The sequence below is a fragment of the Saccharopolyspora sp. NPDC045941 genome (assembly GCF_056431445.1).
Genome location: NZ_JBWKKU010000022.1, coordinates 1 through 51,812, shown reverse-complemented (window position 1 = coordinate 51,812; position 51,812 = coordinate 1). Strand labels below are relative to the sequence as shown.

43 protein-coding genes are annotated in these 51,812 nt (G+C 71.4%); 28 read left to right on the top strand and 15 right to left on the bottom strand.

Annotation, left to right across the window (positions count from 1 at the left end):
* Positions 1 to 131: 131 nt before the first annotated feature.
* Positions 132 to 1,313 carry an LCP family protein gene (locus tag AC07FN_RS19470; RefSeq protein WP_478396875.1) on the bottom strand — a complete coding sequence of 394 codons (1,182 nt, stop codon included), beginning with the start codon at positions 1,311 to 1,313 and terminating at the stop codon, positions 132 to 134.
* Between the two features lie 119 nt (positions 1,314 to 1,432).
* A complete protein-coding gene (locus AC07FN_RS19465) occupies positions 1,433 to 3,151 on the bottom strand; it encodes an LCP family protein (RefSeq protein ID WP_478396874.1) in 1,719 nt (572 codons plus the stop codon).
* 254 nt (positions 3,152 to 3,405) lie between these two features.
* Here AC07FN_RS19465 and rfbB point away from each other — a divergent pair, with 254 nt between their 5' ends.
* Both rfbB and rfbD read left to right on the top strand, forming a co-directional pair.
* Positions 3,406 to 4,395, top strand: a complete 990-nt coding sequence (rfbB, locus tag AC07FN_RS19460; RefSeq protein ID WP_478396873.1) for a dTDP-glucose 4,6-dehydratase — start codon at positions 3,406 to 3,408, stop codon at positions 4,393 to 4,395.
* A complete protein-coding gene (gene rfbD, locus AC07FN_RS19455; protein ID WP_478396872.1) occupies positions 4,392 to 5,309 on the top strand; it encodes a dTDP-4-dehydrorhamnose reductase in 918 nt (305 codons plus the stop codon). Before rfbB ends, rfbD begins: the two co-directional genes overlap by 4 nt.
* A gap of 108 nt (positions 5,310 to 5,417) precedes the next feature.
* Here the strand turns inward: rfbD and AC07FN_RS19450 are convergent, their stop codons facing one another.
* From AC07FN_RS19450 to AC07FN_RS19440, 3 genes are all read right to left on the bottom strand, one after another.
* Complete coding sequence (locus tag AC07FN_RS19450) at positions 5,418 to 6,467, bottom strand: glycosyltransferase family 4 protein (protein WP_478396871.1); 1,050 nt, start codon at positions 6,465 to 6,467, stop codon at positions 5,418 to 5,420.
* A complete protein-coding gene (locus tag AC07FN_RS19445) occupies positions 6,457 to 8,964 on the bottom strand; it encodes a glycosyltransferase (RefSeq protein WP_478396870.1) in 2,508 nt (835 codons plus the stop codon). Before AC07FN_RS19445 ends, AC07FN_RS19450 begins: the two co-directional genes overlap by 11 nt.
* Positions 8,965 to 9,253: 289 nt before the next feature.
* Positions 9,254 to 10,201 (bottom strand): glycosyltransferase family 2 protein, encoded by a 948-nt coding sequence (locus tag AC07FN_RS19440; RefSeq protein ID WP_478396869.1) that lies wholly within the window; start codon positions 10,199 to 10,201, stop codon positions 9,254 to 9,256.
* Positions 10,202 to 10,419: 218 nt separating this feature from the next.
* Between AC07FN_RS19440 and AC07FN_RS19435 the strand changes: the two genes are divergently transcribed.
* The 3 genes from AC07FN_RS19435 to AC07FN_RS19425 all read left to right on the top strand — a co-directional run bounded on the left by AC07FN_RS19435 (position 10,420) and on the right by AC07FN_RS19425 (position 13,793).
* Complete coding sequence (locus AC07FN_RS19435) at positions 10,420 to 11,541, top strand: glycosyltransferase family 4 protein (protein WP_478396868.1); 1,122 nt, start codon at positions 10,420 to 10,422, stop codon at positions 11,539 to 11,541.
* A 103-nt stretch (positions 11,542 to 11,644) separates the two neighbouring features.
* A complete protein-coding gene (locus AC07FN_RS19430) occupies positions 11,645 to 12,775 on the top strand; it encodes a glycosyltransferase family 4 protein (RefSeq protein ID WP_478396937.1) in 1,131 nt (376 codons plus the stop codon).
* Positions 12,776 to 12,932: 157 nt separating this feature from the next.
* Entirely contained in the window at positions 12,933 to 13,793 is an 861-nt protein-coding gene (locus tag AC07FN_RS19425; protein WP_478396867.1) for a glycosyltransferase family 2 protein, read from the top strand.
* Positions 13,794 to 13,843: 50 nt separating this feature from the next.
* On the opposite strand, the gene AC07FN_RS19420 is transcribed toward AC07FN_RS19425, so the two are convergent.
* Positions 13,844 to 14,191: a hypothetical protein gene (locus tag AC07FN_RS19420; protein WP_478396866.1), complete on the bottom strand. Its 348-nt coding sequence runs from the start codon at positions 14,189 to 14,191 to the stop codon at positions 13,844 to 13,846.
* Between the two features lie 171 nt (positions 14,192 to 14,362).
* On the opposite strand from AC07FN_RS19420, the gene manB reads away from it, so the two are divergent.
* The 4 genes from manB to AC07FN_RS19400 all read left to right on the top strand — a co-directional run bounded on the left by manB (position 14,363) and on the right by AC07FN_RS19400 (position 17,224).
* Positions 14,363 to 15,460: a mannose-1-phosphate guanylyltransferase gene (gene manB, locus AC07FN_RS19415; protein ID WP_478396865.1), complete on the top strand. Its 1,098-nt coding sequence runs from the start codon at positions 14,363 to 14,365 to the stop codon at positions 15,458 to 15,460.
* Between the two features lie 22 nt (positions 15,461 to 15,482).
* Positions 15,483 to 16,394, top strand: a complete 912-nt coding sequence (locus tag AC07FN_RS19410; protein ID WP_478396864.1) for a DNA-3-methyladenine glycosylase family protein — start codon at positions 15,483 to 15,485, stop codon at positions 16,392 to 16,394.
* Between the two features lie 16 nt (positions 16,395 to 16,410).
* Positions 16,411 to 16,596 (top strand): hypothetical protein, encoded by a 186-nt coding sequence (locus AC07FN_RS19405; RefSeq protein WP_478396863.1) that lies wholly within the window; start codon positions 16,411 to 16,413, stop codon positions 16,594 to 16,596.
* A gap of 334 nt (positions 16,597 to 16,930) precedes the next feature.
* Positions 16,931 to 17,224 carry a hypothetical protein gene (locus AC07FN_RS19400; protein WP_478396862.1) on the top strand — a complete coding sequence of 98 codons (294 nt, stop codon included), beginning with the start codon at positions 16,931 to 16,933 and terminating at the stop codon, positions 17,222 to 17,224.
* On the opposite strand, the gene AC07FN_RS19395 is transcribed toward AC07FN_RS19400, so the two are convergent.
* The 4 genes from AC07FN_RS19395 to AC07FN_RS19380 all read right to left on the bottom strand — a co-directional run bounded on the left by AC07FN_RS19395 (position 17,225) and on the right by AC07FN_RS19380 (position 20,919).
* Complete coding sequence (locus AC07FN_RS19395) at positions 17,225 to 17,761, bottom strand: NUDIX hydrolase (protein ID WP_478396861.1); 537 nt, start codon at positions 17,759 to 17,761, stop codon at positions 17,225 to 17,227.
* The gene (locus AC07FN_RS19390) at positions 17,758 to 19,101 is read right to left on the bottom strand and encodes a coenzyme F420-0:L-glutamate ligase (RefSeq protein WP_478396860.1); all 1,344 of its coding nucleotides are present in this window, start codon (positions 19,099 to 19,101) and stop codon (positions 17,758 to 17,760) included. The genes AC07FN_RS19395 and AC07FN_RS19390 overlap by 4 nt, the downstream gene beginning before the upstream one ends.
* Entirely contained in the window at positions 19,098 to 20,090 is a 993-nt protein-coding gene (gene cofD / locus AC07FN_RS19385) for a 2-phospho-L-lactate transferase (protein WP_478396859.1), read from the bottom strand. The genes AC07FN_RS19390 and cofD overlap by 4 nt, the downstream gene beginning before the upstream one ends.
* A 70-nt stretch (positions 20,091 to 20,160) precedes the next feature.
* Positions 20,161 to 20,919: a site-2 protease family protein gene (locus tag AC07FN_RS19380; RefSeq protein ID WP_358580918.1), complete on the bottom strand. Its 759-nt coding sequence runs from the start codon at positions 20,917 to 20,919 to the stop codon at positions 20,161 to 20,163.
* A gap of 567 nt (positions 20,920 to 21,486) precedes the next feature.
* Here AC07FN_RS19380 and AC07FN_RS19375 point away from each other — a divergent pair.
* Together AC07FN_RS19375 and AC07FN_RS19370 are read left to right on the top strand one after the other, a co-directional pair.
* Positions 21,487 to 21,717 carry a WhiB family transcriptional regulator gene (locus tag AC07FN_RS19375; RefSeq protein ID WP_165968123.1) on the top strand — a complete coding sequence of 77 codons (231 nt, stop codon included), beginning with the start codon at positions 21,487 to 21,489 and terminating at the stop codon, positions 21,715 to 21,717.
* Positions 21,718 to 21,817: 100 nt separating this feature from the next.
* On the top strand, positions 21,818 to 24,898 hold the full coding sequence (locus AC07FN_RS19370; protein WP_478396858.1) for a glycosyltransferase family 2 protein: 3,081 nt from the start codon (positions 21,818 to 21,820) through the stop codon (positions 24,896 to 24,898).
* Between the two features lie 69 nt (positions 24,899 to 24,967).
* Here AC07FN_RS19370 and AC07FN_RS19365 read toward each other — a convergent pair whose 3' ends face one another.
* The gene (locus AC07FN_RS19365; RefSeq protein WP_478396857.1) at positions 24,968 to 25,438 is read right to left on the bottom strand and encodes a carboxymuconolactone decarboxylase family protein; all 471 of its coding nucleotides are present in this window, start codon (positions 25,436 to 25,438) and stop codon (positions 24,968 to 24,970) included.
* Between the two features lie 47 nt (positions 25,439 to 25,485).
* Here AC07FN_RS19365 and pdxR point away from each other — a divergent pair, with 47 nt between their 5' ends.
* Positions 25,486 to 26,910: a MocR-like pyridoxine biosynthesis transcription factor PdxR gene (gene pdxR / locus AC07FN_RS19360; protein ID WP_478396856.1), complete on the top strand. Its 1,425-nt coding sequence runs from the start codon at positions 25,486 to 25,488 to the stop codon at positions 26,908 to 26,910.
* Here pdxR and AC07FN_RS19355 read toward each other — a convergent pair.
* Positions 26,894 to 27,367 (bottom strand): metallopeptidase family protein, encoded by a 474-nt coding sequence (locus tag AC07FN_RS19355; protein ID WP_168585257.1) that lies wholly within the window; start codon positions 27,365 to 27,367, stop codon positions 26,894 to 26,896. The two genes, pdxR and AC07FN_RS19355, sit on opposite strands and share 17 nt — an antisense overlap.
* Positions 27,368 to 27,606: 239 nt before the next feature.
* On the opposite strand from AC07FN_RS19355, the gene AC07FN_RS19350 reads away from it, so the two are divergent.
* The 7 genes from AC07FN_RS19350 to AC07FN_RS19320 all read left to right on the top strand — a co-directional run bounded on the left by AC07FN_RS19350 (position 27,607) and on the right by AC07FN_RS19320 (position 34,979).
* Positions 27,607 to 27,966, top strand: a complete 360-nt coding sequence (locus tag AC07FN_RS19350) for a DUF3499 domain-containing protein (protein ID WP_093267119.1) — start codon at positions 27,607 to 27,609, stop codon at positions 27,964 to 27,966.
* A 107-nt stretch (positions 27,967 to 28,073) separates the two neighbouring features.
* Positions 28,074 to 29,423 carry a phosphomannomutase/phosphoglucomutase gene (locus tag AC07FN_RS19345; protein ID WP_478396855.1) on the top strand — a complete coding sequence of 450 codons (1,350 nt, stop codon included), beginning with the start codon at positions 28,074 to 28,076 and terminating at the stop codon, positions 29,421 to 29,423.
* Positions 29,424 to 29,494: 71 nt separating this feature from the next.
* Entirely contained in the window at positions 29,495 to 29,710 is a 216-nt protein-coding gene (locus AC07FN_RS19340; RefSeq protein ID WP_478396854.1) for a Trm112 family protein, read from the top strand.
* A gap of 5 nt (positions 29,711 to 29,715) precedes the next feature.
* Positions 29,716 to 30,795: an SIS domain-containing protein gene (locus tag AC07FN_RS19335; RefSeq protein ID WP_478396853.1), complete on the top strand. Its 1,080-nt coding sequence runs from the start codon at positions 29,716 to 29,718 to the stop codon at positions 30,793 to 30,795.
* Between the two features lie 106 nt (positions 30,796 to 30,901).
* Complete coding sequence (gene manA / locus AC07FN_RS19330) at positions 30,902 to 32,146, top strand: mannose-6-phosphate isomerase, class I (RefSeq protein ID WP_478396852.1); 1,245 nt, start codon at positions 30,902 to 30,904, stop codon at positions 32,144 to 32,146.
* A 110-nt stretch (positions 32,147 to 32,256) separates the two neighbouring features.
* Positions 32,257 to 33,180, top strand: a complete 924-nt coding sequence (locus tag AC07FN_RS19325) for a cation diffusion facilitator family transporter (RefSeq protein ID WP_478396851.1) — start codon at positions 32,257 to 32,259, stop codon at positions 33,178 to 33,180.
* A 260-nt stretch (positions 33,181 to 33,440) separates the two neighbouring features.
* Positions 33,441 to 34,979 (top strand): amino acid permease, encoded by a 1,539-nt coding sequence (locus tag AC07FN_RS19320; RefSeq protein ID WP_478396850.1) that lies wholly within the window; start codon positions 33,441 to 33,443, stop codon positions 34,977 to 34,979.
* A 388-nt stretch (positions 34,980 to 35,367) separates the two neighbouring features.
* On the opposite strand, the gene AC07FN_RS19315 is transcribed toward AC07FN_RS19320, so the two are convergent.
* Positions 35,368 to 38,040, bottom strand: coding sequence for an alpha/beta hydrolase family protein (locus tag AC07FN_RS19315; protein WP_478396849.1), 2,673 nt, complete (start codon positions 38,038 to 38,040; stop codon positions 35,368 to 35,370).
* 407 nt (positions 38,041 to 38,447) lie between these two features.
* On the opposite strand from AC07FN_RS19315, the gene ahcY reads away from it, so the two are divergent.
* Positions 38,448 to 39,911 carry an adenosylhomocysteinase gene (ahcY, locus tag AC07FN_RS19310; protein ID WP_478396848.1) on the top strand — a complete coding sequence of 488 codons (1,464 nt, stop codon included), beginning with the start codon at positions 38,448 to 38,450 and terminating at the stop codon, positions 39,909 to 39,911.
* Between the two features lie 106 nt (positions 39,912 to 40,017).
* On the opposite strand, the gene AC07FN_RS19305 is transcribed toward ahcY, so the two are convergent.
* On the bottom strand, positions 40,018 to 40,491 hold the full coding sequence (locus AC07FN_RS19305) for an OsmC family protein (RefSeq protein WP_452617866.1): 474 nt from the start codon (positions 40,489 to 40,491) through the stop codon (positions 40,018 to 40,020).
* Between the two features lie 109 nt (positions 40,492 to 40,600).
* Between AC07FN_RS19305 and AC07FN_RS19300 the strand changes: the two genes are divergently transcribed.
* From AC07FN_RS19300 to secA, 7 genes are all read left to right on the top strand, one after another.
* Complete coding sequence (locus tag AC07FN_RS19300) at positions 40,601 to 41,248, top strand: dTMP kinase (RefSeq protein ID WP_478396847.1); 648 nt, start codon at positions 40,601 to 40,603, stop codon at positions 41,246 to 41,248.
* A gap of 248 nt (positions 41,249 to 41,496) precedes the next feature.
* Complete coding sequence (gene mtrA / locus AC07FN_RS19295; protein WP_093160527.1) at positions 41,497 to 42,174, top strand: MtrAB system response regulator MtrA; 678 nt, start codon at positions 41,497 to 41,499, stop codon at positions 42,172 to 42,174.
* Between the two features lie 304 nt (positions 42,175 to 42,478).
* Entirely contained in the window at positions 42,479 to 44,200 is a 1,722-nt protein-coding gene (gene mtrB / locus AC07FN_RS19290) for an MtrAB system histidine kinase MtrB (protein ID WP_452617864.1), read from the top strand.
* Positions 44,197 to 45,912, top strand: a complete 1,716-nt coding sequence (locus AC07FN_RS19285) for an LpqB family beta-propeller domain-containing protein (RefSeq protein ID WP_478396846.1) — start codon at positions 44,197 to 44,199, stop codon at positions 45,910 to 45,912. The genes mtrB and AC07FN_RS19285 overlap by 4 nt, the downstream gene beginning before the upstream one ends.
* A 58-nt stretch (positions 45,913 to 45,970) precedes the next feature.
* Positions 45,971 to 46,657 (top strand): ComF family protein, encoded by a 687-nt coding sequence (locus tag AC07FN_RS19280; RefSeq protein WP_478396845.1) that lies wholly within the window; start codon positions 45,971 to 45,973, stop codon positions 46,655 to 46,657.
* A gap of 420 nt (positions 46,658 to 47,077) precedes the next feature.
* Positions 47,078 to 47,752, top strand: coding sequence for a ribosome hibernation-promoting factor, HPF/YfiA family (gene hpf / locus AC07FN_RS19275; RefSeq protein ID WP_478396844.1), 675 nt, complete (start codon positions 47,078 to 47,080; stop codon positions 47,750 to 47,752).
* Between the two features lie 188 nt (positions 47,753 to 47,940).
* Positions 47,941 to 50,817, top strand: a complete 2,877-nt coding sequence (gene secA / locus AC07FN_RS19270) for a preprotein translocase subunit SecA (protein WP_478396843.1) — start codon at positions 47,941 to 47,943, stop codon at positions 50,815 to 50,817.
* Here the strand turns inward: secA and AC07FN_RS19265 are convergent, their stop codons facing one another.
* Positions 50,818 to 51,174, bottom strand: a complete 357-nt coding sequence (locus AC07FN_RS19265; RefSeq protein WP_478396842.1) for an Rv3235 family protein — start codon at positions 51,172 to 51,174, stop codon at positions 50,818 to 50,820.
* A 114-nt stretch (positions 51,175 to 51,288) separates the two neighbouring features.
* On the opposite strand from AC07FN_RS19265, the gene AC07FN_RS19260 reads away from it, so the two are divergent.
* Positions 51,289 to 51,696, top strand: coding sequence for an HAD-IA family hydrolase (locus tag AC07FN_RS19260; RefSeq protein WP_478396841.1), 408 nt, complete (start codon positions 51,289 to 51,291; stop codon positions 51,694 to 51,696).
* Positions 51,697 to 51,812: the final 116 nt, after the last annotated feature.

Here is a 51,812-nt window from a genome sequence, read left to right as displayed (position 1 = left end):
CTTCCCTTTCTCAAGCCAGCTATTCTCTGGTTAGGTTCCTGTTCTCTTCGCCGCGATTTGGCGGGGTTTTGTTGGTCGCGCCGGCTTCACCCCAACTCCCCACTACGCACCGCGTTCGAAGCGGCCCGAGGTCAGTTGACGCAGGGGATCCCGCCGTCGGAGGTGATCGGCTGCTGGGCGTGCGCGGTGCCGTCCAGGCGCAGTCGCGCCGCCGGGGCCAGGCGCGGCGGGTCCGGGTTGGTCAGCCTCTCGAAGAAGCCCTGCGCAGCCGCCGGATCCACGTCGATGATGTACTGCCCGCGGTCGTCGCGGGCGCCCGAGTCGGACACCGGCAGCGTCACGAACGTGACCCGCCCGGCGGCCAGTTCCTGCATCTGCTGCACGAAACCCAGCGGATCCCAGCCCTCGTCGAGCACCACCGCGCGGCGGGTCGCCTGCACCAGGTCGTTGATCATCCCCGGGTCGGTGAGGGTGCCGGTGGACAGCACCTTGTTCGCCAGCCCGGCCATGAACACCTGCTGGCGCACGATCCGGTCCAGGTCGCCGCGCGGCAGGCCGTGCCGCTGCCGGACGAACGCCAGCGCGTCGCCGCCGCTGATGGTGTGCCGCCCGGCGGCGAAATCGGCGCCGGAGTCCTTGTCGCTGGTGGCCTGCTGCAGGCAGACGTCGACGCCGCCGACGGCCTCGGTGAGCTCGAAGAACCCGACCAGGTTGAGCTCCGCGTAGTGGTCGATGCGGACCCCGGTGAGGCCCTGCACGGTCTGCACGAGCGCGCGCTGCCCGGCGAGCCGCGCGGCGTGCTCGATCTCCGACTCCGGCATGCCGCCGCCCCGCAGCCTCTCCGCGGCGGCGCTCTTGGTCAGCCCGTAGACGGCGTTGATCTTCTCCGGCCGGCCGCCCGGCACGTCGGTGTAGGTGTCGCGCGGGATGGAAACCGCGGTCGGCTGCGCGGTGTTGTGCGGGATCCGGATCACCACGAGGCTGTCGGTGTTCAGGCCGCCGACGGCCTCGGTGCGCAGCTGCTTCAGCACGTTTTGCGGGAGCGGATTGCCCTGCGCGTCGGTGCGGCTGTCGCTACCGACCAGCAGCACGTCCGTCGCGCCGTCGTCGGCGGGCGGCCCCGGCGGCGCGTCCGCGAGCACCTTGGCGGAGCTGACGTCGCTGAGCCGGTCCACCACGATCCAGCCGATGGCGGTGAGGGCGAGCACGACGGCCGAGACCAGCGCGAGGAGGCTGCGGCCGGCGATGCGGATCCCGGCCCGCTGCGGGCCGACCGACTCCGCCACCTCCGGTTCCCGTTCCGGTTCGCCCACGTCGTTCCCCCAACCGTTGCGTGCCGACGACCAAGGTTAACCGCCAGGGGAACCCGTGAGCGGCAGCCCGGCGAAAACCTCGGAGGTGAGACGCGCTCACCCCGCCGGCGTGACGCCGGTCATCGAATGCAGGGCACGCCGTCCGCGGTGATCGCGGGCGCGTCGTCGGTCGCCGGCTGGGCCAGGAGCGGACCGGCTTGGCTCAGCCTGTCGAGCTGGACGGTCTGGGCAGGAGCGAAGTTCTGCGTGCCCGGGCCCTTGTAGTCCTTGCCCAGGTAGACCTCGACGCTGCCGGCCTCGACGCTGGAGCGCACCTCCGTCGGCACGCCGCCGAGGGAATCCGACACCTGCTTCGCGGCGGCCTCCTCGCCGGTCGCGTAGTAGATGACCGAGCGGTCCATGGTGTCGGCGTTGGAGCTGCCGCCGGCCTTGAAGCCCTGCCCGGAGATCTCTTCGAGCACCCGCGCGGCCAACCCGCTGACCCCGGAGGCGTTGTAGACGCTGACCGAGGTCGCGGCCCGGGACTGCATCGCGACCTGCTTCTGCTGCCGTTCGGTCGGCGACAGCAGCAGATCCGCGGCGAACTGCCGGACCTCCGGGATCTTGATCGTGACGTCCTCCGAGCCGGACGAGCCGACGAGGTGCACCGGGGCGGTGAAGAACTGCACGTTCCCGCCCGCGATGCCCTGCATCTGCTGGGCGAAGCCGAGCACGTCGTTGGCCAGCGCGGGGTCGAGGATGACCGACTTCTGGATGGCGTTGACCAGTTCGGTCAGCTTCGCCGGGTTGGTCAGCGTGCCGGTGGACATGACCTTGTGGGCGAGCGCGGACACGAAGACCTGCTGGCGCCTGCCGCGGTCGAGCTCGTTGATCAGGCCCTTCCGCTGGCGGACGAAGGCCAGCGCGTCGGCGCCCTGGATCGTCTGCCTGCCCGCGTGGAAGTCCGCGCCGGAGTCCTTGTCCTTGGTGTCCTCGAGCAGGCAGACCTCGACGCCGCCGATGGCGTTGGTGACGTCGTAGAAGCCGAGCAGGTTGACCTCGGCGTAGTGGTCGATGCTGACGCCGGTGACGTCCTCGATGGTCTTCAGCAGCAGCTGCTTGCCGGCCAGCCGGGACTTCTCCTCCAGCTCCTTCGGGTCGGTGACGCCTTCCTTCTTCAGCTTCGCCATCTCGGCGTGCTTGCCGCGGTTCATCGTCTCGGTGAGCTTGGTCTTGCCCTCCCCGAGACCGACGTCGACGAGGGTGTCGCGGGGGAAGGAGATCGCGCTGGCGCTCTGCCCGCCGTTGGGGATGCGGACCAGGATCATCGCGTCGGTGAGGTCACCGCCGTCGTAGCTGGTGCGCAACTCGCGAAGCACGTTGTCGGGCAGCGGATTGCCGAAGGCGTCGTTGCGGCTGTCGTTGCCGATCAGCAGGATGTCGGTGGCGCCGTCCGGGGCGCTCAAGCCCTTGCCGATGACATCGGCGGTGGAGGTGCCGCCGGCCCCGGGCCGGAACATGGCCCAGCCGAACCCGGTGGTGCTCAGCACCAGCACGGACAGCAGCGCGAACAGAACCCGGCCGAAGTTCCGGGCGCCCCGGTGATTGCGCCGCCGCTGCCAGACGTCGCCTTCCGGGGGGACCTCCTCGTTACCCGAACGGGGGGACGAGCGGCGTCGGGCGTCACTCTGCGCTGGCCTGCGGCCGGGGCCGCCGGGCGGCGGGGCAGCGCCACCGCGCCGCCCGCCCGGCGGGGTGCCGCCGGACGCCGGCCGGCCCTGTCCGCCGGGGCCGCGGGGCGGCACGGATCTACCGGGCTGGCCCTGCGGGCCACCTGGCCACCTCGGCCGGTCCTCCACGCCGAATCCTCCTTGGCCTGTCGGCGAGCGTTACATGTTGGCGAAGTGATTTTGCTCGTGTTCCGATTGCAGGCTAGCGGTGAACCTGGGGCGGGTGGGCAGGTCCCAGTAACAGGGGTGACATCCCTCATAAGGGTTAGACACCTTTGTGACGCTGAGTAGCGCAGGAACCTGCGTCGTAGCGCGCCGTGTCATGCCAGACTGCGGACGCGGGCCCGCTGCGGGCCGCGGTAAACCCGGCGAGGAAGGGCGCAATGCGGATTCTGGTCACCGGTGGGGCCGGCTTCATCGGCTCGCACTACGTTCGGCAGCTCCTCAGCGGCGCGTATCCCGCGTTCTCCGATGCCGATGTGCTCGTGCTCGACAAACTCACCTACGCGGGCAACGAGGCGAACCTGGCGCCGGTCGCGGACAACCCGCGGCTGAAGTTCGTCCGCGGCGACATCTGCGATCGCGAGCTGGTCGGCGGCCTGATCACCGACGTGGACGTGGTCGTGCACTTCGCCGCCGAAACCCACGTGGACCGGTCGATCACCGGCTCGGACGCCTTCGTGCTCACCAACGTCGTCGGCACGAACGTGCTGCTGCAGGCCGCGCTCGACGCCGGGGTCGGCAAGTTCGTGCACGTGTCCACCGACGAGGTCTACGGCTCCATCGACGAAGGCTCCTGGCCCGAGGACCACGCGCTGGAGCCGAATTCGCCGTACTCGGCGGCGAAGGCGGGCTCGGACCTGCTGGCCCGCGCCTACCACCGCACGCACGGCCTGCCGGTGTGCATCACCCGCTGCTCCAACAACTACGGGCCCTTCCAGTTCCCGGAGAAGGTGCTGCCGCTGTTCATCACGAACCTGATGGACGGCGCCCGGGTGCCGCTCTACGGCGACGGGCTCAACGTGCGCGACTGGCTGCACGTCGGCGACCACTGCCGGGGAATCCAGCTGGTGGCCGAATCCGGTCGGCCGGGCGAGATCTACAACATCGGCGGCGGCACCGAGCTGACCAACAAGGAACTGACCGAGCGGCTGCTGGCCGAACTCGGCGTGGACTGGTCGATGGTGCGGCCGGTGGTGGACCGCAAGGGCCACGACCGCCGTTACTCGGTGGACCACGGCAAGATCGTCCAGGAACTGGGGTACCGGCCGCAGGTCGACTTCGAGACCGGGCTGCGCGAGACGGTCCGCTGGTACCAGGAGAACCGCGACTGGTGGGAGCCGCTGAAGGCCCGCGCGGAGGCGGCGAAGTGAGCCGCCTCGCCGTGCTGGTCCCGGGCGGCCGCGGCCAGCTCGGCTCGGAGCTGGCCCGCATCCTCGCCGCGCGGTCCGGCGCGCTGGTGCACGCGCCCGGCTCCAAGGAGCTGGACATCACCGACGCCGAGGAGATCGCCGACGCGGTGGGTTCGTTCGCGGAGGCGGCGAAGGACGCCGAACTGGAACCGGTGGTGATCAACGCCGCGGCCTACACGGGAGTGGACGCGGCCGAGTCCGACCCGGATCGCGCGGCCCGGATCAACGCCGAAGGCGCCGCCGACCTGGCGAAGGCCTGCCGGACCAGCGGCCTGCCGCTGCTGCACGTGTCGACGGATTACGTGTTCCCGGGCGACGGGACCCGGCCGTACGAGCCGGCGGACCCGACCGGGCCGCGCTCGGTGTACGGGCGCACGAAGCTCGAAGGCGAGCAGGCGGTGCTGGAATCCGGCGCGCGGGCCTGGGTGGTGCGCACGGCGTGGGTGTACGGCGCGCGCGGCGGGAACTTCGTGAAGACGATGATCCGCCTGTCCGGCGAGCGGGACTCGCTGTCCGTTGTGGACGATCAGATCGGCTCGCCGACCTGGGCGGCGGACCTGGCGAACGGCCTGCTGGAACTGGCCGGGCAGGTCGCCGAGCGCCGGGATCCGAAGCAGAAGGTGTTGCACTGCACCAATTCCGGCCAGGCGAGCTGGTTCGAGTTCGCCCGGGCGATCTTCGCGGAACTGGGCGCGGACGAGAACCGGGTGAACCCGTGCACGACGGCGGACTTCCCGCTCCCGGCGCCGCGGCCGGCCTACTCGGTCCTGTCCGATGCGGCCTGGCGCGAAGCGGGCCTGACCCCGATGCGCCCCTGGCGAGAAGCCCTGGCGGCGGCCTTCGAAGCGGACGGCGAAGCCCTCAGGGGAAGGTGACGTCACCTGAGCCGGTGAAGTTGACCTTGAAAAGCCGTTCCAGCCCCATAACGGCTGGTGCGAGGCCGGAACGACGTCAGCCTGGCCTGGCGCATGTCCGAGGTGTGTTCAGGTCGTTGCGCGTTGGTATGCCGTGATCGTGGTTTCCGCGCAGGCCCGCCAGGTGAAGGTTTTGGCTCGGGCGCGGGCGGTTTCCGCGCTCGGCGGGTTGGTCAGGGCTCGGTGCAGGGCTTCGCCGAGGGCCGCCGGGTCGCCGTGAGGTGCGAGGATCGCTTGGCCCGCCGTGACTTCGCGGAGGGCCGGGATGTCCGAGCACACCACCGGCGTTCCGCAGGCCATGGCTTCCAGCGCCGGTAGGCCGAATCCCTCGTCGCGCGAAGGCAATACGAGCGCGGCGGCGCCGGCGACCAGGCGGCGGAGGCGCTCGTCGGGGAGGTAACCGGTACGGATCACGCCGCCCCGGCTGCCCGGCTCTCCGGGGCCCGCGATGACCAGCGGGGGCAGGTCGGGGCCGTGGGCTTCGAGCAGCGTCGGCAGCCCCTTGCGGGGACCTTCGGCGCCGACGAACAGCAGGTACTCCGACGGAAGTCCATAGTGGACTTCCAGCTCGGAATCCATGGGCGCCGCGGAGAACCACTCGGGATCGACGCCGAGCGGAGTCACCAGGACCTTCTCCCGCGGCACGTCGAGCCGCGCGCTGACGGCGTCGGCCACCGCTGCCGTCGGCGTGCACACCACCCGCGCCCGCCGCGCGGAACTCCGCACGAGATCGGGCAAGTCGGGTTCGGCCAGCGACGGATCGTCCAGGAACGCCAGGTCGTGCACCGTCACCACGCCGCCCGCCCGGGCTGACGGCGGCAGCACGAAGTTCGTGCCGTGCACCACCTGCGCCGACCCGGCGAGCAGTTCGACGGGCGGGAAAGCGCCGCGCCGCCAGAGCTTCCGCAGCACCCGCGCCGGAATCGGGGGCCCGACCGCGCGCGTTCCGTCCGGTGCCAGCGAACGCAGTTCCCGCCAGCCCCGGGTGGTGAACCCGATCAGCCGAACGTCCACCAGGGCCGCGAGCTCGCCGACCAGGGACGTGGTGTAGCGCCCGATTCCGGTGCGCCGGCCGAGCAGCGGCGTGCCGTCCAGCAGGACGCGCAGGTCAGCGCCCACGGAACCGCTCGCCGGCGAGCCGCCGGAGCCGCCCGGTCGCCCGCTTCGCGACCTCTAGCGGGCCGCCCGCGTCGAGGTACTCGCGCAGCAGCGCGATGTCCCGGCGCGCCGTCTCGACGCGGTTCAGCTGCGGGCTGCGCACGAGCGGCGCGCTCGCCTTCAGCCGGTCGGCGGCCGGGCGCGGGTCGCGGCAGAACTCGGTCAGCGGCGCCAGCACGGATTCCCAGGTGAACCGCTCGCGGACCGGCGCGATGCGGCGGCGGCACTCGGCGGCGAACTCCTCGTCGTAGAGCACCTTCTCCAGCGCCGCGGCCAGCGCGTCCGGATCTTCGGCCGGGACCACGACGCCGATGCCCTCCTCGCGCACCAGGTCGGCGAACGAGTCACCGTCGGTGGTCACCACCGGCAGCCCGGACCACAGGTAGTCCAGCACGCGGGTGCGGAACGCGAACGTCGTCTCCACGTGCTCGAAGTGCGTGGTGACGCCGCAATCCGCGTCGAGCAGGTAGTTCTGCCGCTCGCCGTAGGGCACCCACGTCTCGTTGAAGAACACGAACTTGTCGGTCAGCCCGAGCCGGCGGGCCAGGCCGCGGGTCTGCCCGGCCATGCCCATCTCCGGCACGTCCGGGTTTGGGTGCTTCATGCCGAGGAAGAACAGCCGGACGTCGTTGTGCTGGTGGGAAAGCCGGTGCACCGCGTGCAGCAGCGTCAGCGGGTCGAACCAGCTGTAGACGCCGCCCGCCCACAGCACGACCTTGTCCTCGGCGGCGATGCCGGACCGGTTGCCCTTGATCGCCGGGCCGGTGCGGCGCGGCGCCACCGACGGCAGGCCGAACGGCACGACCGACAGCAGCGAGCGGACGGTGGGGTCGTTGTCGTACAGGCCCGGGGTCAACCGGCCCAGCGATGCGAGGTGGCCCAGCCAGAAGTGCCGCTGCCGTTCCGAGGCGCAGAGGAAGAAGTCGCCGCGCTGCAGCTGGGTGTTGAGCACCTTGGTGACCCCGGCCAGGTCCTTCGCGCGGCGCTCGTCGTCGGTGTCGCGGCCCTGCTCCAGCAGTTCCAGGTGCATCGGGTCGTAGACGTCGCAGACCACGATCTTGGTGGACTCGACGTTCTTGAGCGCCGGCACCATCTCCAGCACGTGGCCCTGCAGCACCACGACGTCCGCCCAGTCGACGTGGGCGCCGAGCTCGCGCGGTTTCGCCGCGACCACGGCGAAGCGGGACTCCGGCGGGCTGACCAGCGCGTTGACGCTGACCAGCCGCACCTCGTGCTCCGCGGAGAGCACCTCGGCCATGTGCCACGCGCGGATCGCCGGGCCGGCCATCCGCTCGGTGACCGCGTCGCCGGTGATCACCACGACCTTCCGGGGGCGGCCGAAGAGCTCGTCCAGGCCGAACGCCTCGACCAGCGCGTCGTGCGCGGCGAGGTAGCGCGGCAGCGGGTAGGCGGGCTCCATCGCCTTGCGCATCAACGGCACCAGGTCGGCGTCGGTGCGCACCCGCGCCCGCTGCTCCTCCTCGCGGGACTCCTTCAGCGACGGCAGCAGCTCGACGAACTGGTCGATCGCCAGCATCCCGGCCAGCGCGGACCGGTCGATCGGGACCGGGCTGTCGTCCTCGCTGTCGCCGCGCCGGGTGATCTCCAGCTGGGTCGGGTCGATCTCGCCGCGCGCGGTGGCCCGACGCACGGCCAGCGCCATCGCGGCGGGCAGCGCCTTGGCCAGCGTCTCGTCGGAGACGTTCTTGTACAGCGCGGCGAGCGCGTTGCGCTCCAGCAGGTAGTGCTCGCGGGCCGAGGAGACCTCGGCCATCGAGGCGTGGTGGCGGTGGAACGTCAGCGAACCCGGTTCGTAGCGGACCCGCCAGCCGCGCAGGTTCAGCCGCCAGCCGAGGTCGACGTCCTCGTAGAACATGAAGAAGCGCTCGTCGAAGCCGTCGAGCGCGGCGAACAGCTCGGCCCGCACGAACAGCGCCGAACCGGTGCCGAACAGCACGTCCCTGGCCGCGTCGTGCGAGCCGTCGTCGACCTCGCCCGCGTGGCGCTTGTAGCCCATCCCGAACCAGGTCAGCCCGCCGTCGACGAAGTCGATGTGGCGGCCCTCCCAGTCCAGGACCTTGCTGGCGACCGCGCCCACCGTCGGCTCCGACCGCAGCACCGCGACGGCCGCGCGCACCCAGGCGCGATCCGGTTTGGCGTCGTTGTTGAGGAAGGCCAGCACCTGGCCGGTGGCGCTGCGGGCGGCGAGGTTGCACCCGCCGGCGAAACCGAGGTTGGTGTCCGACTCGATCAGCCGCACCTCCGGAGCGGCGGCGCGGATCCGCTCGGCGCTGCCGTCGCCGGAGGCGTTGTCGACGCAGAGCACCTCCAGCCGGTCGGCCGGGTAGTCGAGCTCGTCGCGGAGCGCGCGCAGGCAGGTGATGGTGTCGTCCGCGCCGCGGTAGTTGACCACGATCACCGACACGACGGGCAGGGTGCTGTCGGACAATTCAGCCACGCCCTAAAGCGTGCACCATGCCCCGGCGCAGCCTGCGGGGTGTTCGCGAAAACGCGGCCATCCCGACACCTGGCCGCCCGGGGCGGAGCGAACCCGGCCCGCGAGGTGAACGGACCGTTCGCCTCGCACGCAGCGCTCGCAGAACGGTTCGGATCGCAGCTGTGGTGGGACCAGGACACGCCGGGGCGTGTCGGCGCGGGTCTGTGTGTTGGGCGGAGTGAACGGCCTGTTGACTCCGCCTAGCGGGGTGAACGGGCCGTTCGCTCGTCGGCGGGCGACGGTGCCGGTTTCAGGCTCCTGCCCAGGTGTTCCAGACCTCGCGCCGCGGAACCCGCGCCGTACGGCCGATCTGTCGCCGGGCGCGGAGCGCCGCCAGTAGACCGGCCGCGACCTCGGCCAGCACGCGGAGCCGCAAGGCGACGTGGAAGTTCGCCGCGTCGGGAACGGAACGAGCTCCGGTCGCCCGGCGCAACGGCAGGGCGAGGGTGATCGCCGCGAAGCGGGCGAGTTCCCGTGCCGCGACCGGAGCGGGAGCGCAGCGAAGCAGGGTGAGCAGGCGATTCCGCTCGTTCCAGCGGTGGAACAGCGCCGAACCCGGCAGCGTCGTCGCACCGTGCAGGTGCGAGGCGGTGGCATCGGCGGCCGGGACGATCCGGTGCCCCGCGAGGCGCAGCCGCCACGCAGTGTCGGTGTCCTCGTAATAGCAGAAGAAGTGAGCCGGAACACCGCCGGCGGAACGGAGGTGCGCGGTGCGCAGCAGCGCCGCCCCGCCGCAGAAGCCGAACACGCCGCCGGAGGCATCAGGCGCGTCAGCGCCGTGGCCGTCGGCCGTGAGGCGCACGCCGGCGGACTGCACCCGGCCGTCCGGCGTGCGGAGCACGGAGGACGCTGCGGCGGCGGAGCCGTCCGCGTCGAGCGCGGCTTCGAGCGCCGCGAGCCAGCCGGAGGCTGGCGCAGCGTCGTCGTTGAGCCACGCGACGTAAGGAGTGTGGATTCGGTCGAGCGCAGCGGCGATCCCGCCGGCGTAGCCGGTGTTGCGGCGTAGCCGCAGCACCTCCGGCGCCGACGGGTGGGCGGCGATCAGGCTGGCCGTGCCGTCGTCGGAGGCGTTGTCGACCACGAGTGTCCGATGTGGACGATCTTGGGTCGCCAGCGCGTCCAGGCACGCCTCGATGTGGTCCCGCCCCCGCCAGGTCACCACGACAACGGTGCTGCGCACCCGTTCCGACGCCGTCACGCCCGAAGACGTTACGCACCAGCGATCCGGTGCCCGCCGCTGGTGGCGCAATTTCGCGATGGCCGAGTTCTCGCGAAACCGTCGGACGCTCACGGAGTGGTGTGCGGAAGCTACGGAACGTCGCGGGTCTCATCCCCCCGGACCGGTGCGACTCCTCGCGAGTTGCGCCCCGCCCGCGATGGGACTCCGGCGCCGCGGCGGCGTGGGAAGCTGGGCGGGTGCCCGAGCTAGTCACGATCGCCGAGCAGCTGCTCGCGCCGGTTCCCGGCGGAACCGGCCGCTACACGCGGGAACTGCTGCGCGCGATGGCCGGAACCGCGCCGAGCGGGTGGGAGCTGAGCAGCGTGATCAGCCGCGGCGGTGATCCTGAGGCCGCATGGGTTCCCGGCGTGCTCGGGCCTCGGGTGCTGCCGCTGCCGCGGCGCGCGCTGATCGCGGCCTGGGAACGCGGCGTTCCGTTCTGGCCGGGCGGTGACTCGGTGCACGCCATGACGCCGCTCGCGCCGCCCGCGAAGCGCGGGCGGGGCCTGGTGGTGACGGTGCACGACACGGTTCCGTGGACGCATCCGGAAACCCTGACGCCGCGCGGTGTTTCCTGGCACCGGCGGGCGATCGCCCGGGCCGCGCGGCACGCCGACGCGCTGGTAGTGCCGACCGCCGTCGTGGCGGCGGACCTCGCGAAGCGCGTCCCGGTCAACGCGAGGCTGGAGGTTATCGGCGAAGGCGTCACGCCGTCGTTGCTGGCCGAACCCGACCCGGCCATCGCCGTCCGGCTGGTGCTGCCCGAGCGGTACGTACTGGCGATAGGCACAATCGAGCCGCGCAAGGGCTACGAACACCTGGTGCGGGCGATGGCCGAGCCCGCGGCGCCGGATGTGCCGCTGCTGATCGTCGGCCGCCGTGGCTGGGGCGATGTCGACGTGCTGCGGATCGCCGCCGACTGCGGCGCGGAAGGCGTGCGGGTTTTGGAGTCGGTGTCCGACGCCGAACTCGCGGCGCTGCTGCGGAACGCGACGGCGCTGGCCGCGCCGAGCCTCGCGGAAGGCTTCGGCCTCCCGCTCGTCGAAGCGATGGCGCTCGGCGTGCCGATCGTGCACTCCGACGCACCTGCGCTCGTGGAGGTCGCGGGCGGGGCGGGCGTGACGGTGCCGCGGGCCGACCCGGCTTCGCTCGCCGCCGCCCTGCGCGCGGTCGTCGACGACCCCGGGCGGCGGGCCGGGCTGATCGCCGCGGGTTCTCGACGGGTCGCGGATTTCACCTGGTCACGAGCGGCGCGGCAGGTCTGGCGGCAGCACCTCGACATCGTCACCCGATCCGGGGGTCCCGGCGGCGCCGACTAGGACCTTCACCGGGCAAAGCAGGACAGAACACATTTTCGCCGACTCGACGCAGGTTCACCCATCCGCACCGTAATCTGCTCTGGTGCACAGAGGCGAGCCGCACATCCTCATCGACGCCACCGCAGTACCAGCGGATCGAGGCGGCGTCGGCCGATACGTCGACTCCCTGCTGGCTGCCCTGGACGCGGACGGTGCCCGGCTCACGGTCGCCTGCCAGCCCCGCGACGCGGAGCTGTACGCGGCCATCGCCCCGCGCACCGACGTGGTGCCCGCCACCGAGGCCGTCGCCACCCGCACGGCCCGCCTGACCTGGGAGCAGACGACCCTGCCGCTGCTGGTGCGCCGGCTCGGGGTCGACGTGCTGCACTCGCCGCACTACACGACCCCGCTGGCCAACCCGGCCGCATCGGTGGTCACGCTGCACGATGCGACGTTCTTCACCAACCCCGCGGTGCACTCGCCGGTCAAGGCCAGGTTCTTCCGCGCGTGGACGCGCACCGCGCTGCGCCGCGCGACGCTGTGCATCGTGCCGAGCAAGGCGACCGCGGCCGAGCTGGCCCGATCCGTCGGCGCCGACCGCGCCCGGATGCCGGTCATGTACCACGGCGTCGACCCGGACCGGTTCCACCCGCCGACCCCGGAGGAGATCCAGGAGGTGCGCGACCGGCTGAGCCTGCACGACCAGCCCTACGTCGCCTTCCTCGGCGCGCTGGAGCCGCGCAAGAACGTGCCCGCGCTGATCCGCGGCTTCACGATCGCCTGCCAGGGCCGCACCGACTCGCCCGCGCTGGTGCTGGCCGGTCAGCCGGGCTGGGACACCCGCGTGGAACGGGCGCTGGAGGCCGTGCCGCACCGGATCCGGGTGATCCGGGCCGGCTACCTGCCGTTCGACCAGCTGGCCGGGTTCCTCGGCGGCGCGCACCTGGTCGCCTACCCGAGCATCGGCGAGGGCTTCGGCTTACCCGTGCTGGAGGCGATGGCCTGCGGCGCCGCGGTGCTCACCACGCGGCGGCTGAGCCTCCCGGAGGTCGGCGGCGACGCCGTCGCCTACTGTGGGGTGGGGGCGGGCGAGATCGCCAACGGCCTGACCGAACTGCTGGACGACCCGGCCCGCCGTGCCGCGCTCGCCGCGGCGGCCCATCGCCGGGCGAAGGAGTTCACCTGGGCGGCCTGCGCCACGCAGCACCGAGAGTCCTTCGCCAGGGCCCACCACATCCACACCAAGACCCGTTAGAACAGGCTGCTCAGGGCCGTGAGTGTTTTGTGCTCCTATCGCGACACAATGTGCTCACAGGGTCTGACCAGTGGAAACGGAGCCTCCGTCGGCGTGCTCGCGGGGAACTGCGGTCGGGTGGCCGTCCGGTCTGCGCCGTTCGGCAGAATGTATCGGTGTGACCGACGCTCGCACCTACGGCGATGAAGTCGCCGTTGTCACCGTGACCTACTCCCCGGGCGAGACCCTGGAGCAGTTCCTCGACACCTTGGCCAAGGCGACGGAGCGCTCGGTCCGGGTGATCCTCGCCGACAACACCTCGACCGACGGCGTGCCCGAACGGGCAGCCGCGGAGCGAGCGAACGTCGACTTCGTGCCGACCGGTGGCAACCTCGGCTACGGCGGCGCGGCCAACCGCGGCGTCGCCGAGCTCGGCGACGAATTCGGCTGGGTCGTGATCGCAAACCCGGACCTGGAATGGCAGCCGGGCTCGCTCGACGAACTGCTGGCCGCGGCGAAGCGCTGGCCGCGCGGCGGATCGTTCGGCCCGCTGATCAAGGAGCCCACCGGCGAGGTCTACCCGTCGGCGCGGCTGCTGCCGTCGATCGGCCGCGGCGCCGGGCACGCGGTGTTCGCCAAGATCTGGCCGAAGAACCCGTGGTCCCGCGCCTACCGCCAGTCCGAGACGACGATCACCGAGCGGCCCGCCGGTTGGCTGTCCGGCTCCTGCCTGCTGCTGCGCCGCGAGGCGTTTGACTCCATCGACGGCTTCGACCCGCGCTACTTCATGTACTTCGAAGACGTCGACCTCGGCGACCGGCTCGGGAAGAAGGGCTGGCTGAACGTCTACGTGCCGAGCGCGGAGATCATGCACATCGGCGGGCACTCCACGGCGGGCGCTTCCAAGCGGATGCTCGTCGAGCACCACCGCAGCGCCTACCGCTACCTCGCCGACCGCTACCCGGGGCCGGCCTGGGCGCCGCTGCGCCTCGCCCTGCGCGTGGCGCTGACCGCCCGCGCCCGCATCGCGGCCCGCTGACGACAGTGAGTCCCGCACTTCAAGCGGCTGACGCCGCTTGTAGAACAGCCCTAGTACTGGTTGTAGTGCTGGCCGGCCTGCGAACCGAGCGGCCCGAACTCGTGCGGGGCGCGCTGCGCGTGGTACGGGTTCGGCGGCAGATTCTGCTGGCCCTGCTCGTAATCCTCGGTCGGCCAGCCGCCGTGCTGGGGCTCCTGCCGCTGCGGCTGCTGCCGGGGGGGACCGCCGGGCAGCACCTGCGTGATGTCCGCCGGTTCGGCCTGGCTGACGACCTCGCGCGGGATGCGCACGGTGCTCGCGGCATCCATCGGCGAGGTGGCATTGTCGGGGGTGACGACGAACGCGCCGCGTGCCCGCGCGCGAGCAAGTGCTTCGTCGGCTCGGAGGCGCGGGTCCATGGGGATGCCCTCTCAGTCGTTCGCAGTCGGTGGTCCGCGTTGGCGGGCGTCGGACTGGGCGCGGCCGCTGCGGGCGAGCCCAGTGCTCATTATGCCGTTGCCCCTGCCAGAGTATTCCCCCCAATGGGTTTTCGTCACTGAAGTGCATCAGGTAGAGGAGGATCAACGCCGATGTCCGCGGATGCGCAGGACCCGGCCGCGTCGCCGACGGCGGAAGCGGTCGTGCTGGTAGGTGGTCGGGGCGTGCGGCTGCGGCCGCTGACCCTGTCGGCGCCCAAGCCGATGCTGCCGACCGCCGGAGTCCCGTTCCTGAGCCACCTGCTGTCCCGGATCCGGGCTGCCGGCATCGAGCACGTGGTGCTCGGCACGTCCTACAAGGCGGAGGTGTTCGCCGAGCACTTCGGCGACGGATCCGAACTCGGCCTGCGACTGGAATACGTCGTCGAGCCGGAGCCGCTGGACACCGCGGGCGCGATCCGCAACGTCGCGGACCGGCTCAGCGCCGACGACGTGCTGGTGTTCAACGGGGACATCCTCTCCGGCGTGGATCTCACGGGCCTGTTGGAAACGCACCGCAGCGCCGCGGCGGATGTGACGCTGCACCTGGTCAAGGTCGCCGATCCGCGCCGCTTCGGCTGCGTGCCCACCGACGTGGACGGGCGGGTCACGGCGTTCCTGGAGAAGACCGAGAACCCGCCGGTCGACCAGATCAACGCGGGTTGCTACGTGTTCCGCCGCGAGGTGATCGACACGATCCCGGCTGGTCGGCCGGTGTCGGTGGAGCGCGAGACGTTCCCGGAACTGCTCGCGTCCGGCGCGCGCGTGCAGGGCCACGTCGACACCTCGTACTGGCTGGACATGGGAACCCCGGAGGCGTTCGTCCGGGCTTCCGCGGACCTGGTCCTCGGCGTGGCCCCGTCGAACGCGCTGCCCGGCGAGCGCGGTGAAGCGCTGGTGCTGGACGGCGCGGAGGTCGCCGCCGACGCGGAAGTCTGCGGGGGCAGCGCGATCGGCGCGGGCAGCACCGTGGAATCCGGTGCGCGCGTTGCGGAATCGGTGCTCTTCGAAGGCGTGCGCATCGAGCCGAACGCGGTGGTCGAGCGGTGCGTGATCGGCAACGACGCGACGATCGGCGCGGGTGCCGTGCTGCGCGACGCGATCATCGGTGACGGCGCGCGGATCGGCGCCGACTGCGAGCTGCTGGGCGGGGCGCGGGTCTGGCCCGGCGTCGAGCTGCCGGCCGGCGGCGTCCGCTTCTCCGCGGACTGAGCCGGCGTACGGTCGGGGGACCATGAGCGATGCCCTGACCCGGACCTGGCACCCGTCGCATCCGCTGGACCTGCCGCGGGTGCTGGCCCCGTTGCGCCGGGGGAACGGCGATCCGACCACGCGCGTGGACACGTCGGGCGAGGTGTGGTGGGCCACCACGACCCAGGTCGGCCCGACGACGCTGCGGTTGCAGAAGGATCACGCCGGAACCGTGACCGCGACGGCGTGGGGGCAGGGCGCGAGCTTCGTGCTGGACAACGTGCCGGACCTGCTCGGCGCCTCCGACGACGACAGCGGTTTCGTCGCGGTGCACGACGTCGTGGAGCGCGGTCGGCGCGCATCGCGGGGCGTGCGGTTGTGCGCATCGGGCCGGGTCTGGGACGTCCTGGTCGCCGCGGTGCTGGAGCAGAAGGTCACCAACCGGGAGGCGTGGCGGTCCTGGCGGGAGCTCTGCCGGCGCTTCGGCAGCCGCGCCCCGGGGCCGGTCGACGGGCTCTGGGCGGCACCGGATCCGTTGCAGCTGCGCCAGATCCGGGACTGGGAGTGGCATCGGGTGGGCATCGACGGAGCCCGTCGCCGCACGCTGCTCGCCGCCGCATCGGTGGCCGGAAGGCTGGAACGGGCGGTCGAGCTGCGCGGCGTCGAGGGACGGGAACTGCTGCAGAAGGTGCCCGGCATCGGCCCGTGGACGGCGGCCGAGGTCGCGCAGCGCGCCTGGGGCGACCCGGACGCGGTCAGCGTCGGAGACTTCCACCTGCCGACGATCGTCGGCACGGCCCTGGTCGGCCGCCCCCTGGACGACGAGGGAATGCTCGAAGCCCTGGCCCCGTACGAGGGCCACCGCCACCGAGCGGTCCGCTACCTAGGCGCGGCGGGCGTCCAACGCCCCCGCTACGCCCCGAGAATGCCGGTCCGCAACTACCGCACCATGTGACGGCATCCTGATAACCATGAACTCTGATTGGGAAACGGGTTTCTCTGCCGGACCGGCCAACGGATCCGGCCGCCCGGATCGGCACCAAGGGCTCGCCGAGATGGATCCAGTGGGTGGCGGGTTGTTGACGATGGATCAGATCGTCCAGGCGGTCCGAGAAGCACGCGACGAACGGCCGATCGCCCTCGACCTCTTCGAGTGAAAGTCGATCACGAAGGCTTCACACAACGCATTGCAAAGCAATGCGTTGTGTTCTACTCTGTGCGTGCGTGAGATTTTGTGGACGGAGCGATCCGAGGAGCACATAGCTCGGCACTGCGTCGTGCCGGGTGAGGTAGAGGAGGTGGTGTACAGCCGGCCGCAGTGGGTAGTCCCTGACGCGGGTGGCGTGGAGTTGCTGTTCGGTCGCACCCTGGCCGGTCGCTATCTCTTAGTCGTGCTGTCCGACGGGATGGATGGACGTTGGTACGTGGTGACGGCACGCGAAATGACCCACAGAGAGCGCCGCACCTTCCGGCGTAAGAGAAGGTAGAGACATGGCGAAGTTGGATGAGCTCGCGCAGTACTACGACACCCACGACATGAGTGCCAAAATGGAATCCGGGCATTGGGAGGCCGAGCCTGCCCCGCCGGATCCGATGATCACCACCTCGCTGCGGTTGCCCAAGTCCTTGCTGGATCGGGTGCGTGCCCGGGCCGCCGAGGAGGACATGAAGGCCACGGCCTGGATTCGCGTGCTGATCGAGGCGGCGTTGTCCGATCCTGGACCGAACAACATCGAAGCGCGCGTGCGGCGGCTCGAAGCCGCAGTTTTCAAGGAATCCGCTTAGTCACCCGCGGGCGCGGGCGGCGGCCATCAGGGGGCCGATGTCGGAGCCTTCGGGGAGGGCGTTCAGCGGCCACCAGCGCAGGTCCAGGGACTCGTCGCTGCGGGCCGGCTCGGCTCCTTCCGGGGCTCGCACGATGAAGCGCACGTCGAAGTGGCGGGTCGGCTTGCCCAGCGAGCAGGTGATCGGGTGCACGTCCAGGTGCACCGGCTCCGGGTCCACGACCAGACCGTCCACACCGGACTCCTCGGTCGCCTCGCGCAGCGCGGCCCCCGCCAGCGACGTGTCCGCCGGCTCGCAGTGGCCGCCGAGCTGCAACCACATCCCCACCCGGGGGTGCAGCGTGAGCAGCACGTTCTCGCCCGCCGCGTCGAGCAGCACGGCCGACGCGGTCACGTGGCCCGGCTCGCAGGCCCGCAGGCAGGCGTCCGCGCGGGCGTCCAGCAAGGTCAGGAAGGCGTGGCGCAATGCGTCCTGCTGCGGATCGGCCGGTCGCCAATCGCCGAGGACGCGCAGCGCGTCCGAGTGCGGCCCGCTCACAGCTCCACCAATCCGCCGTCGAGCTCCCGCGGTTCCCGTGGCCCGCCGCCCGCTTCAGCGGGATGGCCGACCGCCACCGCGCCCAGCGGCTCCCACGAGTCGGGCAGGTCCAGTGCCGACCGGACGACCTCAGGGCAGAACATCGTCGAGGAGATCCAGCACGAGCCGAGCTCCTCGGCCGCCAACGCCACCAGCAGCCCCTGCACCGCGGCGCCGCCTGCGACGGTGAACATCTGCCGCTCCGCGTCGGCGCGCAGCTCGTCGGGGTAGTCGTGCGCGCCCTCGCGGACCAGGAACGGCAGCACCAGTTCCGGTGCGGCGTAGAGCAGGTCGCCGCGGCCGACCCGGCACTGCGCGGCCTCCTCGGAGAGCCCGTCGGCGCGCAGGTCGGTCAGCCAGGCGGAGCGCATCGCGTCCAGCAGCTTCGTCCGAAGTGGACGATCGCGCAGCCAGACGAACCGGACCGGCCGGGTGTGGTGCGGCGCGGGAGCGGTCAGCGCGGCGCCGACCGCGCGGCGCACCGCGTCGGCGTCGACCGGGCCGTCCGCGAACGCCCGCACCGAGCGGCGCATCAGCACCGCCTCGCGGCGGCCCTGCGCCAGCGCCTCGGCGGTGCCCATCCGGAACAGGTCTTCCTCGACGGGCCGCGTCAGGTCGCGGGCGGTCGACCCGTCGTCGGCGGTCGTCAGCCCGCGCACCACGGCGACCGGAACCGAGCCCAGCTTGCCCTTGACCAGGTCGGCCGCCCCGGCGATCTCGTCGGCCACCGCGACCTCGGTCACCGCCAGCTCGTTGCCCTGCGAATCGGTGGTGCCCGCGTAGCGGTGCAGCACCCGCAGGCCGGCGGAGCCGATCGCCACGTCGGTCTGGCCGACCCGCCAGGCGCGGCCCATCGTGTCGGTCACCACCACGGCGACCTGCACGCCGAGCCGCTCGGCGAGCCCGGCCCGCAGCTTGCGCGCGGAAGCGTCCGGGTCGTCCGGCAGCAGCGCGATCTGGTCCAGCGCCACGTTCGAGGCGTCGACGCCCGAGGCCGCCTGCACGATGCCCAGCTTGTTCTGGGTGATCATGAACCGCTCGCGGCGCGCCAGCACGTGGGTGGCCTCGGCCAGCACCAGCTCGCGGCGCAGCTTCTCGCGCAGCTCCGGGTCGCGCGGCGTGGTCACCATGCGGCCCTCGACCTTCGACACCACCTTGCTGGTGACGACCACGACATCGCCGTCGCTGAGCCAGGGCGCGGCCGCCGCGATCGACGCGGCCAGGTCGTCGCCCGGGCCGAACTCGGGCAGCCCGCCCACCGCGAACAGCTGCAACCCGCCTGCGGCCGCGTGATCCTTCATCGCCCCTCCCGGGCCAGGTCGAAGGCCGCCTGCGCCATCGCGGCGGTGGCGTCCACATCGGACATCAGCAGCGGCACGGCGCGAACCCGCACCCCGGGCACGTCGGCGCTGTCGCCGGTGTGCACCAACCAGCCGTCCAGGATGCCCTCGGCGTCCTGCCGCGAGCCGTAGTGCCGGCCGACCGCCTCGGCGGTGCTGTCCACCCCGATCGCGGTCAGGCAGGCGTCCGCCATGCCGCGCAGCGGCCGGCCGCCGACGATCGGCGACAGCCCCACCACGGGCGCGGACGTCTTCCGCAGCGCGGCGCGGAAGCCCGGCACCGCGAGCAGCGTCCCGATGCTGACCACCGGGTTCGACGGCGCCAGCAGCACCACGTCGGCCTGCTCGATCGCGTCCAGCACGGCCGGCGTCGGCTTCGCCTCGTCCGCGCCCACCGGCACGATCGCGTGCGCCTTCGGCTCCGCGCGGTACCGCACCCACCACTCCTGGAAGTGCACCGCCCGCTGGTCGCCGTGCTCCGGATCGTCGATCGCGACGTGCGTCTCGACCCGTTCGTCGGTGACCGGCAGCAGCCGCACGCCCGGGCGCCACCGGTCGCACAGCGCCTCGGTCACCGCCGACAGCGAGTAGCCCGCGCGCAGCATCCGGGACCGCACCAGGTGGGTGGCGATGTCGCGGTCGCCGAGCCCGAACCAGGTCGGTTCGGCGCCGTAGGCCGCCAGCTCCTCCTTGACCGACCAGGTCTCGTCGACCCGGCCCCACCCCTTCTCGGTGTCGATGCCGTCGCCGAGGGTGTACATGCAGGTATCGAGGTCGGGGCAGACCCGCAACCCGTGCATCCACACGTCGTCGCCCACGTTGACCACCGCGGTGATCTCGTGCTCGGACTGCTGCTGCGGTTCGCCGATCGCGGGCAGTCCCAACGCCGCTTTGACCCCGAGCAGGAAACGCGCGCCGCCGACTCCGCCGACCAGAACTACGACCTTCACGGCCCCGATCCTCGCACGCCCGGCCGCGCGCCCGGGCGTGAACCTGGTGACGGTCCAGCAGGCGGACGCATCACAGGAAACCGAAGATGCTGCGGAACATGCTCTGCCCCAGGTAACTGTGCAGCGTGTCGCCGCCGACGAGGTCGAAGACGAAGTACGCGAGCCCGAAGAACGCCTGGCCGACGAACGGCACCCCGATCAGCAGCAGGAACAGCACCAGCGGCGCCCACGGCCGCGCCTTCTCGCCGAACCGCCGCGCCGGGGCGGACAGCCACGGCTCGATCGCGCCGTACCCGTCCAGGCCGGGAATCGGCAGGATGTTCAGCACGAACGCGATCACCTGCAGGAAGGCCAGGTAGGACAGCCCGGCCGCCAGCCCGGTCGGCATCGGCACGATCGCGACGGCGGCGCTGATCAGCAGGCCCAGCACCAGGTTCATCAGTGGCCCGGCCAGCGACACCATCGACTCGGTGCGCCGGGACCGCAGCGCGTGGTGGTTGATCCACACCGCGCCGCCCGGCAGCGGGATGCCGCCGAGCGCCACGAAGATCAGCGGCAGCACGATGCTCAGGACGGGGTCGGTGTAGTGCCGGGGATCCAGCGTCAGGTAGCCCTTGGCGCGCACCGACCAGTCGCCGCCGCGGAACGCGGTGATCGCGTGCCCGAACTCGTGCAGGCACAACGAAGTCGCCCAGCCGCCGAGCACGATCAGCACCACGCCGCCGACCCGGGCGGCGTTGTTCTCGAGCGTGGCGAGCACGCCGCCCAGCACGGTCAGCCCGACCAGGCCGAGGAACAAGGGACTCACTCGAACCGCGGATTTGCTCACGCCCCCAGTGTCCACGAACGACTCGCGGGCCGTCCCCGGCACGGGCGGCCGCGCGGTGGTATCCATGATCATGGGGCCTGCCGATGCTGCGCACGGAGTACCGGCGATGCGCCGAACGCGCCCATCGGGCGGCCTGCGGGGGTTGTCCCCCTACGGAAGGTCTCCGCTTGACCGCAAGGAGCTACACGGGTGTAATCACAGCAGTGTCATTCGTCGCTGAAATGATCGTTCCTCGGGTGGAAACCGGTTGGATGGTCGCAGGCGGCGGCCGACCGGGTACGGGAGACCCGGTCGGGCACGGGTCGATCGAAGTGCCGCCCGCGGTGAGAGGCGGGCGGTGCGGTCGATCGGCGACGGCGCCGCCGCCGTCGAAGCGCGGGGCTCCCGGCCGACGGGGGCCGGGCGACCTGCGATCAGGAGTGCGTCCTGTTCCGGCCCTGGGGAGGGCCGGCGGGAACGGGAGAAATCGGGGGAAACCAAACGATGTGGGAATCAGGAGATAGCCGCCTCGCGGAGCGTGGGGACGCCACCGCGGCGGAACTCGACGTCCTGGCCGAGCTGTTCGAGATGGGCGACGACGAACAGGAATGGCAGGAGCGCGCGCTGTGCGCCCAGACCGACCCGGAGGCGTTCTTCCCGGAGAAGGGCGGCTCGACGCGGGAGGCCAAGCGCATCTGCGCGGGCTGCGAGGTGCGTTCCGAATGCCTGGAGTACGCGTTGCAGCACGACGAGCGCTTCGGCATCTGGGGCGGGCTGTCCGAACGGGAGCGCCGCAAGCTCAAGCGTCGCGCGGTCTGATCGGCCGCAGTTCGTTTCGAGGGGGTTTTCTTCCGCTCCTGGTGCATTACCGTTCAGCGGTAGTGGATCAGGTTAGTGGGAGGGCATTTTGGTCGCGCCGGTGCTGGCGGTGTTGGTCTGTCACGACGGCGATTCGTGGCTGCCGGAGGTTCTCGCAGCGCTGGGCGACCTGACGGAGAAGCCGCGGCACGTGGTGGCCGTCGACACCGGTTCGGCGGACCGCACCGCGGAACTCCTGGCGCGGGCGCGTGGGGACCGAGTCGTCGACGACCTGCTCACGATGCCGCGCGACACCCTGTTCGGCGCCGCCGTCGCGGAAGCCCTGGCGCACGCGACCAAGCAGTGGGCCGATCCGGGGCACTGGTTGTGGCTGCTGCACGACGATTCCGCACCCGAGCCGGAATGCCTGGAGCGCTTGCTGCGCGCCGCCGAGGAGGATTCGGCCGCGGCGCTGCTCGGCCCGCTCGGGTTGGACTGGGCGGATCCCCGGCTGGTGGTGGACGCGGGTCTGAGCACGGATGCCGCCGGGCACCGGCGGACCGGCACCGTACCGTCCGAACTGGACCCGGAACTCGTCGGCGAAACGCCCTCCTCGTCCGGCGTGCTGGCGGTGACCACGGCCGGTGCCTTGGTGCGGCGGGATGTCTTCGAGCAGCTCGGCGGTTTCGACGCGGATCTCGGCGGCAGCGCGGACGTCGACCTGGGCTGGCGGATCAACCTGGACGGGCACGGCGTCCGGTGGGTTCCCGGGGCGCGGATGCGGCATGCGGCCGCGAAGCGCGGCCCCCAAGTGGGGGAGCGGGCCGATCGGGTTCGCACGTTCTTGGTGAACGCGCCGGTGTGGGCGTTCCTGCTGGGCCTGCCGCGGCTGTTCTGCCTGGCATTGCTGCGGATGTGCGGCTTCGCGGCGCTGCGGCGGTGGAGCGAGGCGGGCGCCGAGTTCGCGGTGCTGCGAGATTTGCTCGGCGGGCGGTTGAAACTGCTGGCCGGCCGGGCTTCGCGCGCCGCGACGATCCCGGTCCGGCATGGCGTCCGGGGGCTGTTCACGAGCCGGCCGGCGCGGTTGCGGAACTGGGCGCGCACGTCGTTCGAGGGCCTGGTCCGGGAGCGGGTGCGGCGCGATCTTGCCTTGGGGCGGGAGCCGACGGGCTGGCTCATCAAAGCCGACCCCGAAGCGCCGCGGCCCGACAAGCCGGGCCGGTCGGGGCTGGTCGTGGTGCCGGTGCCGGACATCGGGGCGCCGAAGCCGTCGCCGTTGAAGCGGGACGCGATCCGGCGGGACCTGCTGATCGTGCCGGTCGACCGCTGGCGAGTGCTGCGCGAACTGGTACTGACGCCGCCCGTGGTGCTGACTGCGTTGCTGGTGCTGTTCGCCCTCGTCACCAATGGACTGATCGCCGACCGCTTCGGGGCCGGTCTGCAAGGCGGCCGGATGCTGCCGGTGGCCGATCTGGCGACGACGTGGCGCGACTACCTGGCGGCCTGGCACCCGGTCAACGGCGGCACCGGCACGCCGGCTTCCCCGTCGCTGCTGGTGCTGGCGTTGCTCGGCACTGTCCTAGGTGGACCGTCGGTGGTGGCGTCGGTGCTGCTGCTGTTCGGCGCTCCGCTGGCAGGCCTCAGTGGCTACCTCGCGACGCGCGCTCTCCCGGTGTCGCGTCTGCGGCGAGCCGTCGCGGCCGGTGCTTACGCCTTGCTGCCGGCGGCTTCGCTTTCCGCCGGGCAGGGCCGGTTGGACGTCGTGGTCGCGCACATCCTGGTTCCGCTGCTGCTGGCCGGGATCGTCTCGGTGCTCGGGCAGTCCGGCGGGAAGTGGTTGGGAACGGCGTGCCTGACCGCGCTGGGCCTCGCGGTGCTGGGCGCCTTCGCGCCGTTGCTGCACATCGCGTTCATCGTGCTGACCCTGATCGCCTTCGTCGTGCTGCCGAGCGCGGGTTCGCGCGATCGGCGCCGGGTGGCCGGGCTGGTCGCGGTGGCGCTGCTGTCCGTCGCGTGCCTGCTGCCGTGGCCCGCGGTGCTCCTGCACCACCCGCAGATGTTGTTGCACGGCCTAGGTGCGCGGATCACCGAGACCCCGGCGGGTGCCTGGCTGCTGGCGCTGAGCCCGGACGGGTCGCCGGCGAGCCTGGTCGGCGCGTTGTTCGCGCTCGCTGCGGTCGCCGCGCTGGTCACCGCTTGGTCTCCGCGGATGTTGCCGGGCGCGGCCGTCGCGGTCTTCGGCTGGGCGCTGGCCGCGATGGTGGACAACCTCGCCGCCGAACCGATCACCGGCGGCCCGAGCACGACCGGCTGGACCGGCGGACCGCTGGTGATCGCCGCGGCCGGGTGCGGGTGGATCGTGCTGGTGGCGCGGAAACCGCGCGTGCCCGGCAAGGTCCTGCTGCCGGCGCTGGTGGTCGGCCTGCTGGGGCTGACGACCGGTGCCGCGTTCGCGACGGTCGGCGGGCCGCTGCGAGCCCAGCCGACCATCGCGGCGGATCTGCCCGGTTCGCTGCTGGTCCTCGACCCCGGGCCGCAACCCGCGCGGCTCGTGGACGGCACCGCGCCCCGTTTCGGCGACGACGACCTCACGCCGGTCGGCACGGCCGTCGACTGGCTCCGCCGGGTCGACGACGACCTGCAGTCCGGCGATCCCGCGCGGACGCGCGCCGCGCTCGCGGCGTCGGCGGCTCGCGGCGTCGGTTTCATCGCGGTGCCGGACGATTCCCGGCTGCCTGCAGTCGCTGCGGGGCTGGTCGCCGAGCACGGGCGGCTGCCCGACGGGCGCCGCGTCCTGCGGCTGCTGCTGCCGAACAGCCCGGTGGAGCTGCTCGGGCCGGACCTCGCGCGGCAGGCGCGCACCGAGCCCGCGCCGACACCGGAGGCGAGGCCGTTGCAGGTGGCCGCCGGGCTGCCGCTGTTCACGGTCCGGATGTCCGAGGGCGGTGCCGGCCGGGCGCTGGTCCTCGGCGCGGAGAACGAGCCCGGCTGGTACGCCCGGATCGACGGCCGGACGTTCCCGCTGGCCACGGCCTGGGGCCACCAGGTGGCGATCCCGCTGCCGGAGAACGCCGCCGAGGTCCAGGTCGGCTACACGGAGGTGCCGCGCACCGCGTTCCTCGGCGTGCAGTTGGCGTTCGTCCTGTTCGCCCTCGTCGCGGCTTTCCCCGAACGCCGCCGCGCGAAGCCCAGGAGCACCTGAGCCGCGGCGCCGCCGGGTGCGGGATTTTCCCAATTGCGCCGAAGAATTGGGAAAAACCGGTCCGGATCGTCAGGCGGCGGTGCGCTCGTCGGTGCCCGGGACCTTCGCCGTGCTGAGCGCGATGCGGTTCCAGGTGTTGATGGTGAAGATCAGCGCGAGCAGCCGGGCCAGCTCCGGCTCCGCGAAGTGCTCCGCGGCGCGGGCGTAGACGTCGGCCGGCACGCCGCCCTGGGACACCAGCGTGACGGCCTCGGTCAGCTCCAGCGCGGCCAGCTCCGCCTCGGTGAAGAAGCCGCGCGCCTCACGCCACACCTGCACCATGTGCAGCCGCTCTTCGCTCTCCCCGGTCTTGCGGGCGTCCGTGGTGTGCATGTGCAGGCAGTACGCGCAGCCGTTGAGCTGGGAGGCGCGGATCTGGACGAGCTCGACCAGCGCGGGGTCGAGGCCCTCCCGCGCCGCGGTGTCGAACCCGATCAGGGCCTTGAACGCCTTCGGCGCGGACTTCGCGAAGTCGAGTCGCTTCGTTTCGTCGTTCGTCATGCGCTCCACGCTATGGCGCGAATCGACCGGTCGTAGAGTGCATTCACGTGACAGAATCTTGGGTCAATTCGGCCGAGCGGACGGGCAGCGACCTGCACCTGGACCTGTCAGGCCCGGGCAGTCGCCGCTCGGTGCTCATGGGTGCTTTGCGGGACGCGATCCGGTCCGGGCGGCTGGCGCCGGGCAGGCGGCTGCCGCCGTACCGCTCGCTGGCCGCGGACCTGGGCCTCGCCCGCAACACCGTCGCCGCCGCCTACGCCGAGCTCATCGCGGAGGGCTGGCTGACCGCCCGACAGGGCTCCGGCACCCGCGTCGCGCAGCGCGCCGAACCGCGCAAACCAACCCGTGCTCCGAAAGAGGCGCGAAGTGTCGCCGAGCCGGTCCACAACCTGCGGCAGGGTCAGCCGGACGCCGCATCGTTCCCGCGCACCGCCTGGCTGGCCTCGGCCCGGCGAGCCATCAACGCCGCGCCGAACGAGGCCTTCGGCCCCGGCGACCCGCAAGGCCGGCCCGAGCTGCGGCGAGCGCTCGCCGACTACCTCTCGCGGGTCCGCGGGGTGCGGGCGCGACCGGACCAGATCGTGATCTGCTCCGGCTTCGCGCACGCGCTACGCCTGCTGTTCCCCGGTGTCCTGCGCGGACCGCTCGCCGTGGAGTCCTACGGCCTCGCCTTTCACCGCGAACTGCTGCACCAGGCGTCGATCAAGACCATCCCGCTCGAACTCGACGAGCACGGGCCCCGCGTCCACGAACTGCCGTCCCGCAAGGGAGTGCGCGCGGTGCTGCTGACGCCCGCGCACCAGTTCCCGACCGGCGGCCCGCTGCATCCGGCCAGACGCGCCGCCGTCGTCGACTGGGCCAGGGCCCGTGACGGGCTGGTCCTGGAGGACGACTACGACGGCGAGTTCCGCTACGACCGCGAACCGGTGGGCGCGGTGCAGGGCCTGGACCCGGATCGCGTGCTGTACATCGGCTCGGTCAGCAAGAGCCTGTCGCCGGCGGTTCGGCTCGGCTGGATGGTGCTGCCCGAGCACCTGGTCGACGACGTGCTGGCGGTCAAGGGCGAACGGGAGGCCTGGGCCAGCGTCCTCGACCAGCTCACCCTCGCCGACTTCGTCGACTCCGGGCACTACGACCGCCACGTCCGCTGCATGCGCCAGCGCTACCGCCGCCGCCGCGACCAGCTCGTCGCGAGGCTCCTCGAACGTGCTCCGCACGTCACCGCGACCGGCGTCGCCGCAGGCTTGCACGCCGTGCTTCGCCTGCCCCCGGGCTCCGAGCGCTCGGCTGTCGCGGCCGCGGCCCGGCGGGGCCTCGCCCTGGACGGGCTCGCCGGTTTCCGCCACCCGGACGCCGCGATGCCCGCGATGGACGGGCTGGTCGTCGGCTACGCCACGCCGCCCGAACACGCGTACACGTCGGCACTGGACGCGCTGGTGGAGGCCTTGGCGGAGGTCACTGGCCTTCGATGACGTCGGGGTCCAGCCCGAGGTAGGTCGCGACCTGCTCGACGAGCACGTCGTGCAGCAGGTCCGCCATGTCCATGCCGTCGCGGGCCCGCGCTTCCAGCGGCCGCCGGTACAGCACGATGCGCGCCCGGGTCGGCAGGCCGCGCCGGTCCACGCCCGCCGGGACGAGCCGGGCCAGCGGCACGTTGGCGTCCACCACCACGTCGTCGTCCCAGACCAGCTTCTCCGGGGTGGTGCTGGTGATCTCGGGTACCTCGTCGACAGCCACGTCGAGCTGGGTCAGCTCGGCGTGCCAGCGCTGTTCGATCGGTTCGAGCGCCTCCAGCACCAGCGCGTCGAACCGCTGCGAACGGCTGCGCGATACCGGAACCGAGGACGGGTACAGCGGTCCGCGCAGGCCACGGCCCCGCCGGTCCCGGCGGAAGCGGCTTCGACGCCGAGATCCACGTGCGGTCACCACGGGCCGAGGGTACGCCTTCGGCGGTCAAGGTCGGGACAAGCGTCGGGAGGATTCGCGTTCCGCCACCCGCCATGCCCACGCCGGGCCCCGAAGACGGGACAACCCGCGCAAATCGACCACCGCGCCGCCGGCTGTTCGCGCAGAGCTGACTGCCGGAAACCGGTGCTCGCGCGGGCTGTCGCGAGCGGTTTCCGCGTGCCTGCGCCGCGCGCCGGAGCGAGGGCGCTATCGTGCGTGTCGTGCGGAGCGTGAGGCGTTGCTCGCGGACCGGGTGTACCAACCCGGCCGTCGCCACGCTCACTTATGCCTACGCGGACTCCACCGCGGTCGTCGGCCCGCTCGCCACCTACGCCGAACCGCACAGCTACGACCTGTGCGAAGCGCACGCGCTGCGGCTCACCGTGCCGAAGGGCTGGGAGGTCGTGCGGCACGAAGGCGAATTCGCGCCACCGGAACCTTCCGACGACGACCTGACCGCGTTAGCGGAGGCCGTGCGGGAAGCAGGTCGGCCGGACCGGCCGGTCGAGGCCCAGGGCCTCGCCCCGGGTGGCAGCCGGCGCGGACATCTGCGCGCCCTGCCCGATCCGATCGACGAGTGAATAGATCGTGACGAACAGCTCGCGTGTGTCGAGCTGGCGCCACCGCGTCCTCGATCGCCGGTAGGCTTCGAGCCACGTCGTCGGACGCGGAACGGGGAGGGTGCAGCGTGCGGGACCTGTCGGGGATCGTCAAGGCCTACGACATCCGCGGGGTGGTCGGTGACGGCCTGGACGCCGACGTGGTGCGGGAGATCGGCGCCGCCTTCACCCGGCTCGTGGGTGGCCCGGCGGTGGTCATCGGACACGACATGCGGGAATCCTCGCCGGGATTGGCCGCGGCGTTCGCCGAAGGCGTCACCGGCCAGGGTGTCGATGTGATCAACATCGGGCTGGCCAGCACCGACATGCTGTACTTCGCCTCGGGGCGGCTCGACCTGCCCGGCGCGATGTTCACCGCCAGCCACAACCCGGCCCGCTACAACGGCATCAAGCTGTGCCGCGCCGGGGCCGCCCCGGTCGGCCAGGACAGCGGCCTGTCCGAGATCCAGGAGCTGGTCGCGCACGGCGTGCCGGAGTTCCTGGGCGCCAAGGGCGCCACCACCCATCGCGACCTCGTCGACGAATACGCCGCCTTCCTGCGCGAACTGGTCGACATCAGCGGCATCCGCCGGCTGAAGGTCGTGGTCGACGCCGGCAACGGGATGGGCGGGCACACGGTGCCGACCGTCTTCGACGGCCTGCCGATCGAGCTGGTGCCGATGTACTTCGAGCTGGACGGCACCTTCCCCAACCACGAGGCCAACCCGCTCGACCCGGCGAACCTGGTCGACCTGCAGGCCAAGGTCCGCGAGGTCGGAGCCGACGCCGGGCTGGCCTTCGACGGCGACGCCGACCGCTGCTTCGTGGTCGACGAGCGCGCCGAACCGGTCTCGCCGAGCGCGATCACCGCGCTGGTCGCGGTGCGCGAGCTGGCCAAGGAGCCCGGCGGGACGATCATCCACAACCTGATCACCTCCAAGGCCGTGCCCGAGATCGTCTCGGGGCACGGCGGCAAGCCGGTGCGCACCCGCGTCGGGCATTCGTTCATCAAGCAGACGATGGCCGAGACCGGGGCGATCTTCGGCGGTGAGCACTCCGCGCACTACTACTTCCGCGACTTCTGGCGCGCCGACTCCGGCATGCTCGCCGCGCTGCACGTGCTCGCCGCGCTCGGCGGCCAGGACCAGCCGCTGTCGGAGCTGATGACCGACTACTCGCGGTACGCCGCCTCCGGTGAGATCAACTCCACGGTCGACGACCAGCAGGCCCGGATGCGCGCCGTGGCCGAGGCCTTCGGTGACCGCAATGGCGCTCGTGTGGACGAGCTCGACGGGCTTACCGTGGAGCTGGCGGACGGCTCCTGGTTCAACATTCGCCCGTCCAACACCGAACCGCTGCTCCGGCTCAACGTGGAGGCAAGGGACACTGACGCGATGGCCGCGCTGCGCGATGAGGTGCTGGCAGTCGTCCGAGGATGACGACCCGGCGTCGCCGCGATGGCAGGAGTGCGTGCCCCGCGAGGTCGGCGCGGGTGAATTTGGGAGGAAAAGTGGCCGTTGACCTGCAACCACAGCTGTTGGAGATCCTGGCATGCCCGTGCCCGGAGCACGCGCCGTTGCGGCCGGGGCTCGGCGATGACGCGCAGGCCGACTACCTGACCTGCACCTCCTGCGGCCGTGGTTTCCCGGTCCGGGACGGAATTCCGGTGCTCCTGCTGGACGAGGCGGTCGGGGGGCTGGCCCCCGGCGCGGCCGGGGAGGGGTGACGTTCGTGCTGGACGACAGTCTCTTCGACGACCCGGCCAGGCTGGCCGATGTGGATTCCGGCGGCCTGCTGCGGCTCGCCGCGCTCTCCGGGGCGCAGGTCCGGGCCGCGGTGGAGAGGGCGGGCGAAGCGGACCTGGCCGAGCTCGCCGACGGGCGCCCGCGCGCCGTGGTGCTGCTGGCGCGCCCCGGCGTCGGCCCGGGCGTCTGCAGCCTGCTGGCGGCCCTGGCCGGGCCGCGGTGCCCGGTCCCGCTGGTGATCGCCGAATCGGTCCCGGCGTGGGTCGGCGCGCTGGACGTCGTCTTCGCGCACACCGACGACGTCGGCGACGCGGCGCTGGCCGAGTCGGTCTCGGTGGCCTGCCGTCGCGGCGCGTCGGTCGTGCTCGCCGCCCCGGCCGACGGCCCGGTCGCGGCCGCCGGTGCGGGCCGCGCCAAGCTGCTCCCGCCGAGCATCCCGGTGCCACCGGCGCTGTCGTTCGCACACGTCTTCGCGGCTGGGCTCAGCATGCTCGGCGCCCTCGGCCTGCTCCACTTCGACGCCGAGAGCCTGGCCGACGTGCTGGACCGGGAAGCCGAACGCGCGCACCCGAGCCACGAATCCCTGGTCAACCCCGCGAAGTCGCTGGCCCTGCGGCTCGCCGACCGGGCCCCGCTGCTCTGGGGCCTCGACCCGGTGTCGACGGCAGTGGCGGCGCACGGCGCGTTCGCGCTCGGCTGCCACGCAGGCGTGGCCTGCGGCGTCGCCGACTACCCGCAGGCGGCCACCGAGCGGGCGCTGCACCGCGCCGCCGCCGCGGTCGGCTCCGAGGCGGATCTGTTCGCCGACCCCGAGGACAACCCGGGCGCGCTGCTGCGCGTGTTCCTGGTCAGCGCGCGGTACGACGCGCGGGGGGAGGCATTCGAACGAGCCGCGACGCGGGACCTGCCCAGCGCGGACCTGGTCACGCCCGGCGAGTCGGTGGGCGACGACGCCGTGCTGCGGTCCGCGGCGCTGGCCGCCCGGTTCGACCTGGCCGCCGTGTACCTGGGGCTGGCCGCCGGAACCTTGAACGGGCCCGGCTGGCCGGCGATGGCGGTTCACTGAGGGAAAGTTCAGGGGATGCCCCGATGCCGCCCGCCGGTCCGGCGCGGTGTGCTGTGCTGGGCGTCGGGCACGAGCAGACGCTAGGACGAGGAAGCGAGAATCGACTGTGGAGCTACTGCGGAACGCGGTGCGCCCCTATGCGTGGGGCTCGCGTACCGCTATTGCTGATCTGCTCGGTCGGCCCGTCCCCACGCCGCACCCCGAAGCCGAGCTGTGGATGGGCGCCCACCCGGGTGACCCGTCGCGGGTGGTCCGGTCCGGCGGGGAAGAGGTGTCGCTGCTGTCCCTGCTGGACAGCGATCCGGCGCACCACCTCGGCCCGGCGTGCGTGGACCGCTGGGGTGGCCGGTTGCCGTTCCTGCTCAAGGTGCTCGCGGCCGACGAGCCGCTGAGCCTGCAGGCGCATCCGTCCGCGGCGCAGGCGGCCGAGGGCTTCCACCAGGAGGAGCGAGCGGGCATCGCCCGCAACGCCCCCAACCGCAACTACCCGGACCCCACCGCGAAGCCCGAGCTGATCTGCGCGCTGACCGAATTCCACGCGCTGGCCGGGTTCCGCGACGCGCAGCGGACCGTGCGCCTGCTCGACGAGCTCGCCGTCCCGAGCCTGCGCGCCCACCGCGAACTGCTGGCCGCGCAACCCGATGCCGACGGCCTGCGCGCCCTGTTCACCACCTGGATCACGCTCCCCGAGCACTACCTGCGCGAGGTGCTGCCGGACCTGCTGGAAGCCTGCGTGGCCCACGTGCGGGAGCACGGCGAGTTCGGGCTGGAGTGCCGGACGGTGCTCGAACTCGGCGAGGCGTACCCGAACGACGCCGGAGTGCTGGCCAGCCTGCTGCTGAACCGGATCGTGCTCCAGCCCGGCGAAGCGATCTTCCTGCCCGCCGGGAACCTGCACGCCTACCTGCACGGCACCGGCATCGAGATCCTGGCCAACTCCGACAACATCCTGCGTTGCGGCCTGACGCCCAAGCACGTCGACGTGCCCGAGCTGCTGCGGGTCCTCGACTTCGCCTGCGGCGACATGCGGGTGCTCAAGGGCGAGTCGCTGGACGCCAACCTGACCGCCTACCGGACGCCGGCCGACGAGTTCGAACTGTCCAGGCTGGACTGGACGCCGGCCGAGGGCGGCGCGGTCCGGCTGGACTCGCCCGGGCCGCAGATACTCCTGTGCACCAGGGGACGCGTCCGGCTGACCAGCGGCAACGGGTCGCTGCCGCGCGAGCTGGTGCTGGAACGCGGCCACTCGGTGTGGCTGGCGGCATCCGACCCGGCGGTGGAGGTGCACCCGGTGGAGCTCGACGCCGACGGCAGCGCGCAGGTCTTCCGCGCCGCCGCGGGCGTGTTCTGAGGTCGCCCGGTTCTGCGGACCTGATCCCCCGGCGCGGGGCCAGCGGGTAGATTTCTCCCGTCATCGGGCCGGGCACCGGCCTCCCCGCACACCGAATCGGGAGATACATCGTGTCAGCAGGAGGCGGAACCAAGGCCATCCTGGCCGCGTTGGCCGCGAACGCGGGTATCGCCGTGGCCAAGTTCGGCGGGTTCCTGTTCACCGGTTCCTCGTCGATGCTGGCGGAAGCGGTGCACTCGGTCGCCGACACCTCGAACCAGGGCCTGCTGCTGCTCGGGCAGAAGACGTCGCAGCGCAAGCCCACCCCGGAACACCCCTTCGGGTACGGCCGGGACCGCTACTTCTACTCGTTCGTCGTCGCGCTGCTGCTGTTCAGCCTGGGCTCGATGTTCGCGCTCTACGAGGGCATCCACAAGATCCAGCACCCCGAGCCGCTGCACTCGGCGTGGGTGGCGGTGGTCATCCTGCTGATCGCGATCGGCCTGGAGACCTTCAGCTTCATCACCGCGATCCGGGAATCGAAGGCGATCAAGGGCGAGCTGACCTGGTGGCAGTTCATTCGGCAGGCCAAGACCCCGGAGCTGCCGGTGGTGCTGCTGGAGGACTTCGGCGCGCTGATCGGCCTGGTGCTCGCGCTCGGCGGCGTCGGCCTCACCGCGCTGACCGGCGACCCGGTCTGGGACGGCATCGGCACCGCGTGCATCGGCGTGCTGCTGGGGGCGATCGCGATCGTGCTGATCGTCGAGACCAAGAGCCTGCTCATCGGCGAGGGCGCGACCCGCGACGTGCTCGACGAGATCGTGGGCCAGCTGGAGTCCGAGCGGGTGGAGAAGGTGATCCACATCCGGACCCAGTACCTCGGCCCGGAGGAGCTGCTGATCGCCGCCAAGATCGGTCTCGCCCCGTCGCTGTCGGTGGCCGAGGTGGCGGCCGAGATCGACGGTGCCGAGGCGCGGGTCCGGGCGAAGGTGCCCGCGGCCCGGCTGATCTACCTCGAACCGGACCTGGAGCGGGGCCGCGCCGCGACCGCGTGACCGCCGCGTCGACGCGCCAGGCCCTGCCCCGGGCCGGGATCCCCGACATCATGTGCCTGTGTGACGTCGAGGGGTTCCCGATCGATCACCGTACGTAGGCGAAACGGGCAGACATCCCGCTTCCGGGGGTAAGACCAGTGCGTGTTTGCATTACAAGGAGTTAACAAAACGGGTGGCGTGCTCAAGTCAGCTGGTTCCGATCGAGATACTGCCGCGTTAGGGTGCGGACCCACCATTTGGGCTCAATGAGGGAGGCGACAGTGCCAGGCACTGGGCTGTGGCGAACCAAATCGGTCGAACAATCCATCTTGGATACCGACGAACCGGACACCAAGCTGCGAAAGAACCTCGGAACCTGGGACCTGATCGTCTTCGGGGTTTCCGTGGTCATCGGTGCGGGCATCTTCACGCTCGCCGCGCGAACCGCCGGTGATGTCACCGGCCCCTCGGTGTCGCTGGCGTTCGTGCTCGCCGCGATCGCCTGCGGGCTGGCGGCGCTGTGCTACGCCGAGTTCGCCTCCACCGTTCCGGTCGCGGGCAGCGCGTACACCTACTCGTACGCGACGTTCGGCGAGTTCATCGCCTGGATCATCGGCTGGGACCTGATCCTGGAGTTCGCCGTCGCGGCGGCCGCGGTGGCCAAGGGCTGGTCGATCTACCTGGAGCAGGTGCTCAAGCTGATCGGCCTGGAGGTGCCCACGGTCCTGCCGCTGGGCCCGCTGCAGTTCGACTGGGGTGCCGTGCTGCTCACGGTGGTGCTGTGCAGCCTGCTGGCCCTCGGCACGAAGCTGTCGGCCCGCGTCAGCCTGGTGATCACGCTGATCAAGGTGGCCGTGGTGCTGCTGGTCATCGTGGTCGGCCTGGCCTACGTGAACGCGGCCAACTACAGCCCGTTCATCCCGCCGGCGCAGACCGCCGCCGAGGAAGGCCCGAAGCTGGAGCAGTCGCTGCTGTCGCTGATCCTCGGCGGTGAGACCAGCACGTACGGCGTCTTCGGCCTGCTGGCCGCGGCATCGCTGGTGTTCTTCGCCTTCATCGGCTTCGACATCGTGGCCACCACGGCGGAGGAGACCAAGAACCCGCAGAAGATGGCGCCCCGCGGCATCCTCGGCAGCCTCGCGATCGTCACCGTGCTCTACGTCGCGGTCGCGCTGGTCGTCACCGGCATGGTGCCCTACACCGACCTCGCGACCGCCGAGGACGGCAGCCGTTCAACGCTGGCCACGGCCTTCGCTCAGCACGGCGTGAACTGGGCGGCGGCGATCATCTCGGTCGGCGCCCTGGCCGGTCTGACCACGGTCGTCATGGTGCTGCTGCTGGGGCAGACCCGCGTGCTGTTCGCGATGTCCCGCGACGGCCTGGTGCCGCGCGGCCTGGCCAAGACCGACCCGAAGCACGGCACCCCGGTCCGGGCCACCATCCTGGTCGGCGCGGTCGTGGTCGTCGCGTCCGGTTTCTTCCCGGCGGACAAGCTGGAAGAGATGGTCAACGTCGGCACGCTGTTCGCCTTCGTGCTCGTCTCGCTCGGCGTGATCGTGCTCCGCAGGACCCGGCCCGATCTGCCGCGCGGCTTCCGGGCCCCGCTGGTGCCGCTGGTGCCGATCCTGGCGATCCTGGCTTGCTTCTGGCTGATGCTGAACCTGACCGCCCTGACCTGGGTCCGGTTCGCGGTCTGGATGGTCGCCGGTGTGGTGATCTACTTCCTGTACGGCCGCAAGCACTCGCGGCTGGCCCAGCGCCAGGCCGGTGAGGTGGCCGCAGGGGGTGCGGTGCCCCAGGACGGGGGCTCCAAGGACTAGCCGGGTGACTGGCTGACCGATCGAAGCGGCGCCGCCCTCGGAGGGCGGCGCCGCTTTTTCGCCTGTGATTCGAACAAATGTTCACCTGGCTGAGTGATGATCTCCGCCGTCCGGCTCCGGATCATGGAGGCATGACACGGAGAACAGCTCAAATCAGGAACGGCCATCACTCCGCATGCCGCAGCAGCAGGGCTCGCGGAGGTAGGAATGCGAGGGTCGAGGGCGGGCCCTTGCCTACGGCGTTCGTGCCCGCCAGCCTCGTCGGCGAGGCGCGATCCTCCGGAGCGCCTCCGCCGCGCCGGAGGTCGGCGCTCGGCGCACGCGTGGAGCGCGCCATGCCGCTTTGGTACGCCGCCGGGCTGCCCGGCGGGTGGTTACGTGCCGTTGCTCAGCGCTCGGAAGCGCGCAGCGCCATGCCGCGCTCCCACGGGGCGCTGCGCCCGCGGGGCTCGGTGATCTCCGGAAGCACCGAAGGCTCCGGCCGGGGCTTCGAATCCTGCTGTCGCGGCGCCGCCGTGATCCGCTCCGGCTCGTCGTTCTGGGCGGTTTCGGGCTCCTCGGTGTCGGTCTTCGGGCGGGTCAGCCCCTCGATGGTCTCGGTGAGGGATCCGCCGTCACCGCCCTGCGCCGTCAGGTGAGGCGTCTTCGGCGCGCTCGCCGTGGCCGGGACCTGAGCCGGGGTCGGGGTCTGCGGCTGCAACGGGAGCGCGGCGCCGCGAACCGGGGACTCCAGGCCCGCGGCCATCGCGACGGCGCGGTCCCACTCCGGGTCGCCGCTGTAGTCGGTGTGCCCGAGCACGCCGGGCACCCAGCGCCGGCACGAGAACGGGCCGCGCTGCGGGTCGGGGAGCCAGTGGTCGCCGCCGAGCACCAGGGCGCCGGTGGGGCCGCGGGTGGCGGCGGGCAGCGGCCCCTCGGTGCCATCGGCACGCAGCCCGACCCCGATCAGCATGCCGTCGTAGACCTGCCGGTTCCAGGTGGTCACGGCGCCGCCGATCGGGTCGGTGCCGCGGCACAGCGAGCGCCAGCGGCCGCCGAGCGCGCCGGCCAGGTCGCGCAGCGAAGCGTGGGGCACCACGCCGGGGAACGCCCGCGGGTAGGCCCACTGGAGCTGGGAGCCCGCGGTGACCAGGCCGACCCGTTCGCGGTCGGCCTCCGGGAGGGATTCCAGCAGCCGGGCGGTCGCGACGGCGGCGAGCAGGCTGCCCTGGCTGTGCCCGACGAGGACGACGCGCGTGTTCGGGTCGGCGAGGTGCTCGGTGGCGCGGGCGGCGAGCTCGGGGATCACCTTCAGCGCGTAGCACGGCGGCACCACGGGATGCGCTTCGCGAGGCCAGAACAGCGCCAGGTCGCAGAGCACGCCGAGGTAGCGGGCGGTGTCCCGCTTGGTGGCGGCCAGGTACACCATCCGAAGCAGCCCGACGGCGAGCGTCGCGAGCGCGGCGACCCCGACTCCGATCAGCCAGGTGAAGCCGGGCAGTTCGGCGACCCGGGCCACCAGGGTCAACGCGGTGCTGACGGCCAGCACCCCAGCGATCACGAGGAGGACGAGATGTGAGTAGCGGCGCTGCAAGTCCGCCCACTTCCAGGCGTTGGCCGCGGCGCGCTGGTCCGCGGGCCGCCCGGCGTGCAGCAAGGCGACCTCGTCGGGAATCGAGTCGTCGGTGCCCACGGAGCTGTCCGCGCCGTCGCCATCGCGGCGTCCAGCGCGCCACCGCTTCAGCAGCATCCACGGGGTGCCGATGATCCCGGCGGCGAGCAGCAGCACAGCCGTCGTGCCCCAGAAGATCGTCACGTCGTCGTAGGCGGTGGGCAGCATGAGCACCGGGTCGCCCGGCTCCTGCGAGGCGCCCAGCGCCCGGGCCACGCTCAGGCCGAGTCCCGCGCCGAACCCGTTGCCGAGCATGCAGGCGAGCATCAGCACGGGGGCGGTCATCCAGCCGCCGATCCAGGGGCGGAGCCGGGGCGGGCAGGTCTTCCAGCCGGGGCGGGCGAGCAGTGCGGCGGGCGCGAGCAGGACGGCCACCGCGAGGCATGTGATCACCAATGCGCCGGTGATCGCGTCGATCGTGTCGCCCGAGCCGGGCAGCGGGCCGGTCAGCTGCCCGGGGAAGAGGGCGACCGTGCACAGCAGTAACGCGGCAACGGTCATCAGCGCGCGACGCTGAGTGCGGCCGAGCGTGATCCGCAGCGCCTTTTCCTTGCCGTCGGGGCGCATTCCGGCCGGGTCGTCGAGCACGACGGTTCCGACCAGGGAGAAGACGAGCAATGCCGCGGCGATCAGCCAGCGCGGATCGGCGCTGATCGCGAACGGTCCGCCGAGCGCGAGAAGCGCCACAGTGGACAGTGCCGCGATGACGTGCAGGGTGCGCAGCACCGGCGTGTCCGGGTCCGCGACGACGTTCGCGCCGGGCAGCATCGGTGCCCGCGACGAGTGCTGCGGTTTGTCGGTCTTCGGCGCCGAGACCTGCCAGGAAACAGTGGACAGGCGATGCATGAGGAGGATCACGAGAGCAACGGGCAGCAGAGCGGCTGAGGCACGCAGGATGTCAATGCTCCGGATGGCGCCCGGGACGAAGTCCATGCACTGCACGCCAGGTCGGAGGCATTGCGCGGCGACCAGGTCCAGGGTGACCACGGCCAGCTGCGCGACGAGCAGCATCGTCAGCAGCAGGGCCGAAATCCGGAGCAGCGCGCGCAGCACGGACGAGAGCGCGGTGCTGATCGGGTTGCCGGTCCGGGCCGGCGGCAGCATCCAGTGCGCCATGTTGGCCAGCGCGAACGGGAACAGCAGGGCCCAGGTGGCCTTGGCCAGGCCGCCGGAGGTCATGCCGCCCCAGACGTAGCCTTCGACGATGCGGGGCACCGAGCGGTCCCCGGCCGACAGCATCGGTCCGGGAACCGGTCGGCGAAGTCGGTCGGCCGGGCGCATGATGCGTCCGATGCCGTCGCCGGCGACGTCCACCGAGGCGACCGAATCGGTCAGCTCGTCGCCGGTGGTGCCGAGGATGCCGTGTACCCGCAGCTCGACGACGCGGGTGTCGGGCCCGGGTATTTGCACTGGATCCTCCCGTGCGGTTGTTGATCGTCGAAACGCCGGTGGCGATTCTCCACTGCTGATCGACATCTGGCGAGCTCTGCCCCTCCGATTGTGATCGTCCGGGGCGCCCCATGTCCCGCATTCCTCGCAGGTTTCCCGGTGCTTTTCCGGCAGTGGTGCCTCTCGTGGCCGACGGGGATCTGCGAAGCACGGCGACCGCGGCCAGCGTGGTCGGCGAGCGGCGAAGCCGGAGTGCAGCGCGGACCAGCGGCTGGGCCGCGCTGGGCCGGCGCGGAGCGGCGCTAGCGCGACACCGGCCAGATGTTATCGCCACGAGTGATCGATCGAATACCGACGGTAGTCTCGGTGCGGGGTCGGCCGCCGAATCCGTGCCCTGACCAGCACGCATCTTCCCGAGGGGGAGAAGGATGAGTGTCGAGAAGCTGCAGACCCGCGGCGGTGTCGAATTCGCCGTCGCGGATCTGGCGCCGGCCGCCGACGGCCGGAACCAGATCCGGTTGGCCGAGCACGAGATGCCCGGCCTGATGGTGCTGCGCCGGGAGTACGCCGAGGTGCATCCGCTGAAGGGCGCGCGCATCTCGGGTTCCCTGCACATGACGGTGCAGACCGCCGTGCTGATCGAGACCCTGGTGTCGCTGGGTGCCGAGGTGCGCTGGGCCTCCTGCAACATCTTCTCCACCGACGACGCGGCGGCCGCCGCTGTGGTGGTTGGCCCGCACGGGACTCCGGATGAACCTGGGGGCGTCCCCGTGTTCGCGTGGAAGGGCGAGACCCCGGCGGAGTACTGGTGGTGCACCGAGCGGATGCTGACCTGGCCCGGCGACCAGGGGCCGAACATGATCCTGGACGATGGCGGCGACGCGACCCTGCTGGTCCACGAAGGTGCGCGGTGCGAGGCGGCCGGGGTGGTGCCGAATCCGGCGGACGACGACCCGGACGAGCTCAAGGTGATCTTGGACGCGTTGCGCGCGTCGCTGGCCGCCGACCCCACCAAGTGGACCCGCGCGGCGGCGGGCGTCCGGGGCGTCACCGAGGAGACCACGACCGGCGTCAACCGCCTGTACCGGCTCGCCGCGCGCGGCGAGCTGCTGTTCCCGGCGATCAACGTCAACGACTCGGTGACCAAGTCGAAGTTCGACAACAAGTACGGCATCCGGCACTCGCTGATCGACGGCATCAACCGGGGCACCGATGTGCTCATGGGGGGCAAGGTCGCGGTGGTGTGCGGCTACGGCGACGTCGGCAAGGGCGCGGCGGAGTCGCTGCGCGGCCAGCGCGCCCGCGTGATCATCACCGAAATCGATCCGATCAACGCGCTGCAGGCGATGCTGGACGGGTACCAGGTGGCCCGGTTGGAGAGCGTCATCGACCAGGCCGACATCGTGATCACCACGACGGGGAACAAGGACATCGTCACCGTCGACCACATGCGGCGGATGAAGCACCAGGCGATCCTCGGCAACGTCGGCCACTTCGACGACGAGATCGACATGGCCGGCCTGCGCCGCGCAGCCGATGCGCGCCGGGTGCGGATCAAGCCGCAGGTCGACGAGTGGGTGTTCGACAACGGCCGGTCGATCATCGTGCTGTCCGAGGGGCGCCTGCTGAACCTGGGCAACGCCACCGGGCATCCGAGCTTCGTGATGTCGGCGTCGTTCGCCAACCAGACGATCGCCCAGATCGAGCTGTTCACCAAGCACGAGGAGTACGACAACGAGGTCTACCGGTTGCCCAAGATCCTCGACGAGAAGGTCGCCCGCATCCACGTGGCGGCCCTCGGCGGCGAGCTGACGAAGCTCTCCAAGGAGCAGGCCGAGTACATCGACGTCGACGTGGAAGGTCCCTACAAGCCGGACCACTACCGGTACTGAAGCCCTGCGTGCCCGGGCGGCGGAACCTCAGGTGTCCGGGCGGGCCCCAGATCGCCGACCCGCAGCCCGCCCGGCTCGTGGTCCTGCGCCGACGCCGGCCGGCTCGTCACTGCGCGATGTGGATCTCCGGTTCGTGGCGGACCGGGAAGTTGACCGAGTTGGCGATGTAGCACTTGCGGTGCGCCTCTTCGTGCAGCTTCTCGGCGGTCGGCAGCATGGCCGGGTCGGTGATCGTCACCTGCGGGCGGAGCACGACCTCGGTGAAGTGCCCGCCGGTGGCGGGGTCTTCCACCATGGTGCCGCTCGCGTCGTCGCGGTAGGCGGTGACGACGATGCCGGAGGTGCTGCACAGCCCGAGATACCACAGCATGTGGCACTCGGACAGCGACGTGACCAGGAGGTCTTCCGGGTTGTGGAGGCCGGGGTCGCCGCGGAAGGCGGGATCGGCCGATGCGGTCAGCTGAGGCTTGCCATCGATGTCCACGACGTGCTCACGGCTGTAGTCGCGGTACGAGGCGGTGCCGCTGCCGGTGTTGCCGGTCCAGGTCACGGTCGCGCGGTACGAGTGAGTCTTTGGCATACCGATTGTATACAGCAGAACGGGTTGCTGCGAAAGCGAATTCACGCGCCGGGACGATCGGATGAGGGTGTCCGGATGGGGGTGTGGCGGCTGGACTACCGTCGACGGCGTGGGTCGACTAATCGTCATCGAGGGACTGGACGGCGCGGGCAAGCGCACGCTCGCCAACGGCATCGCGGCAGAACTGACCGCCCGCGGGCACGACGTGGCCCGCTCGGCGTTCCCGCGCTACGCCGACGACGTCCACGCCGAGCTCGTCGCGGAAGCGCTCCGCGGTCGCCACGGCGACCTCGGCGACTCCGTCCACGGCATGGCCGTCCTCTACGCGCTCGACCGCCGCGCCGCGGCGGACGCGCTGCGCGCGGACCTCCGCGCGCACGACGTCGTCCTCCTCGACCGCTACGTCGCCTCGAACGCCGCCTACGGCGCCGCTCGGCTCCACCAGGACAGCCACGGCGACTTCGTCGCCTGGGTCCGCGAGTTGGAGGTGACGCGCTTCGCGCTGCCGAAGCCGGATCTGCAGATCCTGCTGCAGGTGCCGTCGGAGGTGGCGGCCGCCCGCGCCGAGCACCGGGAGCGGACCGAAGTGGACCGCCAGCGGGACAACTTCGAGTCCGATGCCCCGCTGCAGCAGCGTTGCGGCAAGGTCTACCAGCAGCTCGCGGCGGAGGACTGGTGGTCGCCGTGGGTCGTGGTGGACGGCGTGAACCACGTGGACTTCGGCGCGCTCGTCGACCAGCACGTCCTCGCGCGGTAAGCGTTCGGCGGCGCGGCGAACACCCGCACTGTCCGAAGTGCACACTCGTCCAGGCGGCCCAAGCCGTTGCTACGCAACGTGAGTCGATCGGCACGCGGCGTCGAATCGGATCGGTGCGCGAAACCACCGGACTGGATGCTCCATTCGGCGGTATTCGCTGGGCCGATTCGGTTGTCCCGCCGCGACCTGCGGCGACGATCAGCGGGTGGATGCACGGCGGCGGGGCGACAAGTGCAACCATGTTGGCCATGAAGGCACGCGTGCTCGTGGTGGACGACGATCCGGCCCTGGCCGAAATGCTGACCATCGTGCTCCGAGGTGAGGGCTTCGAGACGGCCGTCGTCAGCGACGGCACCAAGGCGCTGCCTGCCTTGCGCGAGCTCAAGCCGGACCTGGTCCTGCTGGACCTGATGCTGCCCGGGATGAACGGCATCGACGTCTGCAAGGCCATCCGCACCGAGTCCGTCGTGCCGATCGTGATGCTGACCGCCAAGAGCGACACGGTCGACGTGGTGCTGGGCCTGGAGTCCGGCGCCGACGACTACGTGGTCAAGCCGTTCAAGCCGAAAGAGCTGGTCGCCCGGCTGCGGGCCCGGCTGCGCCGGACCGACGCCGAGCCGGCCGAGGTGCTCACCATCGGCGACGTCACCATCGACGTGCCCGGCCACGAGGTGACCCGCGACGGCCAGCCGATCGCGTTGACGCCGCTGGAGTTCGACCTGCTGGTGGCGCTGGCCCGCAAGCCCCGCCAGGTGTTCACCCGCGAGGTCCTGCTGGAGCAGGTGTGGGGCTACCGGCACGCCGCCGACACCCGCCTGGTCAACGTGCACGTCCAGCGCCTGCGGTCCAAGGTGGAGCGCGATCCGGAGCGCCCCGAGGTGGTGCTGACGGTCCGCGGCGTCGGTTACAAGGCCGGCCCCCCGTGATGTCCTGATCGAAATGGGCGCCCGCTCGCGAGCGGGCGCCCATTCGTCCGGTCCGGAACTTCGGATCCGGCCCGGGATCGCGATTCTCGCCCGCGCGCGGCGCGAGTTGCGGGTGTGGAACAAGAGGAAATGACCGCGCCGCCGGCACCGGACTGCGGGTGGGCGCGATGATCCGGAACTGCGCACCGGTCGGGGCACCGGTGTGGGCGGTCGGCCGAGCCTTTGACACAGTTGCTAGCCGGGTCGTAGTGGCGGAGTGGCCCGGGGGACGGTTGCCGTGAGGGTGTGGACGCGTCGAGGCCGCTTGGTCCAGCGGCTGATCAGTCGTGTCCGCGAGGAGGTCCGCAGCCGCTGGCGCCGCTTCGAAGCGCTGTGGCGGCGGTCGATGCAGCTGCGCGTCGTGGTCAGCACCCTCGCGCTGTCGATGGCCGTGGTCTTCGCGCTGGGCATGATGCTGCAGTGGCAGATCACGTCGCAGCTGCTGTCCACGAAGGAAACCGCCGCGATATCGCAGGTCGAGGTCAGCCTGCCGATCCTGGAGCGCGAGCTGACCGCGGTCGACCCGAACGCGGACAACGTCACCGAACAGCTGCAAGCCGCGCTGAACCGGCTGACGACGACGTCCTCCGGGCAGTCCACCACCGAGACGGTGGCCGGCGCGTTCGAGCCGGTGCTGGTCGACGGGCGCGCGCCGGGCGAACGGTCGCAGCAGCCGGCCGCCGGCCCGATCGACGACGTGCCGTCCGACCTGCGCCAGTTCGTCGAACGCGGCCAGCTGGCCACCAAGATCACCACCGCACACCGGGAGAAGGGCACCTCCGTCACGATGCTGGCGGTGGGGACGCCGGTGAGCACCGCGACCCGGCAGCTCCAGGTCTACCTGCTGTTCCCGCTGACCGCCGAGCAGAACACCCTCGAAGTCCTGCAGCAGACCCTCCTGCTCGGCGGGCTGGTGCTGCTGGTGATGGTGGGCGCCATCACGAACCTGGTGACGCGCCAGGTGGTGCGGCCGGTGCGGCAGGCCGCGCAGATCGCCGAGCAGCTGGCCGAAGGCGACCTGGACAAGCGGATGCGGGTGATCGGCGAGGACGACGTGGCCCGGCTGGCGGAGTCGTTCAACGAGATGGCCGACAGCCTCAAGCAGCAGATCACGCAGCTGGAGGAGTTCGGCCAGCTGCAGCGCCGGTTCACCTCGGACGTCTCCCACGAGCTGCGCACCCCGCTGACCACCGTGCGGATGGCCGCCGACGTGCTGCACGCCTCCCGGGAGCAGTTCCCGCCCGGCCTGTCCAGGTCGACCGAGCTGCTCGTCGACGAGCTCGACCGGTTCGAGCTGCTGCTGGCGGACCTGCTGGAGATCTCCCGGCTCGATGCCGGCGTCGCCGATCTGGCGGCCGAGCAGCTGGACCTCACCGAGATCGTGGACCGCTCCGTGGAGGCGCTGCGCCCCATCGCCGACACGAGCGGTGTGGAGCTGCGGCTGATCGCCCCGTCCGGGGGCGAGCTCTCCATCGTCGCCGACGCCCGCCGGGTGGAGCGGATCATGCGGAACCTGGTGGCCAACGCCATCGACCACGCTGAGGGCGGGCCGGTCGAGATCCGCTTCGGCGGCAACGAGCAGGCAGTCGCGGTGACCGTCCGGGACTACGGCGTCGGCCTGCGCTCGGGCGAGGCCGAGCTGGTGTTCACCCGGTTCTGGCGGGCCGACCCGTCCAGGAACCGGCGCACCGGCGGCACCGGCCTCGGGCTGTCGATCAGCCTCGAGGACGCCCGGTTGCACGGCGGTGGGCTGGACGCGTGGGGCGAACCCGGCGAGGGCTCGTGCTTCCGCCTCACCCTGCCCCGGCGGCCGGGCGAGGCGTTCGACACCAGCCCGCTGCCGATGCCGGGCATCCGCCGGATCGCGGCACCGGAAGCGCTGCTAGCGGCCAGCGTCGACCCGCCGACGGACGGGGAGGCCGGCGATCCGGACTTCCGCGACCGCGGGCCGGCTCGGTTGTCCGAACACTCCTGGGAGGACGAATGATGGGCGTGCGTCGGGTGGTGGTGCTGCTGGCGGTGCTGCTGTCGGTGTCGGCGTGCGCATCGATCCCGGAGAGTTCGGATCCGAGGGCGATCCGGGCGGTCGACGAGAGCAACGCGACCGCGCCCGTGCCCCCGCCGCCGGACGGCGCCGACCCGCTCGCACTGGTGCGCAGTTTCGTCAACGCGTCCGCCGCCCCGGAGAGCAACCACGAGTCCGCGCGACAGCACCTCACCCCGGCTGCGCGCCGGAGCTGGACTCCGGCGCCGGGCCTGCTCATCGTGGACAACGTCGACACGATCCCGGCGACGCAGCCCACGCCGCTGCCCGATGGCGTGCAGATGGTCACCGTGCAGGCCGACAAGGTGGGGCGGCTGCTGCCGGACTCGTCCTTCGTCCCCGAAGTCGGCGAGTACCAGGCCCAGGTGCGGGTGGAGCTGCAAGCGGACGGGGAGTGGCGCATCGCGACGCCGCTGCCCGAGATCGTCGCCAGCAAGGGCTCGTTCAGCACCGTCTACCAGGCCGTCCCGATCTACTTCCTGGACCACGATTCGACCGGCATCGTCCCGGACGTGCGGTACGTGGTGTCGCAACCGGCGAGCACCCTGCCCAGGCAGGTCATCGACCTGCTGACCAGCGGCCCGTCCGCGGGGCTGGAGTCGGCCATGCGCACCGCCATCCCGCCCGGCGTGCACCCGAAGACCAACCCGGCCGACCCCGGGGACGGTGCGCTGGAGGTGAACCTCAGCGATCTCGGCGCCCTCCCGCGGGAGGACCGCCAGCTGATCGCCGCGCAGGTGGTGTTCACCTTGCAGAGCGTCAACAACGCGCGGGTCCGGCTGAAGGTGGAGGGCGCGCCGCTGCTGCCGGACGGGAAGGACCTGCGGCCGACCGACCTCGGCTCCTACGAGACCAACAACACCGCCCGCCCGGACCTGCCGGGATTGGTGGTGGTGGACGAGCGGCTGCTCACCCTCGACACCGCGCAGCCGATCCAGGGCCCGGCCGGATCGGGCGAGTACGACGTGCTCCGGGCGGGCCAGTCGCTCGACGGCAGCCATCTCGCGGCGGTCACGCGCGTCGTCGGCGTCGTCGGCGTCGAGCTGCGGGTCGGCCGCTACGGCGCGCCGCTGCCCGAACTCCCGGTGCGGGGCGCCGACATGAGCAAACCCACCTGGCGCGGGAGGTCCGAGGTGTGGACCGTCGTGGACGGTCGCAACGTGGTCCGCGCACTGGATACCGGGAACGGCTGGGTGTCGCGCCAGGTCGACGCCGGGCAGCTGACCGCCGACGGACCGATCAGCGATCTGCGGTTGTCCCGCGACGGGACCCGGGTGGCGGCGGTGGTCGGCGGCCGCCTCGTGGTCGCCGGAGTGTCCGATCAGGACGGTCAGGTGGTGCTGCAGCGGCCGATCACGCTGCCTGCGCCGGGGGTTCGGATCACCGGAGTCGATTGGCTGAAGGACGACTCGCTGGTGGTGATCAGCGACAGCAACATCACGCCGGTCTTCGAGGTGACGGTCGACGGGTTCCAGTGGGTCCCGTTCACCGCGGCGAACCTCGGCCAGCCGTTGAAGGCGGTCACGGTCGCCAACCGCGGCCGGGTGGTCGTCAGCGACCGCAGCGGGATCTGGGAGTCCAGGGAGACCGACGACGTCTGGTCCCTGGTCCAGGGCTCGATCGGCGGCGGCTCGATCCCGTTCTTCCCGGGCTGACCGCCGAACCCGACACGCGTCGGTGAGTCGGGACGCCGATCTGCGGCACCATCGGCCGGTGCGCGTTTCCTGGTTCGGTGCGGGGCTTTCCGGCTTGGTCGACCTGATGCTGCCGCTGCGCTGCGCGGGCTGCGACGCGGCGGGTGTGGCGTGGTGCCGGGACTGCGCGCGCGAGCTCGGCGGGCTCCGACGAGTCGAGCGCCCGCTGCTCGAAGCCGTACCGCCGGTGTACGCGCTCGGCCGGTACCGGGGCGCCGCCCGGCGAGCGGTGCTCGCCTACAAGGAGTCCGGCCGCCGCCATCTCGCCGAGCCGCTGGCCCGCCACATCGCGATCGGCCTGCGTGCGATCACCGTCGAGCACCGGCTCGATCCGGCCTGGTACCTGGTGCCGGCGCCGTCCCGGACGATCGCCTCCCGCCGAAGGGGCGGCGCGCACATGTCCCGCATCGCGCACCGGGCCGCGGCCGGGCTGACCGACGCGGGCCATCCCGCGGCCGTCGCGGACTGCCTGGTGACCGCGCGCGGGGCGGCGGATTCGGCCGGGCTGGATGCGGCCGAACGAGTGCGCAACCTGTCCGGCCGAGTGCTCGGCCGGACGAGTCGTTTTCCGCCGCAGGCGGCGCAAGTCGCGCTGATCGACGACGTCATCACCACCGGCGCGACGGTCACGAGCTGCTTGGCGGTCCTCGGAACCGCAGGCATCGAGGTCGCCGCGGTGCTCGGCCTGACCGCGACGGCCGCCTGAAGCATTCGGGTGGATTGCCGATACCCGAACAGACGCGGGAACTTCACCTGCCGTCCACTCGTTTTCCAGTTATGAGCAGGCAGGACCCGGCCCTCCGGCGGCCCGGCGCGGAGCTACGGCACGTAGCCCCCGATCGGGTGAAAAACGAGGCCGATGGGGCGACTGGGGCAGGGCACGCCCGCGCCCGTGGCCTGCTTCGAACGGTGGCAGCAATCACTCTCGGTGGCCGCTTGACTTCGCCCGACAAGGGGGGTGTCACAAATCGGTAAACCGAGCTAACGTGCCACTCAATCCAGCCAACCCAGGCGGGAGGGAAGGAGCGAAACCCCATGTCCCTGGCGCCGGAAGTGAGCTGATCGCCTTCTAGCCGGCGCCGCCGTGCACACCTCGCCTACGGCACGCAAGGAACGGAGGTCGTGAATGGATATCGTCGTCAAGGGTCGCAACGTCGAAGTTCCCACGCACTACCGGGAGCACGTCAATGCGAAGTTGACCCGGCTTGAGCGGTACAACAAGAAGGCAATCCGGGCGGACGTGGAACTGTTCCACGAGCGCAATCCCCGTCAAGCCAAGAATTGCCAGCGAGTCGAGATCACGCTGATGGGCAAGGGCTCGCCCGTGCGGGCCGAGGCTTGCGCAGGCGATTTCTACGCCGCACTCGATGCCGCCACGACCAAGCTGGAGAGCAGGCTCCGGCGCATGCACGACCGTAGAAAGGTGCACTACGGGCAGCACAACCCGACATCCGTGGCACAGGCGACCGCAGCGATGGCGGACCGGCCCGTCGCGATGGGCCAGGCCGTGGCCGAAGGCCGGACCGCGCTACTAGAAGCGCCGCTGGAGGTCGACGAGTACGCCGCCCAGGTCCCGGGCCAGCGGATGGCCGCGGAAAACGGGTACGACGAACCAGGCCGCGTCGTCCGCGAGAAGGACCACCCGGCCGAGCCGATGACGGTTGACCAGGCCCTCTACGAGATGGAACTGGTCGGACACGACTTCTACCTCTTCTCCGATGCGGACAGCGGTAGGCCCAGCGTGGTCTACCGGAGGAAGGGATTCGACTACGGAGTGATCAGGTTGGCTGACGCGCTATAGGGCGAGTCTGCGCCAACGCCGACCCGAACAGCTGTCCCCCGCGTACCGTGGTTCGCGGGGGACAGTCGCGTGTGGGGGTCCGCCACCCGGACCTGCACCGGATGGCGGGTCCCCACTACCAGCTCTAATACGATGACCGCAAAGCGTCCGTGACGGACGCGTCACGATCAGCTAGTGAGGTCGACCGGATGGTCCTGTCCCGACTGCTCCGCGCCGGCGAGGGCAAGATGCTCAAGCGTCTGCGCAACATCGCGGCGCACATCAACGAGCTTGAAAAGGACATCGTCGCGCTGTCCGACGCCGAGCTGCGGGGCAAGACCGACGAGTTCAAACGCCGCCACGCCGACGGCGAGTCCCTCGACGAACTGCTGCCCGAAGCGTTCGCGGTGGCCCGCGAGGGCGCCAAGCGCACCCTGGGCCAGCGGCACTTCGACGTGCAGCTGATGGGTGGCGCGTCGCTGCACCTCGGCAACATCTCCGAGATGAAGACCGGTGAGGGCAAGACCCTGACCTGCGTGCTGCCCGCCTACCTCAACGCGATCACGGGCAAGGGCGTGCACGTCGTCACGACCAACGACTACCTGGCCCGCCGCGACGCCGAGTGGATGGGCCGCGTGCACCGCTTCCTGGGCCTGGAGGTCGGCGCGATCCTGGCCGACATGACGCCGGAGCAGCGGCGCAAGGCCTACGCCGCGGACATCACCTACGGCACGAACAATGAATTCGGCTTCGACTACCTGCGCGACAACATGGCCTGGAGCCTCTCCGACTGCGTGCAGCGCGGGCACTACTTCGCCGTCGTCGACGAGGTCGACTCCATCCTGATCGACGAAGCCCGGACGCCGCTGATCATCTCCGGCCCCGCCGACCAGTCCTCCCGCTGGTACCAGGAGTTCGCCAGGCTCGCGCCGATGCTCAAGCGCGACCAGCACTACGAGGTGGACGAGCGCAAGCGCACCGTCGGCGTCACCGAAGACGGCGTCACCCTCATCGAGGACCAGCTCGGCATCGAAAACCTCTACGAGGCCGCCAACACCCCGCTGGTCGGCTACCTCAACAACGCGCTGAAGGCCAAGGAGCTCTACAAGCGCGACAAGGACTACATCGTCCGCGACGGCGAGGTGCTGATCGTCGACGAGTTCACCGGCCGCATCCTGGCCGGGCGCCGCTACAACGAGGGCATGCACCAGGCGATCGAGGCCAAGGAAGGCGTCGAGATCAAGGCCGAGAACCAGACGCTGGCCACGATCACGCTGCAGAACTACTTCCGCCTCTACGACAAGCTGGCCGGCATGACCGGTACCGCCGAGACCGAGGCGGCCGAGTTCCACACCACCTACAAGCTCGGTGTGGTGCCGATCCCGACGAACAAGCCGATGGCCCGCGCCGACCAGCCCGACCTGGTGTACAAGACCGAGCCGGCGAAGTTCGAGGCGGTCGCCGAGGACATCGAAGAGCGGTACCAGCGCGGCCAGCCGGTCCTGGTCGGCACGACCAGCGTGGAGCGCTCCGAGTACCTGTCGAAGCTGCTCACCAAAAAGGGCATCCCGCACAACGTGCTGAACGCGAAGAACCACGCGCGGGAGGCCGCGATCATCGCCGAGGCGGGTCGCAAGGGCGCGGTCACGGTCGCCACCAACATGGCAGGTCGCGGTACCGACATCGTGCTCGGCGGCAACACCGACCACCTCGCCGACGCCGAGCTGCGCAGCCGCGGCCTGGACCCGGTGGAGAACCGCGAGCAGTACGAGGCCGAGTGGCCCGCGGTCGTCGAGAAGATCACGGCGCAGGCCAAGGCCGAGGGCGAGGAGATCCGCGAGGTCGGCGGACTCTACGTGCTGGGCACCGAGCGACACGAGTCGCGCCGCATCGACAACCAGCTGCGTGGCCGCTCCGGCCGTCAGGGCGACCCCGGCGAGTCCCGGTTCTACCTGTCGCTGGGCGATGAGCTGATGCGGCGCTTCAACGCCGCGATGGTCGAGACCGTGATGACCCGGCTCAAGGTGCCCGACGACGTGCCGATCGAGCACAAGATGGTCAGCCGCGCCATCCGCAGCGCGCAGACCCAGGTCGAGCAGCAGAACATGGAGATCCGCAAGAACGTCCTCAAGTACGACGAGGTCATGAACCAACAGCGGACCGTCATCTACGACGAGCGGCACCGCGTGCTGGCCGGCGAGGACCTGCACGAGCAGGTCATGCACATGCTCACCGACGTGGTGACGGCCTACGTCGACGCGGAGACGGCCGAGGGCTACGCCGAGGACTGGGACTTCGAGAAGCTCTGGACCGCGCTGAAGACCCTCTACCCGATGTCGATCAGCTGGGAAGCCCTCGTCGACGACGAGGAGGACCTGTCCAAGGAGCGCCTGCTGGAGCTCATCCGGGAGGACGCGCGCGCCGCGTACGCCAAGCGCGAGGCCGATGTCGACGGCAAGGTCGGCCAGGGCGCGATGCGGGAGCTGGAGCGCCGCGTGGTGCTCAGCGTCCTGGACCGCAAGTGGCGCGAGCACCTCTACGAGATGGACTACCTCAAGGAGGGCATCGGGCTGCGGGCAATGGCCCAGCGCGACCCGCTGATCGAGTACCGTCGCGAGGGCTTCGACATGTTCGGGGCGATGCTGGAGGCGCTCAAGGAGGAGTCCGTCGGATTCCTGTTCAACGTCCAGGTCGAGGCGGCCGAGCCGCAGCCCGAACCGGAAGCGCCGGCCATGCCGGTGTCGGTGAGCCAGGTCGGCAGCGGCACGCCGGACGTGCCCCAGACCCCGCAGCCGACGGCCCAGCCCGCGCCGCAACCGCGGCCCAAGCGCGCCCGGCCGGCATCCGCCGGCCCCGCGTTGAGCCAGCTGCCCACCGCGGCAGACGGCGAGCAGGTCCCGTCCGCGTTGCGCGGCAAGGGACTCGACTCGCCGACGCCGCGGGGCCTGAGCTACTCCGGACCGAACGAGACCGGTGACGTGGAGACCAGCAGCGACGGCGACCAGGGGCCGGAGTCGCGCAGCGGCACCCGCCGCGAGCGCCGGGCCGCCGCTCGAGCTGACGCGAAGAAGAACAAGAAGCGCTGATCAGACCAGGGACAGCAGCGTGCACACCCAGTGCGCGTTGTCCTGTTCCAGGCGCAGCACCAGGGCCCGGACCCGGTAGCGCGTCCCGACGATCATGCAGGCCTCCACCGTGCAGTCGGTGACCAGGCAGGCGTGGACGGATCGCAGCCGGTAGTCCGGGCTTTGTGCTGCGTGCAGCCGGGTGGTGAGCAGCAGCCCGGCCACTTGTGGCTCGAGGTGCTCGCGCACCTCGTGCAAGGCACGGCGCCCGGCGAGCACGTCGAAGACCTGCGCGCCGATGAACCCCGCGATGGCGGAGGCGCTGCTGTCCGCCACCGCCTCGGCCGGCGTCGTTTCGATCGACAGCACTGCGGTCATGGCGTCTCCAGGCGGTCGGCGGACTGGACTCCCGCTTAACTGAGGAACTTGCGGTCCGGATCCGGTCACCTTCAGCCCCAGAACGCCCCGATCGTGTGAGCTACCGTGCGGCTCGTGGATCTGAAGGGACTGCTGCTGGACTACGCCGGGGTGCTCGACGATCCGGGCGACGAGCCGTCCGGCGTACCGCCGTTGCTGGACGTCGCGCGGCGCATCCGCCGGGCCGGGATCGGAACCGCCCTGGTGTCCAACGCCAACGGGCTCGCCGACCCGGGCCTGTCCGAGCTGTTCGACACCGTCGTGCTGTCCGGGGCGGTCGGCGTCGCCAAGCCGAGTGTCGAGATCTACCGGCTGACCGCGCGCCGGCTGGGGCTGGAACCGCGGCAGTGCGTCTTCGTTGACGACCTCCGCCGGAACGTGGCCGGCGCGGTCGAGGCGGGCATGGTCGGAGTCCACCACCGCGACGTCGATTCGACGGTCACCGAGCTGGCCACCCTCTTCGGCCTCGAAACCAGCTCTTGACCTGGTGTTTTGATGTTTAAGGGGGGGTGGTTGCAGGGGGTGTTTCGGGGGTGTGTAAATTTATCCAAGTCAGAGCGACACGGGCCGGGAAAACCGGGCCGAGCCTGACACGGGTC

Coding starts and splice junctions, on each gene's coding strand:
- manB (WP_478396865.1), top strand. CDS start 14,363: ATGTCCGCGGATGCGCAGGACCCGGCCGCGTCGCCGACGGCGGAAGCG.
- secA (WP_478396843.1), top strand. CDS start 47,941: ATGGTCCTGTCCCGACTGCTCCGCGCCGGCGAGGGCAAGATGCTCAAG.
- AC07FN_RS19390 (WP_478396860.1), bottom strand. CDS start 19,101: ATGAAGGATCACGCGGCCGCAGGCGGGTTGCAGCTGTTCGCGGTGGGC.
- AC07FN_RS19405 (WP_478396863.1), top strand. CDS start 16,411: ATGAACTCTGATTGGGAAACGGGTTTCTCTGCCGGACCGGCCAACGGA.
- mtrA (WP_093160527.1), top strand. CDS start 41,497: ATGAAGGCACGCGTGCTCGTGGTGGACGACGATCCGGCCCTGGCCGAA.
- rfbB (WP_478396873.1), top strand. CDS start 3,406: ATGCGGATTCTGGTCACCGGTGGGGCCGGCTTCATCGGCTCGCACTAC.
- AC07FN_RS19400 (WP_478396862.1), top strand. CDS start 16,931: ATGGCGAAGTTGGATGAGCTCGCGCAGTACTACGACACCCACGACATG.
- ahcY (WP_478396848.1), top strand. CDS start 38,448: ATGAGTGTCGAGAAGCTGCAGACCCGCGGCGGTGTCGAATTCGCCGTC.
- AC07FN_RS19410 (WP_478396864.1), top strand. CDS start 15,483: ATGAGCGATGCCCTGACCCGGACCTGGCACCCGTCGCATCCGCTGGAC.
- hpf (WP_478396844.1), top strand. CDS start 47,078: ATGGATATCGTCGTCAAGGGTCGCAACGTCGAAGTTCCCACGCACTAC.
- AC07FN_RS19305 (WP_452617866.1), bottom strand. CDS start 40,491: ATGCCAAAGACTCACTCGTACCGCGCGACCGTGACCTGGACCGGCAAC.
- AC07FN_RS19285 (WP_478396846.1), top strand. CDS start 44,197: ATGATGGGCGTGCGTCGGGTGGTGGTGCTGCTGGCGGTGCTGCTGTCG.
- AC07FN_RS19375 (WP_165968123.1), top strand. CDS start 21,487: ATGGGCGACGACGAACAGGAATGGCAGGAGCGCGCGCTGTGCGCCCAG.
- AC07FN_RS19420 (WP_478396866.1), bottom strand. CDS start 14,191: ATGGACCCGCGCCTCCGAGCCGACGAAGCACTTGCTCGCGCGCGGGCA.
- AC07FN_RS19265 (WP_478396842.1), bottom strand. CDS start 51,174: ATGACCGCAGTGCTGTCGATCGAAACGACGCCGGCCGAGGCGGTGGCG.
- AC07FN_RS19365 (WP_478396857.1), bottom strand. CDS start 25,438: ATGACGAACGACGAAACGAAGCGACTCGACTTCGCGAAGTCCGCGCCG.